The sequence below is a fragment of the Chroococcidiopsis sp. [FACHB-1243] genome (assembly GCF_014696895.1).
Lineage (GTDB): Bacteria > Cyanobacteriota > Cyanobacteriia > Cyanobacteriales > Chroococcidiopsidaceae > Chroococcidiopsis.
Genome location: NZ_JACJQX010000028.1, coordinates 1 through 57,671, shown reverse-complemented (window position 1 = coordinate 57,671; position 57,671 = coordinate 1). Strand labels below are relative to the sequence as shown.

Annotated in this window: 50 protein-coding genes, 1 tRNA gene and 1 riboswitch (1 of these 52 running past the window's edge); of the genes, 25 read left to right on the top strand and 26 right to left on the bottom strand. The window is 44.0% G+C overall.

From position 1 onward, the window contains the following. On the bottom strand, positions 1-593 hold the start of the coding sequence (gene cobQ, locus H6G17_RS20570) for a cobyric acid synthase CobQ (protein WP_015157447.1). 892 nt of this gene lie to the left of the window's left edge; only the first 593 of its 1,485 coding nucleotides appear in the window; its start codon is at positions 591-593; its stop codon lies off the left edge, out of view. 121 nt (positions 594-714) lie between these two features. Further along, positions 715-1,122: an Npun_F0494 family protein gene (locus tag H6G17_RS20565; RefSeq protein WP_192160342.1), complete on the bottom strand. Its 408-nt coding sequence runs from the start codon at positions 1,120-1,122 to the stop codon at positions 715-717. A gap of 221 nt (positions 1,123-1,343) precedes the next feature. Here H6G17_RS20565 and H6G17_RS20560 point away from each other — a divergent pair, with 221 nt between their 5' ends. Continuing rightward, the gene (locus H6G17_RS20560; RefSeq protein ID WP_192160340.1) at positions 1,344-1,643 is read left to right on the top strand and encodes a hypothetical protein; all 300 of its coding nucleotides are present in this window, start codon (positions 1,344-1,346) and stop codon (positions 1,641-1,643) included. A 101-nt stretch (positions 1,644-1,744) separates the two neighbouring features. Here H6G17_RS20560 and H6G17_RS20555 read toward each other — a convergent pair whose 3' ends face one another. The 5 genes from H6G17_RS20555 to H6G17_RS20535 form a co-directional block, all read right to left on the bottom strand. After that, a complete protein-coding gene (locus H6G17_RS20555; protein WP_192160338.1) occupies positions 1,745-2,521 on the bottom strand; it encodes a ZIP family metal transporter in 777 nt (258 codons plus the stop codon). Between the two features lie 198 nt (positions 2,522-2,719). After that, the gene (locus H6G17_RS20550; RefSeq protein ID WP_192160429.1) at positions 2,720-3,376 is read right to left on the bottom strand and encodes a DUF1295 domain-containing protein; all 657 of its coding nucleotides are present in this window, start codon (positions 3,374-3,376) and stop codon (positions 2,720-2,722) included. Positions 3,377-3,517: 141 nt separating this feature from the next. Next, positions 3,518-4,936 (bottom strand): hypothetical protein, encoded by a 1,419-nt coding sequence (locus H6G17_RS20545; protein WP_192160337.1) that lies wholly within the window; start codon positions 4,934-4,936, stop codon positions 3,518-3,520. Positions 4,937-5,010: 74 nt separating this feature from the next. Then, positions 5,011-5,940, bottom strand: coding sequence for a UV DNA damage repair endonuclease UvsE (gene uvsE / locus H6G17_RS20540; protein WP_192160335.1), 930 nt, complete (start codon positions 5,938-5,940; stop codon positions 5,011-5,013). A 268-nt stretch (positions 5,941-6,208) separates the two neighbouring features. Next, a complete protein-coding gene (locus H6G17_RS20535) occupies positions 6,209-6,721 on the bottom strand; it encodes a YdcF family protein (RefSeq protein ID WP_192160333.1) in 513 nt (170 codons plus the stop codon). Between the two features lie 247 nt (positions 6,722-6,968). Between H6G17_RS20535 and H6G17_RS20530 the strand changes: the two genes are divergently transcribed. From H6G17_RS20530 to H6G17_RS20505, 6 genes are all read left to right on the top strand, one after another. After that, a complete protein-coding gene (locus H6G17_RS20530) occupies positions 6,969-7,202 on the top strand; it encodes a hypothetical protein (protein ID WP_192160331.1) in 234 nt (77 codons plus the stop codon). A 219-nt stretch (positions 7,203-7,421) separates the two neighbouring features. After that, positions 7,422-8,510 carry an amino acid ABC transporter substrate-binding protein gene (locus H6G17_RS20525; protein ID WP_192160329.1) on the top strand — a complete coding sequence of 363 codons (1,089 nt, stop codon included), beginning with the start codon at positions 7,422-7,424 and terminating at the stop codon, positions 8,508-8,510. A gap of 129 nt (positions 8,511-8,639) precedes the next feature. Then, entirely contained in the window at positions 8,640-9,800 is a 1,161-nt protein-coding gene (locus H6G17_RS20520; protein WP_192160427.1) for an ABC transporter permease subunit, read from the top strand. A 4-nt stretch (positions 9,801-9,804) separates the two neighbouring features. Then, on the top strand, positions 9,805-10,995 hold the full coding sequence (locus tag H6G17_RS20515; protein ID WP_192160327.1) for an amino acid ABC transporter permease: 1,191 nt from the start codon (positions 9,805-9,807) through the stop codon (positions 10,993-10,995). Between the two features lie 85 nt (positions 10,996-11,080). Next, positions 11,081-11,833 (top strand): amino acid ABC transporter ATP-binding protein, encoded by a 753-nt coding sequence (locus tag H6G17_RS20510; RefSeq protein ID WP_347276456.1) that lies wholly within the window; start codon positions 11,081-11,083, stop codon positions 11,831-11,833. A gap of 111 nt (positions 11,834-11,944) precedes the next feature. Further along, positions 11,945-12,925 carry a ribokinase gene (locus tag H6G17_RS20505; RefSeq protein ID WP_192160325.1) on the top strand — a complete coding sequence of 327 codons (981 nt, stop codon included), beginning with the start codon at positions 11,945-11,947 and terminating at the stop codon, positions 12,923-12,925. A 7-nt stretch (positions 12,926-12,932) separates the two neighbouring features. Here the strand turns inward: H6G17_RS20505 and cobW are convergent, their stop codons facing one another. The 3 genes from cobW to H6G17_RS20490 all read right to left on the bottom strand — a co-directional run bounded on the left by cobW (position 12,933) and on the right by H6G17_RS20490 (position 15,238). Next, on the bottom strand, positions 12,933-14,003 hold the full coding sequence (gene cobW, locus H6G17_RS20500; protein WP_192160323.1) for a cobalamin biosynthesis protein CobW: 1,071 nt from the start codon (positions 14,001-14,003) through the stop codon (positions 12,933-12,935). Positions 14,004-14,088: 85 nt separating this feature from the next. Beyond that, positions 14,089-14,358, bottom strand: coding sequence for a hypothetical protein (locus H6G17_RS20495; protein ID WP_192160321.1), 270 nt, complete (start codon positions 14,356-14,358; stop codon positions 14,089-14,091). A 211-nt stretch (positions 14,359-14,569) separates the two neighbouring features. Beyond that, positions 14,570-15,238 (bottom strand): HupE/UreJ family protein, encoded by a 669-nt coding sequence (locus tag H6G17_RS20490; protein WP_242038512.1) that lies wholly within the window; start codon positions 15,236-15,238, stop codon positions 14,570-14,572. 21 nt (positions 15,239-15,259) lie between these two features. Next, a riboswitch (cobalamin riboswitch) is annotated at positions 15,260-15,464 on the bottom strand. A 141-nt stretch (positions 15,465-15,605) separates the two neighbouring features. On the opposite strand from H6G17_RS20490, the gene H6G17_RS20485 reads away from it, so the two are divergent. Further along, positions 15,606-15,800, top strand: a complete 195-nt coding sequence (locus H6G17_RS20485) for a hypothetical protein (protein ID WP_192160421.1) — start codon at positions 15,606-15,608, stop codon at positions 15,798-15,800. A gap of 7 nt (positions 15,801-15,807) precedes the next feature. On the opposite strand, the gene H6G17_RS20480 is transcribed toward H6G17_RS20485, so the two are convergent. Further along, positions 15,808-17,559 (bottom strand): ABC transporter ATP-binding protein, encoded by a 1,752-nt coding sequence (locus H6G17_RS20480; RefSeq protein WP_192160419.1) that lies wholly within the window; start codon positions 17,557-17,559, stop codon positions 15,808-15,810. Between the two features lie 151 nt (positions 17,560-17,710). Here H6G17_RS20480 and H6G17_RS20475 point away from each other — a divergent pair, with 151 nt between their 5' ends. Both H6G17_RS20475 and H6G17_RS20470 read left to right on the top strand, forming a co-directional pair. Continuing rightward, positions 17,711-18,055, top strand: coding sequence for a hypothetical protein (locus tag H6G17_RS20475; RefSeq protein WP_106544271.1), 345 nt, complete (start codon positions 17,711-17,713; stop codon positions 18,053-18,055). Next, a complete protein-coding gene (locus tag H6G17_RS20470; RefSeq protein ID WP_192160319.1) occupies positions 18,052-18,279 on the top strand; it encodes a hypothetical protein in 228 nt (75 codons plus the stop codon). The genes H6G17_RS20475 and H6G17_RS20470 overlap by 4 nt, the downstream gene beginning before the upstream one ends. A gap of 40 nt (positions 18,280-18,319) precedes the next feature. On the opposite strand, the gene H6G17_RS20465 is transcribed toward H6G17_RS20470, so the two are convergent. Together H6G17_RS20465 and purM are read right to left on the bottom strand one after the other, a co-directional pair. After that, entirely contained in the window at positions 18,320-19,576 is a 1,257-nt protein-coding gene (locus H6G17_RS20465) for an MFS transporter (protein WP_192160317.1), read from the bottom strand. Positions 19,577-19,790: 214 nt separating this feature from the next. Beyond that, positions 19,791-20,822: a phosphoribosylformylglycinamidine cyclo-ligase gene (gene purM, locus H6G17_RS20460; protein WP_192160315.1), complete on the bottom strand. Its 1,032-nt coding sequence runs from the start codon at positions 20,820-20,822 to the stop codon at positions 19,791-19,793. Between the two features lie 485 nt (positions 20,823-21,307). Here purM and H6G17_RS20455 point away from each other — a divergent pair, with 485 nt between their 5' ends. Both H6G17_RS20455 and H6G17_RS20450 read left to right on the top strand, forming a co-directional pair. After that, entirely contained in the window at positions 21,308-22,366 is a 1,059-nt protein-coding gene (locus H6G17_RS20455; RefSeq protein ID WP_192160313.1) for a septal ring lytic transglycosylase RlpA family protein, read from the top strand. A 156-nt stretch (positions 22,367-22,522) separates the two neighbouring features. Then, positions 22,523-24,154, top strand: a complete 1,632-nt coding sequence (locus tag H6G17_RS20450; RefSeq protein WP_192160311.1) for a bifunctional pantoate--beta-alanine ligase/(d)CMP kinase — start codon at positions 22,523-22,525, stop codon at positions 24,152-24,154. On the opposite strand, the gene H6G17_RS20445 is transcribed toward H6G17_RS20450, so the two are convergent. Then, positions 24,142-24,666, bottom strand: a complete 525-nt coding sequence (locus H6G17_RS20445; protein ID WP_192160309.1) for a retropepsin-like aspartic protease — start codon at positions 24,664-24,666, stop codon at positions 24,142-24,144. The two genes, H6G17_RS20450 and H6G17_RS20445, sit on opposite strands and share 13 nt — an antisense overlap. Positions 24,667-25,152: 486 nt before the next feature. On the opposite strand from H6G17_RS20445, the gene petE reads away from it, so the two are divergent. Further along, positions 25,153-25,572 carry a plastocyanin gene (gene petE, locus H6G17_RS20440; protein ID WP_192160307.1) on the top strand — a complete coding sequence of 140 codons (420 nt, stop codon included), beginning with the start codon at positions 25,153-25,155 and terminating at the stop codon, positions 25,570-25,572. A 113-nt stretch (positions 25,573-25,685) separates the two neighbouring features. On the opposite strand, the gene H6G17_RS20435 is transcribed toward petE, so the two are convergent. The 5 genes from H6G17_RS20435 to nagA all read right to left on the bottom strand — a co-directional run bounded on the left by H6G17_RS20435 (position 25,686) and on the right by nagA (position 30,325). Next, complete coding sequence (locus tag H6G17_RS20435) at positions 25,686-27,164, bottom strand: CoA-acylating methylmalonate-semialdehyde dehydrogenase (protein ID WP_192160305.1); 1,479 nt, start codon at positions 27,162-27,164, stop codon at positions 25,686-25,688. Between the two features lie 131 nt (positions 27,165-27,295). Further along, positions 27,296-27,751 carry an orange carotenoid protein N-terminal domain-containing protein gene (locus H6G17_RS20430; protein WP_192160303.1) on the bottom strand — a complete coding sequence of 152 codons (456 nt, stop codon included), beginning with the start codon at positions 27,749-27,751 and terminating at the stop codon, positions 27,296-27,298. Between the two features lie 188 nt (positions 27,752-27,939). Then, positions 27,940-28,323 (bottom strand): DUF423 domain-containing protein, encoded by a 384-nt coding sequence (locus H6G17_RS20425; RefSeq protein ID WP_192160301.1) that lies wholly within the window; start codon positions 28,321-28,323, stop codon positions 27,940-27,942. Between the two features lie 89 nt (positions 28,324-28,412). Beyond that, positions 28,413-29,105 (bottom strand): magnesium protoporphyrin IX methyltransferase, encoded by a 693-nt coding sequence (bchM, locus tag H6G17_RS20420; RefSeq protein WP_192160299.1) that lies wholly within the window; start codon positions 29,103-29,105, stop codon positions 28,413-28,415. A gap of 50 nt (positions 29,106-29,155) precedes the next feature. Next, a complete protein-coding gene (gene nagA, locus H6G17_RS20415) occupies positions 29,156-30,325 on the bottom strand; it encodes an N-acetylglucosamine-6-phosphate deacetylase (protein WP_192160297.1) in 1,170 nt (389 codons plus the stop codon). Positions 30,326-30,463: 138 nt separating this feature from the next. Here nagA and purE point away from each other — a divergent pair, with 138 nt between their 5' ends. The 4 genes from purE to H6G17_RS20395 all read left to right on the top strand — a co-directional run bounded on the left by purE (position 30,464) and on the right by H6G17_RS20395 (position 35,837). Next, the gene (gene purE / locus H6G17_RS20410) at positions 30,464-30,982 is read left to right on the top strand and encodes a 5-(carboxyamino)imidazole ribonucleotide mutase (protein WP_192160295.1); all 519 of its coding nucleotides are present in this window, start codon (positions 30,464-30,466) and stop codon (positions 30,980-30,982) included. Between the two features lie 837 nt (positions 30,983-31,819). Continuing rightward, positions 31,820-33,445, top strand: a complete 1,626-nt coding sequence (locus tag H6G17_RS20405) for an ammonium transporter (RefSeq protein ID WP_192160292.1) — start codon at positions 31,820-31,822, stop codon at positions 33,443-33,445. 232 nt (positions 33,446-33,677) lie between these two features. Then, positions 33,678-35,084, top strand: a complete 1,407-nt coding sequence (locus tag H6G17_RS20400; protein WP_347276455.1) for an ammonium transporter — start codon at positions 33,678-33,680, stop codon at positions 35,082-35,084. Positions 35,085-35,763: 679 nt separating this feature from the next. Continuing rightward, a tRNA-Pro gene (locus H6G17_RS20395) sits at positions 35,764-35,837 on the top strand. A 48-nt stretch (positions 35,838-35,885) separates the two neighbouring features. On the opposite strand, the gene H6G17_RS20390 is transcribed toward H6G17_RS20395, so the two are convergent. Next, positions 35,886-36,665: an ABC transporter permease gene (locus H6G17_RS20390; protein WP_192160289.1), complete on the bottom strand. Its 780-nt coding sequence runs from the start codon at positions 36,663-36,665 to the stop codon at positions 35,886-35,888. Next, positions 36,662-37,600, bottom strand: coding sequence for an ABC transporter ATP-binding protein (locus H6G17_RS20385; protein ID WP_192160287.1), 939 nt, complete (start codon positions 37,598-37,600; stop codon positions 36,662-36,664). Before H6G17_RS20385 ends, H6G17_RS20390 begins: the two co-directional genes overlap by 4 nt. Positions 37,601-37,852: 252 nt before the next feature. Between H6G17_RS20385 and H6G17_RS20380 the strand changes: the two genes are divergently transcribed. Both H6G17_RS20380 and H6G17_RS20375 read left to right on the top strand, forming a co-directional pair. Then, positions 37,853-38,851: an SGNH/GDSL hydrolase family protein gene (locus H6G17_RS20380; protein WP_192160285.1), complete on the top strand. Its 999-nt coding sequence runs from the start codon at positions 37,853-37,855 to the stop codon at positions 38,849-38,851. A gap of 99 nt (positions 38,852-38,950) precedes the next feature. Further along, positions 38,951-39,997 (top strand): M42 family peptidase, encoded by a 1,047-nt coding sequence (locus H6G17_RS20375; RefSeq protein ID WP_192160283.1) that lies wholly within the window; start codon positions 38,951-38,953, stop codon positions 39,995-39,997. 64 nt (positions 39,998-40,061) lie between these two features. Here the strand turns inward: H6G17_RS20375 and H6G17_RS20370 are convergent, their stop codons facing one another. Beyond that, on the bottom strand, positions 40,062-46,058 hold the full coding sequence (locus tag H6G17_RS20370) for an EAL domain-containing protein (protein ID WP_192160281.1): 5,997 nt from the start codon (positions 46,056-46,058) through the stop codon (positions 40,062-40,064). Between the two features lie 241 nt (positions 46,059-46,299). On the opposite strand from H6G17_RS20370, the gene H6G17_RS20365 reads away from it, so the two are divergent. Together H6G17_RS20365 and ureC are read left to right on the top strand one after the other, a co-directional pair. After that, positions 46,300-46,611: an urease subunit beta gene (locus H6G17_RS20365; RefSeq protein ID WP_192160279.1), complete on the top strand. Its 312-nt coding sequence runs from the start codon at positions 46,300-46,302 to the stop codon at positions 46,609-46,611. Positions 46,612-46,706: 95 nt separating this feature from the next. Beyond that, complete coding sequence (ureC, locus tag H6G17_RS20360) at positions 46,707-48,440, top strand: urease subunit alpha (RefSeq protein WP_192160270.1); 1,734 nt, start codon at positions 46,707-46,709, stop codon at positions 48,438-48,440. Positions 48,441-48,583: 143 nt separating this feature from the next. Here ureC and H6G17_RS34210 read toward each other — a convergent pair whose 3' ends face one another. Then, positions 48,584-48,709, bottom strand: a complete 126-nt coding sequence (locus tag H6G17_RS34210; protein WP_277876053.1) for a hypothetical protein — start codon at positions 48,707-48,709, stop codon at positions 48,584-48,586. A gap of 109 nt (positions 48,710-48,818) precedes the next feature. On the opposite strand from H6G17_RS34210, the gene H6G17_RS20355 reads away from it, so the two are divergent. The 3 genes from H6G17_RS20355 to metK all read left to right on the top strand — a co-directional run bounded on the left by H6G17_RS20355 (position 48,819) and on the right by metK (position 53,070). After that, complete coding sequence (locus tag H6G17_RS20355; protein ID WP_192160267.1) at positions 48,819-49,913, top strand: hybrid sensor histidine kinase/response regulator; 1,095 nt, start codon at positions 48,819-48,821, stop codon at positions 49,911-49,913. Positions 49,914-50,186: 273 nt separating this feature from the next. Further along, complete coding sequence (locus H6G17_RS20350; protein WP_192160265.1) at positions 50,187-51,554, top strand: aldehyde dehydrogenase family protein; 1,368 nt, start codon at positions 50,187-50,189, stop codon at positions 51,552-51,554. A gap of 256 nt (positions 51,555-51,810) precedes the next feature. Next, positions 51,811-53,070, top strand: coding sequence for a methionine adenosyltransferase (metK, locus tag H6G17_RS20345; protein WP_192160417.1), 1,260 nt, complete (start codon positions 51,811-51,813; stop codon positions 53,068-53,070). Between the two features lie 158 nt (positions 53,071-53,228). Here metK and moeB read toward each other — a convergent pair whose 3' ends face one another. The 3 genes from moeB to H6G17_RS20330 all read right to left on the bottom strand — a co-directional run bounded on the left by moeB (position 53,229) and on the right by H6G17_RS20330 (position 56,057). Further along, a complete protein-coding gene (gene moeB / locus H6G17_RS20340) occupies positions 53,229-54,401 on the bottom strand; it encodes a molybdopterin-synthase adenylyltransferase MoeB (RefSeq protein ID WP_192160263.1) in 1,173 nt (390 codons plus the stop codon). Positions 54,402-54,581: 180 nt separating this feature from the next. Next, positions 54,582-55,061 (bottom strand): Mov34/MPN/PAD-1 family protein, encoded by a 480-nt coding sequence (locus tag H6G17_RS20335; RefSeq protein ID WP_192160262.1) that lies wholly within the window; start codon positions 55,059-55,061, stop codon positions 54,582-54,584. 15 nt (positions 55,062-55,076) lie between these two features. Beyond that, positions 55,077-56,057, bottom strand: a complete 981-nt coding sequence (locus tag H6G17_RS20330) for a 3'(2'),5'-bisphosphate nucleotidase (RefSeq protein ID WP_192160260.1) — start codon at positions 56,055-56,057, stop codon at positions 55,077-55,079. Between the two features lie 218 nt (positions 56,058-56,275). On the opposite strand from H6G17_RS20330, the gene H6G17_RS20325 reads away from it, so the two are divergent. After that, the gene (locus H6G17_RS20325) at positions 56,276-57,472 is read left to right on the top strand and encodes a family 10 glycosylhydrolase (protein WP_192160258.1); all 1,197 of its coding nucleotides are present in this window, start codon (positions 56,276-56,278) and stop codon (positions 57,470-57,472) included. Positions 57,473-57,671 lie beyond the last annotated feature (199 nt).

Sequence of the window (57,671 nt, the reverse complement as noted above, 5' to 3'; positions counted from 1 at the left end):
AATTTATTGATGATAATGCCGCGCACTAAACTGCGTTCCTCTGGTTCGAGTAATTCTAGCGTGCCTACGACATGGGCAAAAGCACCACCGCGATCGATATCTACGACTAGTAACGTTGGCGCGTTTAAATACTTGGCGATCCGCATATTTGCTAAATCGCGATGCTTGAGATTAATTTCTGCCGGACTGCCTGCCCCCTCGCACACGATCATGTCAAATTCTGCTGACAGATGGCGCAGAGATTCTTCAATTGCTTGCCACCCTGGCTGAAAAAATTGCTCGTAATAGTCTGCTGCGTTGACTCGTCCCACAGCCTTGCCTTTGAGGATCACCTGAGAAGACATATCTCCTTGGGGTTTGAGCAAGATCGGATTCATTTCTACCATTGGAGCAACGCCAGCCGCCCACGCTTGCACTGCTTGGGCGTAGCCGATTTCGCCACCGTTAACGGTAACGTAGGCATTCAGCGCCATATTTTGTCCTTTAAAAGGCGCTACACGCCAGCCACGTTTGGCTAAAATGCGACAAATTGCAGCTGCGATCGTTGATTTTCCAGCATGGGATGTCGTTCCCACGATCATGATTGATTTCATATGCGGCTATCGGCTTGAGCAGGTAAAGGCAGAAATTTCAGACCGAGATGGGTTTCTGTGTTTATTTTTCCCCTTTTTTGCTGATTCTTAACTTTTACGCTTACAAATTTAAGGCATTCACCTAAAATGGCAGTCGCAGCCAGCGGCTCAGGGTATTGTAAAGGCGATCGCGCCGCGTTGGAGTATCCCACTTACCATGCTGAGCATATCGATCGACTAGTTGTCTGCCCAGAGGCGTGAGCCGAAAACTATCTGTTATTCCCTGTCCGTCTACCTCGCGCCGCAATACACCGACTTGAATCAGCCAAAAGAGTTCGTTATCTACCGCAAGTTCCGTTAATGGGCGCTGAGTGTAGCCTTTTTCCATGCCAGAACTGCCCGCGATCGCCATAACTGGTACGCTTTGAGCTATCATTGCCTGAAATAAGCGTAAGTTAAAGCAAGAACAAATCAGCGCCCGACGCGCCCGCTCTAAGGTACGGTTGGGATAGAAAAATGGTTTAGTGTTGCTAGTATTTGCATTAGTCATTTTGGTATTTGTACCCTACAGTCACCTTGCCTGAAAAGCGATTTTTGAAACTTCTAAATATCTTAATTATTACAGGAATTGGTCATTTGTTATGTGTCGTCAGTCATTTGTCATTGATAATGATCCATAAAATAAGGTGGGCATTGCCCACCCTACACCTAAATTCGTTGCTACAGTAAAATTAAATAGTTTGTCAGTAATCTCCGTCCAGGAAGCAGGCAATGAGTAAAGATATCCGCGTTGCTGCAACTTCAAAAATTTGGGCTTTTGCTACGGGAATGCTAGCAATTTGCATTCCACTTTCGAGTGTAACCAGGAGTGGTCCTATTTTACCGCTAGCCGCGATCGCCGGAGCTGCCACAGGTACGTACTTTGTCTGGCGCGATGACAATAAATATAAATCATTAGCAAATAGCGATCCAAAACAACTTGAGCAACGCATCGCGAATTTAGAAACAATTGTGAGCGGTCGCGAGTTTGAATTAGAGCGGAAGATAAAACAATTAGAATCAAAGGATTAAGTCAAAAGTCAAAATTTAAAAGTTAAAAGTCAAATTCCATTCTTTGACAACTGATAACTTTGTAGAGACGTTATATGTAACGTCTCTACACACATAACTGACTATCCCCCTAGAGCAATATCTAAAAACATCATTACCACAAAACCTAACATGACACCGATAGTTCCTTCGGTTTCTAATCCTTTACGGTGCGATTCGGGGATAATATCGTCGCTGATTACGAATAGCATTGTTCCTGCTGCAAACGCCATTGCCCAAGGTAAAATAAACTGAGCTATACTTGCTACGCCAGCACCAACTAAACCGCCCAAAGGCTCTACTAAACCCGTAAGCAGAGAAACTCCTAAAGCATAGCTAGTAGAATATCTTTCTGAGATTAATGATAGAGCTACTACTAAACCTTCTGGCATATTTTGTAAGCCAATACCTACAGCAATTGGTAGTCCTTGTTCGATATTTCCACTCCCAAAATTTACTCCTACAGCTAATCCTTCAGGAAAATTATGAATTGTAATCGCGGCGATAAATAACCAAATTTGTTTAATACTTTTACCCCGACAATTTTCTCGTCCTTTAAAAAAATGTTCGTGCGGTAAAGCATGGTGGGCAACTTGTAAGAACAATCCGCCCAATAAAATACCTATAACCATAATTAGAGCAGCGATCGCTCTGGAATAACCAATTTTTTCTGCTGCTTCTGTGCCTGGAACGATGAGAGAAAAAGCTGTAGCTGCTAACATAACTCCACCACCAAACCCCAACATAATTCCCTGGATTCTCTGGGTCAAATTGATTGGTAGTAAGATTGGTAAAGCTCCAACAAAAGTTGCTAGTCCAGCGAGTAGGCTAGCAAGAAATCCGACAAGAACAACGTTCATAAATTGCGATCGCGGTAGTTATAGTGATAGTGAAATAGCAGCTTAAATACATGCTGCTTGAGTTTACATTTGTAAAAAAATATTTCCTGAAAAGTAAGCATATCATACTCGTTATGAGTACGCGTTGTTAATTTTTGCATGGCTTGAGGGCGCACGATTGTACGCCTTCCCAGAATGGATATGGTATGCTGCCCTGAATCACCAAAGAAAAGGAATCAAGCGGCTGCTAGACTCTTGATACGCTGCATACTCGCTATATTTGCCAGACATGGTTTGTTCTCTTTGAGAGATGCGCTGGAGATAGAGGAGGGTAATAGTTCCTGGTACGAGATAAGCCCATAAAGAACCTGAGACAACGCTGAAACTGAGATAGCGTAGCAAGTCACCGAAGTAGTTAATATTGCGGGAAAATCTCCAAACTCCATCCTGCACTAAACCCGCCCCGTATTGCTTAGCAGTTAGTTTTTGTACGTCAGCAGTGGTATTAATTAGAGTCCCGAAGATGTAAAGTGGTATGGCGATCGCTGTGGCAAGTGCAGAAATAGGTGCGGGGTTGGTAAATGCCAAATATCCAGGTAAGGTATAGAATACTCCGACAAATATCAAAGTGAAGCTAAGACCTCCTACTCCTATGGGTTCGTTAAATATCTGTCGTCGGTTAGGAAAGAACCACTGTTCTAGCAACCACCACAGACAATAGCTAACGTGCAAACAAAGATAGATAACTTGGCGTAAGTCGGATATCCCAAAAACGATTGCACAAATTGCGAGGCAAAAAACTGTTAGCACCTTAGCTGCATTAATTGCTGTCAGTTGAGTGATTGTACTCGCTCCAGCATCAGATGTATTCTGCATCATACTTACAAACTTTTCTTAACATTTCTTAATTGTAGCTGGGAATCCTATTATAAGATTTGTGTCGCGCAAAGACGCAAAGGCGCAAAGGGTGCTTAGCGTCTCTGCGTCTTTGCGTGACATCTTCCTCAAAATTTACTGCTACTGGCGGATGATGCGGCGTAATTGATTTGCTTCTTCCCAACTTCTTTCAACTCCACCTTGGGCAATATCTTTGACGTAATTAATTTTGACTTCTTCTAGTAAGTCTACAAATAATGATTTGAGTGCTTGTAAGTTATGCTGTTTTTTGACTTCTGTTTCTAGAGCAATACTAAAGTTTTGAATTAAGTGAGTTGATTTTTCTATGACTTCGGGATCTTCGAGTAAATTTGTTAAAGTTGTGTAGGTAGATTGGGAAATATCGTTAGCTAATTTTGATGAAACTTGACGAGGTAGAGTGTCCATACCTGGTAAATGCTGTATTTGCTGGTACATTTGAGTTTTCTTAATGGCATTTTCGATACTGTAGTGGAGTAATGATTCAATCTCAGTTTGGACTTTGGGAATAACTTGATAAATTGTCATTCGCAGTAAGCGATTAGCAATTTCTTGCACTTCATTAGTGTTATTAATATTGATATAGGGTTGGTAACGTCCCGTTCTTAATAACCACTCAGCTGCATCACCTCGTTCGATAGAGTCTTGCATTTGATCGATTAACCGCACGCCAACAATTTCTGTCATTTCTTCAGCGAAATTAGTGACGAAATCATATTTAATTTGCTTGCGAATAGGTTCGAGATTTAATAATTGTGCTTGATAAAGCTGTATCGTTACTGGAATTACCCTCAGCCAGCGCCAAAATGGTAAGAGGAGAAATAAATCGTACCAGCGCCTTAGCAGTGCCTCTAGCCAATTTAAATCTGGTCTTTGACGGCTGATAATGAAAGTACGGATGAGAATCTCTAAGCCAAAAAAAGCGATAAAAGGTAAGTCAATTAACCAAAAGCGTTCGATGAATTTACCTCGGGTATTAATGCCGCGATAGTAGTTAGTTTCTATGAGCGTTTGAAGATTTGTTGTAAAGAAATCTAATTCTCGCTCCCAGCCTGCGCGATTGAGATAAGCCTGACTCCAAAAAGTATCGAAGGCTTGATGAGCTGAGTTAATATGAACGCGATCGCGGACTTGATTTTTGATATTTTCTAAATGTCCGGTTTTCTGGGCGATCGCAAAAGGGTTATCTTCGATTAACTCATTGCTAAGTTGTCGCATTTGAGCTAATAGATTCTCGACTTCTGGTGATTGAATATCCGTTTGCTGAATTTGGTGCTTGAGCTGTTGAAATTGAGCGAGATATCGGGTTGTTTCTCGATGGGGTTCGATACCTTTAATTGGATCGTACTGCTGGACGATTTGAGGTGCTTTTTCAAAATAAAAGTCGCGCCAAGGAATATATGATAGATCGAACAAGACAAGGAAGAAATTCAATAAAACCACAAGAGCAACTAATCGTTCCAGCCAGAGAAAGCGCCGTACTGGACGAAATGCTATTTGAGTTTTTTGCAGAGATGACATATTCATTTCCACCAAATTTTGCTCGCACCAAGAATGCAGGTTTCGCAGTTAAGGAGCGATAACAGCAAATAGTATCACCAATTGCTGTTAGTCAAAGCCGCGATCGCGTCTTCTTTTGCCTTAGCTTCAATTTCAATCCAGGGTGCTTCTCGGTAGATACTGGGCATGACGGTAATAAATTCGCTATGCTGTCTATCACTGAAAGCTGCTTCACCGTTAGAAATGTGGACGAGTTGCCACTCTGGATTTTCCCACGTCGATCTAGCAGCATAAAACATCTCGGCTACGGAGGGACGATCGTAGCTATCTAGTTTCTCATGACAGATGTGATGGTGAGCGTCAAAGACCATTGGGACTTTTGCCTGCTGACAAACGGCTAAGATTTCCTCAGCACTGTAGGCATATTCGTCATTTTCAAAAGTGAGTCGGCTTTTTATTGCTTCTGGAAGGCGATTGACAACTTGCACCAATTGCGCCGTTCTTTGAGCTTTGCCTCCGTGAATATTCATGCACGCCCAAGCCGATCGCGGTAAACTGAGCAAGTCCATAATTTGGGCATGTTGTGTCAAAATTTTGATACTGTTTTCCACGACTTGTGGCGAGTCAGAACTCAATACCACAAATTGATCGGGATGGAGTACCATGCGGATGCCCAGTTGTTGCGATCGCCTTCCCACTGCTGCTAAATCGGCAGCCATTTCTGCTAAGATAGCTTGTCCGATGCCGTCTTCCATGTCACCTAGAGGAAATAAACCCGAAGGCATTCGATAGAGGAAGATTTGGTTCGTTTGACAAAAAGATATTGCCGCATCCAAGCGAGTTAAATTGCTCAAATAAAGCTCTCGTAAGGCAGTTTCCCGTTCTGCTGCACTTAACTTGAGGTAGCGCGTCCGCGTCATGGTACGATAGCGGACTGCTTTAGAAACGGTGATACAAACTAAACCCAATTTAGACCGATCGCTTGCGCGAGATAATAATTTTGTACTGCTTGGATCGATAATCATAGATACATAAACAGTGGCTCATCGAACCGCGATCGCCACCACAAACAAACATGGGTAATCAACATAAATTTAATCTGTCAAATCTAAAATCACATCTATCAAGAGGTGAGAGGTAATGGATAATTGGTAGTTGGTAATGGGTAATGGGTAGTTGGTAGTTGGTGGTTGACAGTTCTTGCTCCTCTGCCCCTCTACTCCCCTGCCCCTCTACTCCCCTGTCCCCCTTGTCCCCCTTGTCTTCCTTGTCCTCCGACTCCCGACTCCCGACTTATCTTTTCGTCAACGTTGAACCCGTGCGTCCTGTCAGCACCCAAAGCACAGCTCTACCTCCGTCGCGGATGGTTTTGTTGTAGGGTTCTGGCGATCGCTTGGAGGGAACGGAAATCGGGGTAAAATCAATCCCACGACTACCTAAGACAATTTGACCAATTGTTTCGGCACGGCGCATATGATAGTCAGACGTGATCAGGTAGATCTTCTTGATGCCCCGCTTTTGAAACTTGCCGACTAAGGTAGTAAAGTTTGTAACCGTATCTACTGCCTGGTAGTCTAAATGCAAACGACTGCGATCGACACCAGCTTGGGTAAATAAATTACGGGCGTATTCTTTCGGACTACCACCAGAAACCCAAATTGGTAAATCTGGCTTGTTCCGTGCAAATTCGATTGCGAACTTCTCTCGTTGGACGGAACCGCCGAGAACGAGAATTGCTTGATATGGCTCTAACTGGCTTTTCACCTCCTGATATCCCAGCCACAATAAGGTAAGCAGTAGTAGCATCAACCAACACCAACCCCTACGCCCAGATTTTCGCGGCTTGACCCGTCGATAACGTCGCTTTTTCAGAACTTTAGCAGAGCTTCAGCGCAACAACACGAATATCTAGGGTAGCAGGCAATAGAGTAGGGTGGCTGAGGTCAAAAGAAATTTTGGAAAATTGTCGGGAAGAAAATTACAATTTATAAAAATTAATGCTTCGACCGGGCGACTTGAGTTGAACTGGTAATAGCTAGGGAAGTTAAGCACAATGAAAGCAGCAAAATTATCGTTGGCGGCTATCTTATCCACGACTGCGATCGCGGGTGGAGTTTTATTTTCTTCTGTCGATCCGGCTCAATCTTATCCTTGCAGTAGATATCGGAACAGCTACACGACGCAAACAATTGATTGGTGGCGCTCTCCGTGGGTAGCAGTTTTGACTATTCCTGGAATTGCTCTAGGAGTGACTCTTTATAAGCGCGGTCGTTCGTATCAGAATTAGCGGTGCAATTTTCACGCATACCTGTAGGGGCGCACAGATGTGCGCCCCTACAGGTATGCATTTCGCCTCTGACAAGAGTGCCTCTCGCCTGTTGCCTCTGTTTACTGTAGAGTTTAACTAATCAAATTTACAGAGAAACACTCGCTTTTGTGGCAATTGATACCACTTAGTATGAGCCTGCATCGTAAAAAAACAGAGAAGAGTAGGACAAATCTATTTATGTTCAAAAGGAGTGTACTGCTAGTGGGTGTTGCGCTGGTAGCAACTCCTTTAGCTGCTTGTAGCCAATTTTATTCCCAGACACCACAGCCACAGGGAACCGCCCAAACAGGAAGTAGCCCAGCAGCAGGAGGAGGAGGGGGTACACTAGGTACAGCCATATCTCGCGGTAGGCTAGCGTGCGGTGTCAGTGGTACTTTACCAGGATTTAGCTACGTAGACCAAGCAGGTAAGTATTCTGGACTCGATGTAGATATCTGTCGGGCGATCGCAGCGGCTTTATTTGACGATCCGAATGCTGTCGATTTTCGCAATCTGAACGCAAAAGAGAGATTCACTGCCCTGCAAGCAGGAGAAGTCGATATTCTCAGTCGCAATACGACTTGGACGATGAGCCGCGATACTTCGGTAGGGCTGGAGTTTCTTCCTGTGACGTTTTATGACGGTCAGGGCGTAATGGTGAAGAAATCTGCTGGGACAAAAGACTTGAAGGGTTTGCAAGGTAAAGCTGTTTGCATGGAGACGGGAACCACTACCGAGCAAAACTTTGCCGACCAAATGCGCAAAATTGGAGTGAAATACACGCCCTTAGTATTTGAAGATGCTAATGCCGTTTACGCAGCATACGAACAAGGGCGGTGTCAGGCTGTGAGTACCGATCGCTCTGGATTGGTATCCCGTCGAACAACGCTGAAAAATCCGCAAGATAATATTATTCTAGATGCGCTTTTATCCAAAGAACCACTAACACCAGCCGTGAAAAACGGAGACTCCCGCTGGTTTGATGCAGTTAAGTGGACGATCTTTGGCTTAATTGAAGCCGAAGAACTGGGGATTAATTCTCAAAACATCGACCAATTCGCCAAAAGTCAAGACCCAGTTGTCAAAAGATTGCTAGGCACGGAAGGGAATTTAGGTCAAGGTGCGGGTTTACCAAATGATTTTGTTGCCCGTGCGGTGAGGAAAGTCGGCAACTACGGCGAGATTTACAACCGTAATCTCGGACCTGGCACACCATTCAATTTACCACGCGGTCAGAACGATATCTGGGAGAAAGGTGGCTTACATTATGCCCCACCGTTCAGGTAACAGTTGTCAGTTATCAGTTATCAGTAGAGAGTGACTTTTGACTTCTGACTTCTCAGTTTTAACTTTTAACTTTTGACTTACCAACTACCAATTACCTATTACCCATTACCAATTACCTATTACCACTACATGAAGTTGCAGAAACTACTAAGAGACGATCGCTTCTGGCAGATTGCCGGACAGGCGATCGCGGTTGTGTTGGTGGTAATTTTTGTTGCCCTGATTTGGGATAATCTCACTTATAATCTGCGGCAATTAGGCATTCAGTTAGGATTTGATTTTTTGGGAGTGCAAGCCTCCTTTGATATTGGCGAAAGCATCATTCCCTACGATCCGTCTAAGAGCTATAGTCGGGCAATTTTTGTTGGGTTGCTCAATTCATTGCGCGTGGTAGCAGTTGGTCTGGTTTTGGCAACTATTTTCGGATTAGTGTTTGGCATTGCCCAACTTTCAGATAACTGGTTGGTACGACGCATCGCTATTGCTTATGTAGAAATCTTCCGCAACGTACCTCTACTGTTGCAACTATTTTTTTGGTACTTTGCCGTTTTTATCAACCTACCAGGAAGTGAAAATCCTATTACTCTTCTTGGTTCTACTTACCTGACAGGACAAGGCTTGTTTTTCCCGTGGCTGGAAATGGGCGCAGGCGGAGGCATTTGGTTGGTGTTACTGCTGGCGGGAATTGTTGGGGCGATCGCCTTGTGGCGCTGGCGGGGGCGCGTCATGGTAGAACGAGGACAGATAGGACATCAAATTTGGTATGCTTTGGGTTCGATTTTAGGGGCTGTCGTTATCGCTTTTGTCTTGACCCGCAATATTCCCTTTCGGTTGAGTATTCCGCAAGTTACGCAGGGACAGATTGAGGGTGGATTGCGTCTGTCGCCAGAGTTTTGCGCCCTCCTTGCTGGACTGGTGATTTATACAAGTAGTTATATTGCTGAAATTGTGCGGGCAGGGATTCTAGCCGTACCAAAAGGGCAGTGGGAAGCAGCCCGTGCTTTGGGACTGAAGCCAAATCGGATCATGCAGATGGTGATCCTACCACAAGCGTTGCGCGTAATCATACCACCTCTAACGAGCCACTATCTTAACTTAGCCAAAAATTCGAGTTTGGCGATCGCAGTCGGTTTTCCCGATGTCTATTTCGTTGCTTCCACCACGTTTAATCAGACGGGACGGGCTGTGGAAGTGATGTTGCTAATTATGATTACATATCTAACTACAAGCTTAACCATCTCTCTCATCATGAATTTATACAACCGCACCGTGCAAATTAAGGAGAGATAGACCCTTGCAAATCCAATCGTCTGCGCCTCCTACCCCACCCACATCTCCCCTTGACTGGGTACAGAAAAATTTGTTCAGTACTTGGTACAACAGTATCCTGACAGTTGTTTGCTTAGCAGTCATTATTTGGGGACTGAGTAACTTTATTAGTTGGGCATTAACCGCAGCACAGTGGGGAGTCGTGGGTGCAAACTTGCGGCTCTTTTTTGTCGGTCGGTTTCCTCCCGAATTGTACTGGCGGGTGTGGACGGCGCTGGGACTGATTATCGGTTTAGCAGGGCTTTGTTGGGGTTATATTGTCAGAAAGTCACCCTTATTTAGTCGGACAATTTTATTTGTTTTAGGGGTAATTATTGCAGCTATTGTACTGCTACCTTTAGAACTGAGTGCGCGTCTATGGATATTAGCGATCGCCATTATTGCCATAGTTGGCTACGCAGTTGGACGCAAATTACCTGCTAATATTAGCCCTTGGCTAACACCAGCTTGGGGATTAGTATTTATCCTCGATATTTGGTTAATTGGAGGCGGTTTGGGTTTAACTTCAGTTCCAACAAATGTATGGTCGGGGCTATTACTAACCCTACTCACAGCAATTTGCGGGATCGTACTGTCGTTTCCCTTTGGCGTGTTACTCGCCCTCGGTCGCCAAAGTCCATTACCTATAGTCCGGATCTTATCGATCCTCTACATTGAAGTCGTACGCGGGTTGCCACTCATTGGCATTCTCTTCTTAGCCCAGGTAATGTTACCGTTATTTCTCCCGCCTAACTTCCGCAATTTAGATCGCGTACTGCGGGCGATCGCCGGACTAGTATTATTTAGTGCAGCGTATTTAGCAGAAAATATTCGTGGTGGATTACAAGCTATACCTAGAGGACAATACGAAGCCGCTAAAGCCTTGGGATTAAGTTCGCCTTTAGTTGTGTTACTGATCGTATTACCCCAGGCACTTAAAGCTGTAATTCCCGCGATCGTCGGTCAATTTATTGGTTTATTTAAAGATACATCTCTACTCGCTCTATTTGGTTTACTCGAATTAACCGGAATTTCTCGCTCGATTTTGGCGCAACCTCAATTCCTCGGACGCTATGCCGAAGTTTATTTATTTATTGGCTTACTCTACTGGCTCTTTTGTTATGGAATGTCTACAGCCAGTCGCTATTTAGAACGGAAATTAAATGTTAGTAACTAACAGGTAATGGGTAATGGGTAAAGTCAAAAGTCAAAAATTACCAACTACCAACTACCAATTACCAACTATCAATTACCAACTACCAATGACAAATGACAATTTACAACCAATGATTATTGCTGAGAACGTCCATAAGTGGTATAGCAGCAACAAATTTTACGTTTTGCGTGGGGTTAGCCTTACCGTGAATCGGGGAGAGGTGGTGGTGGTGATGGGTCCCTCTGGTTCGGGTAAATCTACGTTTATTCGCACGTTCAATGCTTTAGAAGACTACCAACAAGGGCGAATTGAAATCGATGGAATTGCCCTGACTCACGACTTACGCAACATTGATGCAATTCGTAGAGAAGTGGGAATGGTGTTTCAGCAATTTAATTTGTTTCCTCACCTGACAGTACTGCAAAACGTAACTCTTTCGCCAATTTGGGTACGCCGCTGGAAAAAGCAAAAAGCGGAGGAAGTTGCCATGCAACTGTTGGAAAGGGTAGGAATTTTAGAACAAGCACAAAAGTACCCAGGACAACTTTCTGGCGGACAACAACAACGGGTAGCGATCGCCCGGGCGTTGGCAATGCAGCCTAAAATTATGTTATTTGACGAACCTACATCAGCGCTTGACCCAGAAATGGTACGGGAAGTGTTAGATGTAATGAGGAGTCTAGCGCGATCGGGGATGACAATGGTAGTTGTGACGCACGAAGTTGGGTTTGCCCGCGAAGTTGCCGATCGCATCGTTTTAATGGATGGTGGAATGTTAGTCGAACAAGCCCCACCCCAAGAATTTTTTCAAAACCCCAAAGAAGAACGGACGCGCAAGTTTTTATCGCAAATTTTGTAAATTAGGGAGTAGGGAGTAGGGAGTAGGGAGTAGGGAGTAGGGAGTAGGGAGTAGGGTAAGAGATGAAAGGTAGATTTTAACTCTTGACTTTTAACTTTTGACTTTCTACTCATGGTTGCGATCGTATTCGGTAGTATCAACATCGATCTAGTTAGCAAAACACCCAGATTACCTTTACCTGGGGAAACATTGACGGGACATAGTTTTGCTACCGCACCAGGGGGAAAAGGCGCAAATCAGGCAGTTGCGATCGCCAAATTGGGCGTTCCCTCTTACATGGTAGGGCGCGTTGGCGGAGATAATTTCGGTCGGGAATTATTAGCCAGTTTGCAAGCGGCGGGAGTACGAACTGAAAATGTATTAGTCGATGAAAGTATCAGTTCTGGAGTCGCGGCGATCGCGGTTGATGACAATGGTGAAAACCAAATTATTATAACTCCTGGGGCAAATGGACGAGTCGATGAGACAGATGTAGAACGCCTCCAAAGTGTATTAAAGATCCCCCCTAGCCCTCCTTTTCAAGGGGGGTTGGGTGGATCTCGCCCTCCTTCTCAAGGGGGGTTGGGGGAATCGATTCTACTCCTACAACTAGAAATTCCCCTCAGCGCTGTTATTGCAGCTGCCCAAGTTGCAAAAGCAGCAGGAATTCAGGTCATTCTCGATCCTGCACCAGCCCAAAACTTACCAGACGAACTTTATCCCATAGTCGATATCATCACCCCAAACGAAACAGAAGCGGGGCGATTGGTTGGTTTTACTGTAGATGGACGAGAAACTGCAACCGAAGCAGCGCAGGCTTTATTGCAAAAAGGGGTTGGTAATGCGATTGTCAAACTTGGTGCTAAGGGTGTCATCTGTGCCACTCCAGCAGAAACATTTTTTACCCCCGCCTTTTCCGTCAAGGCTGTAGACACCGTAGCCGCAGGAGATGCCTTTAATGGTGGTTTGGCTGCGGCACTAGTAGAAGGACTATCCTTGAGACAAGCAGTGGTATGGGGTGCGGCGGCGGGTGCTTTGGCTGCAACTAAGCCAGGGGCGCAGTCTGCAATGCCAGATAGAGAGACTTTCAATCAATTTTTACAGCAGGTTTAACCAGATGTTAGCTTGGCAAAGCTACTAATTGAGATGCAATTGTAGTGGGATTGAGACTGCGACCGATAAAAACCAATCGAGTTTGCGGCATTTCTTCAGGTTGCCAAAGGCGATCGTAAAATTGGTCAAATCGCGTCCCCACGCCTTGTAAAACTAGACGCATTGGTTTATTGGCGACAGCGACAAAACCTTTAATTCGATAAATATCTTGTTCTTTTGCTAATGCTTGCAACTGGTTTTGTAAAGAATTAGGTTCAAATGTGCGATTTAAAACAACATGGGTTGAAGTAATTTCTTCTTCGTGTTCGTGGTCTTCTTCCGTGTCGTGATGGCTGGGACGATTAGACAAATCGTCTTCAGCCGCAGCTTGAAAACCCAACAAAATTGTAGGATCGATTTGACCGCGATCGCTTGTTACCATTTTTACCTGTCGCGGTAGTTCTTGTTGCACCAACTTTAAAACTTCGGCTTGCATTGTCGCATCAATCAAGTCAGTTTTATTTAATACAACTAAATCTGCACAAGCCAACTGGTCTTCAAATAATTCCTGTAACGGGGTTTCGTGTTCTAAACTCTCATCTGCCTGTCTTTGCACCTCAACCGCTTGCGGATTGCTAGCAAACGTTCCTGCGGCAACAGCGGCACAATCTACTACCGTCACCACTGCATCCACCGTAGCAGCATTGCGAATCTCGTGCCAGCGAAAAGCTTTCACTAATGGTTTTGGTAAAGCTAACCCAGAAGTTTCAATGACAATTCCGTCCAGACTGTCTCGGCGTTTCAACAACTCTTGCATTGTCGGCAAGAATTCCTCTTGTACCGTACAGCACAAACAACCATTCGTTAATTCCACAATCTGAGGCAAATCTTCCGTTCCGACTCCCGAATTGTCGCTTGTCTCTTCTGGACAAACCTGGCAAGATTTCAATAATTCCCCATCTATCCCCAACTCGCCAAACTCATTGACTAAAACAGCAATGCGCCGTCCCTGATTATTTTGCAACAAATGACGGATGAGAGTTGTTTTGCCGCTGCCTAAGAAACCAGTAACAACTGTAACGGGAATTTTTGTAGCCATTGGATTCTAATTGAAATTAGCCTGCGATCGACAAACAGCATTGTCTCACAAGTATTGAGGGAGTGGGGAGTGAGAGTAGTAGTTATTATTTTTTGCATTGCAGCAATTTCGCGATCGCTTCTCGATGAGATTCTTCTGATGCGTCTGGTTCCACTACAATGAGATCGGAATCGTTCATTACCTGTCGAGATTGTTCCTGTAAAATTTGTTGCTCTAGCGCAGATAACTCACTATTGCTTAGAGAACTCAGGTCAATCCAAGGCTCCATAATACGTTCTCCCTTCTGAACTAACGATAGCAATAATTTCAACCCCATCATTCCGCCTACCTCTAATGTGAATGGAGTTGGTTCCAAGTTCTGTTGCGGTGCTAATCGCTGTTAGCCCCACCTCTTGTATAGTTTTAATAACTGACAATCCCACTTTATCTTGTTTTGAAAGCTCCATTCAGACAGATGTTAAGAAACACGTAAATGTAGTAGACTCGCAGGGTCAATTCATTTACGACTGAAATCCCTGGAGTTCTACTTTGGCAGTTGTATTGAGTGCTAGCTGACTACTTAACTTTTAACCCATCACCGAAGAAGTCAAGAACACCACACCGATCGCGCAGATTGCTAAACCAGATAATCTTAACCAAGAAGGACTAGAATTAGCAGATTTCTGCAATGCTAAATTCCCTACTAAAAAGGCAACTAAAGCTACACCATATTGGATTAGAGTAAAACCCAACAAGTAAGCAAATAGAGAAAACATTTGCGCCCCGATAATAGCTTCTCCGTAAGCGTAACCATGAAATAATCCCGCGATCGCACCCAACCCCAATGTTACCAACCAATGAGGACGATCTCGCCACAACAGCATTGCCCCAAAGATAATAACAGAAACTGCGATCGCCACCTCAGCCGCAGGTAAATCGATCTGGAAGACGTGAATAATCGTCCCTAACATCGCCGCCACGACAAACCCAGCCGGAATTAAAGCACCGCGCCGTTGTCCGACAGCAAGTAATCCAATTGCCACGACAAAAGCTAAATGATCTAAACCAATAACAGGGTGAGCCAGTCCTGACAAGAAACCTTCAAATAAATTTACTGGAGTCTTGCCACCGATCGCGTGATGGGCATAAGCTGGTTGGGGTATGGCAAAAAATGCGATCGTCAAAGCGGTTGCAATTAACCCTAAGTAGCGCCAAAATAGTTGCAAAATTTGAGACATCAAAACTTTAGACATCATCCGTACCTCGCGAAGGATGTGAGTTAAACAATTTCTATCGGTGGGTATTCTGACTTTAGAGTGTCATTAGTCAATGGTCATTAGTCATTTGTATTTACCAATGACCAGTGACTAATGACTAATGACAACAGATTTACAGTTGCGGGACAGCGCCGGACTTACACCGAACTTTCCCCATTACCTCTAGCAGCTGCTCCCTGCTAGAACCGATTTAACTGAGGGCTTCATCATACCATCAGATCGCATCCTGAGAGAGAGGCAAAACTGTTACTATTGTGTTCAACTGAAAAAGTTAGGTTTCGCTAGCCTGCGATCGCCATTATAGAAATTCCGCTCTTACCAATGACTAATGACCAATGACAACTATATGGAAGACTCTCAATTCGCTATTTTCATCGTCTTTGGTTGTATCTGGGTTGTGATGGGAACTGCGGGTGTCATTGCACTGCTAAAGTCTGACGGTCAAGAAATTCGGTTTGGTAAATGGGGATTGATAGTTGCTCTGCCAATTATTATCCCCATCATTATTGCACTGGCTTTTGGCGCGTTCTACTACAACTAGTTCGGGTTTATTGCAAAATCTCTTGTAATTGGTGCTGGTTCCACAAATTTTGATATAAACCTGGTTTTTGAACTAGTTCTTCATGTGTCCCAGATTGAACGATCGCACCCCGATCCATCACCAAAATCCGATCGGTAGTAGCCGCAGCTGATAGCTGATGAGAGATAAATATCACAGTTTTGCGATCGGTTCCTGTGGAAAGATTATCTAAAATCGCTGTTGCAGTTTGATTGTCAACGCTAGATAAGGCATCGTCTAAAATTAGTACCGGAGCATCGACAAGCAAAGCTCTAGCAAGCGCTGTACGCTGTCTTTGACCACCGGAAAGGGTAATCCCTCGTTCGCCCACAATTGTTTCGTATTGCTGTGGAAAATTGAGAATTTCAGGGTGGATCTGAGCTTGCTTGGCGCAGTATTCTACATCAGATTGTTCTGCGAGCGGATCGCCATATCGAATATTATTTTTAATCGTGGTACTGAAGAGAAAACTATCTTGTGGTACGTAGGCAATCGCGCGGCGTAAATCTTTCAATGTAATTTGAGTAATATCTTGCCCATCTAAAAATAATTGTCCTGGATCAATTTCTAAAAGATGAGGTAAAGCATTTGCTAATGTCGATTTTCCCGAACCAATTGGTCCTACAATTGCGACTGTCTCTCCTGGCTGAATAGAAAAGCTGACATTTTGTAATGATGGTGTACCAGAGCCAGCATATGTATAGCTCAAATTGCGTGCTGTTAACTCTCCTTTTATCTCTTCTTTTGGTAATGAAATCGCGTCAGGTCTATCGTAAATCTGAGGTTTGACAGCCAGAACAGATTCAACGCGATCGATACTGACTTCTCCTCTTTGATAAGCTGTAATTGTAAACCCAAGTAGAGCGGTGGGAAAAACGAGTCTTTCGACATAAAGTATGAGTGCTATAAAATCACCAACACTTAAACTGTTATTTGCAATTTTTCCCGCTCCAAACCACAATAATAAGAGCAGGCTAACGTAAGAAAAACCTCCAACTAGGGGAAACAAAGTATTACGAGTTTTGGCGAGTTTTAAATTTGCCCCTAATAACCTAGAATTACTTTGCCGAAAAGCTAGGCGTTCGTTTGTTTCTTGAGCGTAGATTTTAATTAATGCCATCCCGCTCATATCTTCTTGAATTAATTCGCTAATGTCAGATAGTTCCTCTTGGACTTCTGCTTGTTCGTTACGGAGGCGATCGCTAAATAACTGTACCACGATCAACATCACTGGATAAATTGCTACAGCAGCAAGAGTCAGTTCGACATTAATTTGCAACATGAAAGGTAGCGTCAACGCATAAGCAAAGATCGTGTTGACAATACTCAGCACTGCAAAACCGACCAACCGCCGAATATTTTCGACATCGCTCGTAGCGCGGTTGATCAAATCTCCCGCTGTATTTGTGTTGAAATAGGTAGGTTCCAGCTTCAGAAGATGTTGAAATAGCTTTTGTTTCAAGTCAAATTCGACTTGTCGTCCCGCACCAAACAGGGCAATCCGCGATACCATGCGGATTACCCACATGACAGAACTCAAAACAATTATCAATCCGACAAACTGTAAGACTTGCTCGAACCTAAATTCTCCCTGAAGTCGCTCGATAATGTCGCGAATTAGTAGCGGAATGTATACCCCGACGGCGTTAACTACAAATAAAGCCACAACCCCTATGAGAACTTGTTTCCAGTGGGGACGCAGGTAACTGAGGAGTTTATAAAAGCGAGAACGTTGAGCCATGACCGCCGCATGAAGGACTTTGCTGATTCTAGAATTATTGCAGTTATAGTTGTCGTCTGGCTGTTGGGGGAATTCGTAGGGGTTAGCTCGCGCTTTTCCACGCAGAAGATGACATACTGGCATAGGCTGTTACTACTACAGGATCTAGCCTATGGCAAATTTACCTGACGAAACTATAGACACAATTTTCAGCTTAAAGCGACAACTGTGGCAGCTAATTAACCAAACAACAGCAGTAGGCTGGGCAATTTTAGAGGAGTATGGCGAGACAGAACAAACAATACCTACGCTTGAACAACTTGACAATCTCAGAGAACGGCTAACAGATCCTTACTCTCGTCTGCACGGAATTCTGTTAAGGGTTGGGGAATCTCAACCACTAGCGTCCACTACTATCCTAGATTTATTAGAAATAACAATTGAGCAAGCTCAAGCAACTCTTGCAGCAGCAGATGCTAGCATTCAAGAAGTTAGAAGAGATTTGAATCTACCATGACACAGAGAATTCAACAGCCAAATAAAGATGCGTTTGCTCGGTCAGTCAATCGTTTACGTGAAACTTGCCGACAGCTTGAAGCACTGACGCTATTAATGGATGACACAATCGCTCAAATAGAAGCTGAAAATCAAAAAAGTTCTCTGTATCTTTATCGCATCCAAAGGGCAAAGCAATTGTTGAATTCTCCTCTCAAGAACATAGAAGATAGGAATCAAGGATAAATAGCAAAGGTAGCTAGTTAATCTCTATATAGCTTGCTAATTAGAAGTTCGATCGCAACCGATATGGAACTTCCTGCCAGAATAGCTTAATTGCGATCGCGCCGCTAATCAACTGAATACCACCAAAAACGGCAAGTGACGCTCCAAATCCAAACCGTAACAATTCTCCGAATATCAGGCTGCCAATGCCAAATCCAGCAAACAGGACAAACACTTTCAGTCCCATTGTTTGACCTAAACTATTACTATCTCCCAAGTCAGTTACGATACCCACAAATAAAGGTTGCGTCAGGTCGTACCCTAAAGATAAAACGAGAACTGCGATCGTCGTTCCAATGGGAGGAATCTCAAAAATCATCGCAATTCCCGCTAAGGCTGCCATAATTAATCCTGCTGGAACTAACCAACGCCGTCCCCAACGATCCACGGCTCGACCAATTAAAGAACTTAGCAGCAATCCAGGAATACCATAGCCGAGAATAGTCAGACCAATGCTCAATGCATCCATGTTGTAGCGTTGCGCCAAGTACAACCCCAGCCATGTATATACGCCAGAGTGGTAGATGCCGTTCCATAAAACATAGGCATAAGTTCGTTTGCCGCGAAAACTGCTTAAGATCTGGCTGTATCCCCTAAATATCTGGCGAATCGTCGGTAATTTTTCTACTTTGGCTGTATCGAATAAAGCGCCGTAAAGATGCAGCCGCCAAAGTACGAAAGCAGCGAAAACAGCCGTCCCGATAAATAGCGATCTCCAGCCCACAAACGGTTCGAGGATCGCGCCACCCGCAGAACCCGCCGCCATTCCTCCTTCCATAGCTGCGAAAACCAGCCCTAATTTACTACCTCGCTGGTCGAATGGAAACAAATCACCAATCAAGGCAAACGTGAGTGGAATCACTCCACTAGCTCCCAGTCCTGTCAGCAGTCGCCAAATTACCATTTGCGAAGCTGTTTGAGCTGTTGCAGTCAAAGCTGTGCAGATGACAAAAATTATTAGAGAAATGCGAATCACCGACCATCTGCCAAATCGATCTGACAGCACGCCGTAGAACAATGCCATCAGCGCGTAAGCCAGCATATAGGCTGGAACGATAATGCCAATTTCTTGAACTGGAACGTTAAAAACTTCCGCCAAACGCGGAATCAAGGGAGCGATCGTATATCCTTGCAGAAAAATTAGTGCCGCAGCCAGCGACAGTAAAGCAAACAGACGGTTATGCTGCTTTAAACGAATTGTGCGATCGGCTACTTCAGCGTGAGGTAAATGCTCAAGCTGTTCTTTGCGATTTGGCATAAATTTTGAGTATTTCAACTCACTGCCCACCCTAAAGAGCTAGATGCTCAAAACTTAGCAACTAGGCTGAGAGAGTCAGAGCCAAAAATTGGCAGAGCAATGATTGTCACAAAAGTTAAAATTTCATGACAATTATATTATCATCACTTGCTTTTCTATCTTGAGAATTTCAGTCTTTAGGTATATTCTCGATCGCTTCTCTACCTTGAGAATTTCAGTCTTTAGGTATACCGTCAACGGTTCCACTACCAGCAATAACCTCTCCAATTGCAAATGCCTCGACATCTTGAGAGTCAAACCACCGCAGCGTCTCTTCTACAGCTTGGGGAGGAACGATCGCCACGTAGCCAATCCCCATATTAAAAGTATTGAACATCTCTTTTTGACTGACTCCACCAACTTTCGCCAGCCACTGAAAGACTGGGGGAATTGTCCAACTATTCACATCCACGCGAATCGATTGCCCTGTACCCAGACAACGAGGTAGATTTTCCGGTATGCCTCCACCTGTAATGTGTGCCATTGCGTGAATTTCGATCCCAGATGCGATCGCACCCAATACGGGCTTGACATAAATCCGCGTTGGTGTTAAGAAAACTTCTCCTAAACTTTGACCGGAAAACTCATCTGGGCGATCGCTCCAAGCATATCCCCCCACCTCAACAATTTTTCGCACCAAACTGTAGCCGTTACTGTGGACACCCTGACTGGCAAGCGCGATCGCCACATCCCCTATTTGTACCCTAGAACCATCGAGTAACTTGCTCTTTTCGACAATTCCCACACAAAAACCCGCTAAATCGTACTCTCCTGCCTGATAAAAACCAGGCATTTCAGCGGTTTCACCCCCCAACAGCGCACACCCCGCCTTTTGACATCCCAAACTGATGCCGCTAACTACTTGTGTCAGTTGCTCTGAGTTGAGCTTTCCCGTTGCTAAATAATCCAAGAAAAACAGCGGTTCTGCTCCAGAAGTCAGTACATCATTCACGCACATCGCCACTAAATCGATTCCTATCGTGTCGTGACGATTAAGTGCATGAGAAAGTTTCAATTTTGTGCCAACTCCATCTGTCCCAGAGACTAAAACTGGCTCCGTGTAACCACTAGGGAGTTGAAAATAACCTCCGAAACCCCCCAATCCTCCAATCACTTCTGGGCGATGGGTGCGATGCACTAGCTGACGGATGCCTTCCACAAACGCCCTACCAGCTTCAACATCAACTCCTGCTGCTCGATAATCCATGCTGCCAGTTTCCTCAATGCGGCAGATAGCTCCGCTTCACGCATCAGCATTTTATCTTAATTTTGCTGCGCGACAGCATTAGCATACTACGTGTTGCTTGAGGGCGATCGCCTGTTTAAATATCACTTTATAGCTAAAAAGTTAAGTTTTAAACCAATATTTATTTACTTTTACTCTTTTTTAAGTATTTTAAGTAATATTAATTTTATTAAAAAATAAATTATCTGGTTAGAGACACAGAAAAGCTGAATTTGCCTCTCTGCGATGGTTTTATGCTTTGCTTTACAAAAACTTTTTATTAAAATTAACAATTTCCCCTTGACATTACCGATCCTCAATGCAAAAACTTCGTGGTAGTCTGTTGCAGTTGAAACTTCAACATAAAAGCGTAATGAGTACGAGTTAGTGGGTTAATTTGAGACCATTCAAGTGGTGTCCCCGCGTAACTCTTGCCGAAGTCGAGGAGTGCAATTCACAACGGAAGCATGAAAAAGCAAATTTTATTAACAACCGTTGCTCTGCTTACTACTGCCGTAGGCGTACCCCTGTCATGTTATGCAGAATCGCTGAATGCAGATTCTTCAAGAGATAACAGACAGGAGATCTCCTCAGCAGTGCAGGCTCAACCGCAGAATGTTGAGAAAGTAGGCGAAACCCAGTCCAGAGGCGAATCTAAAGCTAAAGAAGCCACGATCGCCAGAATCCAACCCCACGAAAGGGGCGATCGCCAAGCAGTGACGCTGTACGTGCGTAACATACCCGTACTGACGTTTTTAGGCGACAAACAGACAGCAAACGCTACCAAAGTCGGACAAACCCAGAGTGCCGAAGATGCTGCTGACAAATCAACCCAAGTAGCAACCACAGGCAAGTTATCCAGCGTCGAGCCAACTTCAGCCAAGAACGCTCCCATTTGGCAAGCAGCAGCAGTAGCAGCTAGACTCAATCAAATGAGTTCAGATGGTGTCGATGCCAGCAAAATTACAGTCAAATGGAAAGACACTGGCAAATCCAATGCCAAAAAAGTATCAGAACGCTATGAGATTGCCATCGACGGCAAAAAACTGGTAGCAGTTGATGCGGATACCAGACTACCAGAACAGAATAAGAAAAAACTATCAGACGAGGCATTACAAGCCACTAACCGCTTGCGACGGCTCTTAGGCAATGCTCCGCCCCTCAAAGAAGTGGCAGGAATGCCAGAACCCAAGCGATCGCAGCCACAAAATATTGCTTTCGCACCAGTGCGCGCCGTCCTGAATGGAGTTGCCTCTTGGTACGGTCCTGGCTTCCACGGAAATCGCACGGCTAACGGCGAAACATACAACCAAAATGCCCTTACCGCTGCCCACAAAAGCTTACCCTTTGGGACGAGAGTAAGAGTCACCCACACGGCAACAGGTCGCTCGATTGTAGTCCGCATCAACGATCGCGGTCCCTACATTGGCGGTCGCATTATTGACCTTTCCGCCGCCGCCGCTCGCGTTCTCGGCATGGCTGGTTCGGGTGTTGCTCCCGTGCGAGTTGAAATCTTGGGAAGGTAGTGACTAGTGACTAGTGGCTAGTGGTTGGTGACTGCTCGTCAAAAATCATAAGTAAAAACACTTACGACTTACGACTCACGACTTCTTTACGCCCCCTCAGCTTTCTTATCCTGCTCTACAATAGGGTGTGGTTGGAATAAAACAGAGGGGGTATTGGTGCGTCTGTTTGCAACGGTTGCAGCGTTACGCTGTTACTTAAGCGTGTTGAAAGCAGAAGCTAAGCGAAATCTAGCTGCTTCAGCTGAGATTAGTATCGGTTTAGTTCCGACGATGGGTGCTTTACACGCCGGACATTTAACCTTGATGCAACGGGCGCGGCAGGAAAATGACTTTGTAGTGGTCAGTATTTTTGTCAACCCACTGCAATTCGCACCTACAGAAGATTATCAACAATATCCGCGCCAACTAGAGAGCGATCGCCAACTCTGCGAACAAGCAGGTGTTGACGTTATTTTTGCTCCCACTGCCGAGGATCTCGGTGTTGGAGGACAAGCGGAGAAGAAAGCTGAGGGATCAATTACCAATTACCAATTACCAATTACCAATTACCAATTAACTCAAATCATCCCACCTGAAGAAATGACCTCAGTATTGTGCGGGAAATCGCGTCCAGGGCATTTTCAGGGTGTGGCGACGATCGTGACTAAATTGTTAAATATTGTCCAGCCGAGTCGAGCGTATTTTGGTCAGAAAGACGGACAGCAGTTAGCCATTATTCGGCGGTTGGTACGAGATTTAAATTTGCCAGTTGAGATCGTTGGCTGTCCTACAGTGCGGGAAGCATCGGGATTGGCAATGAGTTCTCGCAATCAGTATTTAACTCTAGAACAAAGAGAACGAGCATCATATATATATCGCGGTTTGCAGCAAGCACAACAAGCTTTTGTTGCCGGAAAGCGCGATCGCCAAACTTTATTAACAACTGTAGAGCAAGTACTTGCGCTAGCTGAGGGAGTGGCAGTAGAGTATCTGGAGTTAGTACATCCTGATACGTTACGACCAGTGAACAGAGTAGAGGAAGCAGGCACGATCGCGGTAGCCGCAAGAGTAGGAACGACGCGGTTAATCGATAATATAATCTTGCGCGATCGCCAGCCGATTGTCGCCATTGATGGTCCGGCAGGAGTCGGCAAATCAACTGTATCGCGGTCGGTAGCGCGGGAGTTGGGGTTAGTTTACCTCGATACGGGAGCTATGTACCGCGCCTTAACGTGGTTGGTTTTAGAGTCGGGAATTTCAGTCACGGATCGGTGTGCGATCGCGGAATTAGCAAATCGGTGTGAAATTCAACTGGCTGCTAGCCTAGATGCAGCACAACCCGTAAGAGTTTGGATTAACGATCGCGAAGTGACTTCAGTTATTCGCAGTTTGGAAGTAACGGCAAATGTATCTGCGATCGCGGCAATTCCAGAAGTGCGGCAAGTCTTAGTCAAGCAACAGCAGCAGTGGGGACAAAAAGGCGGCTTAGTAGCAGAAGGACGAGACATCGGCACGCAGGTTTTTCCCGATGCCGACCTGAAAATTTTCTTAACGGCTTCCGTGCAAGAAAGAGCTAAACGGCGGCAGCAAGACTTTTTAGCTCAGGGACAGCCACAGGTGAGCTTGGAACAACTAGAACGGGATATTGCCGCGCGAGATTGGCAGGATAGCAATCGCGAGGTTGCACCATTAAAAAAAGCGGCTGGAGCGGTTGAGGTGATTACTGATGGTAAGAGTATTACTCAAGTCATTGCAGAAATTGTCTTGCAGTACGACCGAGTTTTTGCAAGAACCGATCAACGTGGCTGAAATTCCACTACATCTCGCCTAATTACTACGTCATAATCTTCAAAGAAGTTCTGTCCCAATAGTGGATCTCCTTCAGTAATTGAAACTTTTGGTTCACGAACTATAGCCTTGCCGACACTCATAGAAGCTACACGTCCAATGGGGAATTCTACTATATCGCCATTGGCAATTTGTGCTTTGTGCGTACCAATTGGAACGACTCCTAGTAATTGTGCCATCTCAGTCGTGATGGTGGTTTGAGAAGCCCCAGTATCTAAAAGCATCTCAAATTTTTGCTGACCGTTAAAAGTTACGTCAATAACTGGTATTCCACTTTCGCGACGCTTGATTTTTGCTTGAAATTCGTTAGCATGAGCCGAATTTTTTTTTGGTAGACCACAAACAGTAGATAAGTCAATCGTCTGTCCGGCAGAGTCAAGCATAAAACATCCATCTGCTTCTTGAGCGATCGCGGTTGTCTGAAATAGAGCTATTCCAGCAAGGGGAAGAAACAGCCTCAGTAATTGTTTCATATATGGTCAAATAGAAATTTTAGATAAAGCTGACAATAAATTTGTCATTGGTTATTTGTCATTTGGTAAAGATGAAGCACAAATGACTGGGTAGCCGCTATTGAACATCACCAAATTTATCCGGTGCGGCTGAATTGCAATTAGCAGTAGCTACTTATAGTTCTAGGAGCGCATCTCTATTTATTAAAATAAGCTTAAAATTTTGGAAATTCTTCCGTGTTTCTGCTAGCTCGATTATGAAGATATTACAGATTGATTAAAAGCTGTGGCTTCGGGTTTCACCTGTTGAACCCAAAAGCACAGGCGATCGCCTCACAGCAACCACCTCACAGCAACCAGTTATGGGCTACTTCCGACTGCTGACTTCTGCCTTTCTCCCTATGTCGTGAGAGTGAGAATAAATTAGCTAGAAAGAGAATGAAGAATTAACATCCATAGTTGATAAAATTAAGTATGACAAATTGTCAAACCTGTTTGGAGAAGGTCATGAAACTATTTGCTGCAACTTTGCGGCGCTTGGGTTTAGCTGTTTTAACAATCGTTTTGGTTGCTAGTAGCTTTGCATTCTTTTCTGCCCCTGCCGCTGCTGAAACTTTTCAAGTTAAGTTAGGTACAGATAAAGGGATGCTGGCGTTTGAGCCATCCAAGCTGACTGTAAAGCCAGGGGACACCATTGAATTTGTAAACAACAAAGTGCCTCCCCACAACGTTGTCTTTGATACAGCTGGCACTCCTAATAAGAGTGCAGATTTGGCAAAATCTCTATCCCACAAGCAATTACTGATGACCCCAGGTCAATCAGTCTCAACCACTATTCCCGCTGATGCTCCTGCTGGGAACTACACCTTCTACTGCGAACCTCATCGTGGTGCTGGAATGATTGGTAAAGTTACAGTTGCTAGCTAGAGATTTAGCTAAAATTTGCTGGGAATAGCACAGCCATACATCATGTAACGATGAGAAATGCCTCAAAGAGTCACCAACACTGGCTTTCTGAGGCATTTCAACTTAAATTTCGACTAAAACTGTCTCGACCAATTTTGTCGCCAGCGCTCTACAATAACTTTAGTCTGGGTGAAAAACTCAACTGCATGGTGTCCCTGTCCGTGCAAGTCCCCAAAGAAGCTTTCCTTCCAACCGCTAAAGGGAAAAAATGCCATCGGTGCGGCAACACCAATATTAATCCCGATATTACCAACTTCGGCTTCGTAGCGAAATTTTCGTGCAGCTGCACCAGAAGAGGTAAACAGGCAAGCCATATTACCGTACTGACCGCTGTTGATGAACTCGATCGCCGCATCTATAGTATCGAGGTGAATAAGTCCTAAAACGGGACCAAAAATTTCAGTGCGGGCGATCGCACCTGCTGGATCGAGATCTTGTAGAATTGTTGGTTTAATAAAATAACCGTCAGGATAATCAGAAATTAGCGACTCTCGACCGTCTACTAATGGTTTTGCACCTGCGGCGATGCCTTGCTCTACTAAGTGCTTAATTCTCAACTGACTTTCAGCCGTAATTACAGGTCCCATCTGTACGCCTGGATCTAAACCGTAACCAACAACGCGGGAAGTTGCAGCTTGAGCGATCGCCTCTGGAAAGATTTTTCCTGCTTCTCCTACAGTTACTGCCAAGGAAGCTGCTAAGCAACGCTGTCCCGCACAACCGAAAGCACTATCAGCAACAATCCGAGTTGTCATGTCTATGTCTGCATCCGGCAATACGATGACTGGGTTTTTTGCTCCTCCTTGACATTGAGCGCGTTTCCCGTTGGCAGTGGCGCGACTGTATACGTATCGAGCCACAGGTGTAGAACCGACAAAACTAATCGCCCGAATCACTGGAGAATCTAAAATCGCATCGACAACTTCTTTTGCACCGTTAACCAAATTGACAACACCCTTTGGTAGTCCCGTTTGTTCTATGAGGTGCATGACTTTTTGCATTGTCAGCGGGACTTTCTCTGAAGGTTTGATGATATATGTATTACCACAGGCGATCGCATAGGGTAGAAACCAAAACGGGATCATTCCAGGAAAATTAAATGGTGCAATAACTGCGGCAACTCCTACAGGTTGGCGGATAACAAATTCGTCAATCCCTTTAGCAATATCTTCAGAGTACTGTCCCTGCATTAAAATTGGGATGCCGCAGGCAACTTCCACATTCTCAATTGCTCGACGCATTTCCCCTTTTGACTCTTCTAGAGTCTTGCCACATTCTTGAGTAATTGTCCGAGCTATGTCTTCAAAATTTTCGTCTAATAGAGCTTTGAGTTTAAATAAGTATTGGATTCGCTCCGTGGCTGGCGTACGTCGCCAACTACTAAAAGCGTTAGCAGCAGCGGTAGCGGCTCGATCTACGTCTGCGGATGTCCCCAAGGGAACTTGAGCGAGTAACTCGGTTGTGGCAGGATTGATGACTTTTAGATATTCAGTTGCATTAGAGTTGCACCATTCACCGTTAATGTAGTTTTGGAGAATTGCGGCGGAACTCATAATAATTACCTGCGATCGCTAAATCATATTTTACATAAGTAGGGGCGCACAGCTGTGCGCCCCTACCCGTGTGCCCCAATGGTTATTTACGATTTAACGTGTTGTCTTATTGTTCTGAAAATGGCGATCGCTTATTTAGCACCCATCTCGACAACAGCGCTACGCATAAAATTCAGTCGCTGCTCAAATTCAAGCTGCTTGATTTGCTCTACAAACTCATTTGTTTCTGCGGGTAGTTCGTAATCAGATGGTACGCCGATAATTCTACCGTCTTCCATTCCTTGTGCTAAGCGCAACCAAAGATCTAATTTGCCACTAGAAGCCAAAGCACTGTAGGCACGGCTAAGATCTGTGTCAGCACGATTAACAATATCGCGCTGTGCTTGCAGTTGTTCTTCTTGTGACAGTGCAACAAATTGATCGAATACTGCTGCTGCGGTATCTTGTGTAGAAGTCTCGTTTGCAGGTGTTAGCTTATCTTTAAGGTCGAGATACCCAAACCACAACAATCCAAGTTGAGTATCAGCATCATAACGGCTAAACTGCTCTAGCGATCGCTTTGTGCTTTCATCAGTCGCGTAAGTCATAAAACTCTCCGATTGCAATAATTGCTGCTTGCTAGCTGGCGAGGTAAACTTTTGTAACCTCTCTCATAGTTTTAGTGCAGCGATCGCCTCACTTAACCTTGCTAAAGACAGATATGGAGGTTTCAACTTACGACAGATGAATTTGTTATTTGTGAGTAGCTACCAGCCAAAGCGCCACTCTTCACGACTCACTTATGATTTAAGGCAGCGATCGCCAATGCACCCCACCCAGCAATAAAAGCTGCTCCTCCTATTGGAGTAATTGCACCGATGACCTTAATTCCTGTTAAGCTTAAGGCGTACAAACTGCCGGAAAAAATTAGAATTCCAATCATAAAACTCCAGCCAGCAGCTATCAACGCAGGCTGAGCAAATTGTTCGCCACTGGTTCTAATTAATAAAGCTACTAGTAGAAGTGCTAGAGCATGATACATTTGATACCTAGCACCAGTTTCAAAAATTTCTAGCGATCGCTCAGTTAATTTTTCTTTTAGAGCATGAGCGCCAAAGGCTCCTACACCAACAGATAAACCACCAAATATAGCAGCGATCGCCAGAAAGAATTGACCCATCAGCCAATAACCTATATTCCAGACTTTCTTATTATTTCATCTCTTAATTCAAGGACTTGCTGGCTTTATAATTAATTCCGATTTGGAAATCATTTTCGAGTTGCTTCTATTAAACGAGAAAAATAGAAGCGAGTTTTTGTCATTGCCTGACGCTGCACGGAAAAACCGTTTTTTTCTAAAATTTTGATGACTGTTGATGCTGGGTGTAAATAAGCACGGGTAGCCTTACTTGCACCAGGAAAGAAACTACCAACTTTTTTCAGCAAACTAAGCGCAAAAGTTTTTGGAGCAAAACTCAAAATTATGCGCGTCTGTGCCAAAGAACAAAGATGAGAAATCATTTGCTCTACTTGTTCTTGAGGATAATGGATTAAAACATCAAGACAAATCACAGTATGATAGCGATCGCTCAGTGTTTCTAAATCTTGCACGGTCAGAGTCAGATTCTTGACCAAATCTCCCAATTCTGCTTTAGCTTTGTCTTTGGCTTCTGATACCATCATTTCTGACAGATCGCTAGCGTACACTCTAGCACCAGCCTGCGCCAGAGGAATGCTCAGGCTACCCACTCCACATCCTGCATCGCAAATAGATATTTCTGATAAATTGCCATCTGCTTGCAACCAACCAATAACAGTATCTACAGTTTGTTGGTGTCCGTTGCGAATATCGAGTTGGACTTTGTTAACATCATTGCTGATACCATAAATCCGTCGCCAGCGATCGAATCCCGTTGTATTGAAATATTCTTTAACAATTGTTTTATCGTCTGTTGCAGTCATATAGATAGATTATTACTTTGGTTCACAAACCTTAAATTTATCACTATATGTCACTGCAATCTCTTCCACGTCAGTTCTTTGCTGTCCTGTTTTATCTGCCAGCGTAGGAGTTGATGAAAGGGAGTACCGAGTTGAATAGTGGGAAGATCGATCGCCTGTCGCGGTGCGGTGGTGGCAAGTGCGATCGCTGTATCTACGTCACAAAGGTTCCAGCGAACTAGGTTTTGGACTCCTACGAGTAGTGGTAGAGTCGTACCAGCCAAAGTACCATCGAACAGTCTAGCCGTACCGTTTTTCACGTCTATTTGCCGCGTATCCCAAGGGTAAACACCGTCTGGAAGCCCTAGAGGTGCTAAGGCATCGCTGACGAGAAAGATTCCTCGTTCGTAACAGCCAGCGCGGAGTAATACTTGAATTATTGTAGGACAAATATGTTGTCCGTCAGCAATTAACCCACACTTCACTTGAGGATGTACCAAGGCAGCACCTAACAACCCAGGTTCTCTGTGGTGGAGTCCCGGCATAGCATTAAAAGCATGAGTCACCATTGTTGCCCCTAGTTTAAAGGCTTGTTCCGCCTGAATTGCCGTGGCAAGGGAATGACCGAGGCTGACTGTTATACCGAGAGAACGCAAATAAGTTATGGCTTCGCCAGTGGGATCTAATTCTGGGGCGAGGGTGATAACTTTGACTATACGAGCGTATTCGCCTAAAAGTTGCTGAATGTGTGGAATTGTCAGCGGTAATAAGTATTCTGCTGGATGAGCGCCGCGCTTTTGCGGGTTTAAAAATGGTCCTTCAAGATGGACTCCTAAGACTTGGGCAGTTGGTAGAGATGTGGTTTGCTGCTGCATATAGTCAGCAATAACGCCTAGCGATCGCTGTATATTGGCTTCAGAAGTCGTGACTAGTGTGGGTAAATAAGCATCTATGCCTTGTTTCCACAAGTATTCGGATATTTTTTGTAATTTATCAATATCGGTCGGTTGCAAATCTGTAAATGCTAAGCCTAGCGCCCCGTTAATCTGTAAATCGACTCCGCCTAAAGATATCCGATCTGCTGCTAAGTTGATAATTCGCAAATCGGCAGGCGGAATTTTTTTAATAAATCGATCCATCGGTTCAATTGAGGAAATTTGACCGTGTAGATCGATCCGAATTCCCTGCAATTGGGCGTAACCAGGCACGCGGGCATTAATAATATCTACTGCATGAGTCATCGATCTAGCCACCCTTATCCAAAAAATCTATCTCAATTCCAGTGCCAATTTAGTTTATAACTAACCCTATCTCTCTATTTCTCGCCAGGTCGAACCAATGCATTCCTCACTCCTCATCTCTCAATCCTCACTCCTCTTATGACTCAACCCCAAATTGGCATTATTATGGGTAGCGATTCCGATCTACCGACGATGCAAGATGCGATCGCAGTTTGCGAAGAATTTGCTTTAGCCGTAGAAGTGGCGATCGTTTCTGCCCACCGTACCCCAGAACGAATGGTAGAGTATGCCCAATCTGCTCACCAACGCGGACTTAAAGTCATTATTGCTGGTGCTGGTGGTGCTGCCCATTTACCAGGTATGGTTGCTGCTCTCACACCCCTACCCGTGATTGGCGTTCCTGTAGCTAGCCGTCACTTACAGGGGCTAGATTCGCTTTATTCAATCGTGCAAATGCCTGCGGGGATTCCTGTAGCTACAGTGGCGATCGGTAATGCGAAAAATGCTGGTTTGTTAGCCGTACAAATTCTGGCAACTCATCAACCAGAGTTATTGACAAAGGTACAACAATATCGCCAAAGCTTGGCAAATACTGTGATGCAAAAGCAGGCAAAGTTAGAACAGATAGGTTATCAAAAATACATCGCTAATTTGTAGTTCATCATCTCCGAGTTTGTGCTGAAAGCATGAATAACAGTCATCTCAACCTGCCTACAAAAATTGGTATCAAATAACAGGTATCAAACAACAGGTAATATTTCGTTCAAAGGGCGATCCTTTTTTTGTTCGCTGCTTTACGTGAAGCCAGATAAGCGATAAATTGAATCCGATTGGCATGTAGCTCAATTCCAGACTTGTGGCGATCGACAAGGGCTAACTATCAATTGAAACCACGAACATTCTAGTTAAGCACGAGTGATGTCTATGATGCAAAGGTAAGTGCAACCAAAAGGGTTGCCTACCTAAATATACTTAGTGATATGCAATAAAATATACTGAGATTTAAGGATTTGGACGGAGATGGAGCGATCTGAAGTCAAGTCACTGAGAGCGCATCAGTCCAAGCACTTAGTTGAGTTCAATCCCATTACTGACAATACTTTTGCCCTAGTTGCATTGTTTGAATTTTCTGGGCTGCATTTTGCTGTATTTAGATTTGTCAGGAAATCTTGATTTAATGTAACTAATGATACAGAATCAAAAATAGAAAAAATACAAAATTTTAATTCTAATACACAACAAGCTAATGGTTTTCACGGGTAAAAGTGTTGACTTCAATCTGCCCATACTGGTGTATACATACTTTTTTGTAGATTTAAACCTACAGCTATGAGTAGCGCCAAGTTTTGTGGTAGTTAGCTTACAACTGAAAAGACACCACGCGATCGACAGCATTAGGTTATCGAGTTTAAATATAGCCGCTTCTGAATCGAGAATTGGTAGCTAATCAGCCACTTTATAGAGTTTTTGCCCGCTTGAGGATAGTTACAAGTGATGACGTTAAAACTAAGACCCAAAAATAAACGCAGAATAAATAGAAAGCGGCTGCCTGCTGCTGGAATGAGGCGTTTATCTCAGCATACATCTCTATTCACGCAGCTAAAGTTAGCGGTGAAGCGATTGTCTCCTTCTTGGCAGGCTTGCATTCCCCTAACAGTAGTTATTGTGCTGGCGTGGGGTTATGCCGCAATTGCCCAAGATGCCGCACCTGCAAGTCAAGATAAAGTAGCGGAGGAATTACAAAATCTCAGGGTAGGAATAGATACTCTTTGGGTATGTATTGCTGCCTTTTTAGTGTTTTTTATGAATGCTGGTTTCGGTATGTTGGAAACTGGCTTTTGCCGTCAGAAAAACGCTGTTAACGTCTTGTCGAAAAACCTGATCGTATTTGCCCTCTCTACCGTGGCATTTTGGGCGATTGGATTTGGTTTAATGTTCGGCGATGGCAATCCCTTCATCGGTACGACTGGCTGGTTCTTAGCGGGAGCAGATAACAGTCCGGCAACGGCAGATGCATACAAAGGGGTTTTTGGTGCGCTCAACTGGGCAGGAGTACCCTTGCTTGCCAAGTTCTTGTTCCAACTTGTATTTGCTGGTACTGCTGCTACGATTGTTTCGGGTGCTGTAGCGGAACGGATCAAGTTTGTTGACTTCTTAATCTTTAGCGTATTGTTAGTCGGGATTGCGTACCCAATTACAGGTCACTGGATTTGGGGTGGCGGTTGGTTGGTAAAAGCTGGATTCTGGGATTTTGCTGGTTCCACTGTAGTTCACTCGGTTGGTGGCTGGGCGGCTTTGATGGGTGCGGCGTTCTTAGGACCTAGGATCGGGAAATACCAAAACGGTACTTCAGTAGCAATGCCAGGGCATAACATGAGTATTGCCACTCTAGGCTGTTTAATTCTGTGGTTGGGCTGGTTTGGTTTCAACCCTGGTTCTACGATGGCAGTTAACCCCAGCATTGCTCATATTGCAGTCACGACTAACCTAGCTGGCTCTATGGGTGGTATTGCTGCTACCACCGTTGCTTGGCTTTACTTAGGTAAACCTGACCTGTCCATGATTATCAATGGTATTTTGGCGGGTTTAGTGGGAATTACTGCTTCTTGTGCTTTCGTGAGCGTACCTTGGTCGGCGGTAATTGGTCTAATTGCTGGTATCATTGTTGTCTTCTCCGTTACCTTCTTCGACAAAATTAAAATTGACGACCCTGTAGGTGCAACCTCCGTTCACCTTGTCTGCGGTGTGTTTGGAACTCTGTGCGTGGGTTTATTTGCTGAAGGTCCAGGTGGAGCGCTGAACTTGTATGAAGACGGATTAGGACCTGCGAGAGGATTGCTGCTCGGTGGTGGTTTCTCACAACTATGGGCGCAGTTCATTGGTGTCATCACCGTTGGGGGTATAACCGTTCTGTTATCCACTATCTTCTGGCTAGCGCTGAAGGCAACTTTGGGAATTCGCGTGACTGCTGAAGAGGAATTTGAAGGTTTGGATATCGGCGAACACGGTATGGAGGCATACAGTGGCTTTCTTAAAGAAACTGATGTGAGTGGGTTTGCTGATAGTAGTACTACTAATATGGGTAAGCGGACTGGCGATGTGTCCAGCAATCCTTATTAGGCTTTTTTACTAAACTTTTTCTAGTTCGTAGCTAGTTGAGTAAAAATAACCTGCTGTCAGTTTCAATTCAAGTGAACTCATAGCAGGTTTTTTATCGATCTGTCGCAAGAAGGATGACAGCAGGTAAAATGTATTTCAAAACACAGAATCATTGCTTGAATATTGATGGAATGGTATCCGCGCGGCATAGATGAAATTGTTTTACAACTGTTGGAAGTCTAAGGAAAAATTAGTGTTGCAAAAAGTTTCGATCGCGATCGCGATTGTCTTTGGGCTAATATTCTCACTTGCGGGACAAGCAGTTGCTGCACCGAGTGACGCAAATGCAGCAATCGCCAACGCGCAAACCGCAGCAGATACGGCATTTATGCTGATGTCGGCTGCTTTAGTCTTGTTGATGACACCAGGACTAGCCTTTTTCTATGGTGGGTTCGTGCGATCGCGTAACATCCTGAATACGCTGATGATGAGCTTCTTGCTAATGGCGATCGTCGGCGTGACTTGGATACTTTGGGGTTACAGCCTGTCTTTTGCCCCTGGACTACCTTTTATTGGTGGGTTGCAGTGGTTTGGGTTAAATGGTGTCGGGTTAGAAACCACCGACTACCTCAAAGGGACAAACCCCGCAGAAGTGCTGTCCTATGCCCCAACAATTCCCCATCAGGCATTCATGATTTATCAAGCCATGTTTGCCATTATCACCCCTGCACTGATTTCTGGGGCGATCGTGGAGCGGATGAGTTTCACGGCTTACTCTTTGTTTGTACTGCTATGGTCAACCCTAATTTATACCCCACTTGCTCACATGGTCTGGGCAAAGGGCGGCTTGCTGGGTTTATATGGTGGGATGGGTGCGCTCGACTTTGCTGGTGGTACGGTCGTGCATATCAGTTCTGGAGTCTCCGCCGTCGTTGCAGCTTATGTTTTGGGACCGCGCAAAAGCTATCCCGACCGAATTGCTCCTCCCCACAACGTCCCATTCATTTTGCTCGGTGCGGGTTTACTCTGGTTTGGTTGGTTTGGGTTTAATGCTGGCAGTGCGCTAGCTTCCGGTGGCTTGGCGACAGTGGCATTTGTGGCGACAAATACAAGTGCGGCAGCGGGAGCGCTCACTTGGTTGATTCTAGAAAAGGTGTTGCGAGGCAAACCTACCGCTGTTGGTGCAGCTACTGGTGCTGTAGCTGGTTTAGTAGGTATTACGCCTGCTGCGGGATTTGTCACGCCTTTAGCAGCAATTCTGATTGGTAGTATCACCGCTTTAGTCTGCTTCTATGCCGTCACTTTTAAAGCAAAGTTGCAATTTGACGATTCCCTCGATACTTTTCCCGTGCATGGTGTGGGCGGAACAGTGGGCGCAATTCTCACGGGTATCTTCGCTACTACGGAAGTTAATTCAGCTGGTAAAGATGGTTTGTTACGGGGAAATTTCCACCAGTTTATCGTTCAAATTGTTGCAGTTTTAATTGCTTACGCGATCGCTGCGATCGGGACTTTTATCTTAATGAAAATTTTGGATATTACCGTAGGATTGCGACTCAAACCAGAAGCAGAACTTCAAGGTATGGATATTAGCGAACACGGTGAAGAAGGCTACAATGAAGAGTTTGGCGAACGACTGTCATTTAACGAGCCACAGTGACAAATTATTCAGAGCGCAGATTGAATCTTTTTTTTATCTCGATTGAATTAGCATCACAGTTCGATCTATCGCTGCCTGACATGCGTATAGGGATTTAGTTATGCCATATCCCTATTTTTTGCTGCATAAAGTCTGCATGAATCTGAATAATTTCTCATTGAAAAGCTAGGAAAAGCTTTGAGAATTAGATAGCTACCATATTTATACTGATTTTATTAGTAACTACTCCATCGGTTTTAGGGAAATTTACTGTTATCGATCTAAATTAGCGTGAAGTAGTCTGAAGAAGTGGACCAGGTTATAAGTTGCCTGAGCCAAAAAGCTCAGGCGATTTCTTCTCGGTTTCTCGCGTAGAAAGATATGTATAATCAAGTTTTCCTGAGAGCCACTCTTGCTATTTCATCGCGCAAATAGTAAGCTGTTCTCTCTGCGAAAACTTTTACTTATTTTAGTCGATCCATGTACTTCTTTATATAGAAAATTTCAAACTTTACAGAAACATTGAAATTCTATAGCGTTTTCCATGCAGGTGTAATACATGCGTAGGGGCGCACAGCTGTGCGCCCCTACAGATCTATGTACCTCATCCCCTGTCTGACCCAAAAGCGAAATTTCAGCAGGTAGACAGGTATGTTACAATGCTTTGAGGTTGAGTCATCTAAATGACTCAAAACGATCGCGGGATGTAGCGCAGCTTGGTAGCGCACTTCGTTCGGGACGAAGGGGCCGCTGGTTCGAATCCAGTCATCCCGATTTTATCAGTTGCGATCGCTAGAAGTATTCTGAGATGCTTCAGTTCAACTATTGAATTAACTGCGGATAAATCTGTCGCCAAGCCAATACAGTAAAAACGCTCAACCACAATAGTAACCACACAACCTGTAAATACCAGAATTGAGGTAAGCCCAGCGACCAACGCAGCAGGTCAACTAGTGCCGATAAGGGTAAGATATTAGCGACGTAACCCAAAACTGGTGGTAGGGTATTGCGTGGGAAATAAGTGCCACACAGAGTAAACATGGGAACGACAAATAAAAAGATTGGCACGTTAATTTGATCCACAGTCCGCACCGTACCCGCAGTAAACAGCCCTAACGCACCAAAGAGCATACTACCCAAGATAATTAAAGGTAGAGATCCTAGCAAATGCCAACCTGAGTACAGACCTAAACTCATTGCAACTAGACCAGTCAATATTCCTGCCATTGAGCCTTTTGCGGTTGCCCACAACCAATCGCCCAAGAAGACTTCAGTAAAACTCAGGGGTGCGGTGAGGAGTGCTTGCCATGTCTTTTGGTAACTCAGACGGATAAAACTACCGAAAGCACCTTCAAAAAAAGATTGGAAAAGTATCCCTACTGCAATCATGCCGGGGGCAATAAATTGTAAGTAGCTAACGGTTTGCCCTTGATAAGTTACATCGCCAATCAGAGGGGTTAAACCGTAGCCGAATGCAATTAAATAGATCAAAGGCTCGGATAATGGTGGCAAGCTATTAACTAACCAAGTTTTTTGATACACCTTGGCATGACGATGCCAGACAGAATATATACCCCAAGCCGTAACTGAAATCCGTTTCATGCCAGTGCTGTTCCTGTCAGTCGTAAGAAAACATCTTCGAGATTAGTGGGACGACGAATGGGCGGAGTTGGTGTTATGGTATGGAGCTGCTGCCAAAATTGGGGATCTGCTGGTAGCCCAAGTAAATAGCTATTGCCAAATGGGTGATACCAAGTACCTGCTTGTTGGGCAAGCTGTTGAATCGTAGATTCAGGAATCCCGATAATTTCCGCCACTTCTAAACCTACTGTACGTTCGATTAACTCTGCGGGCGTGCCGCGATCGAGAATTTTGCCCTGCTGGAGTAACAACAAGCGATCGCACAGCCGTTGTGCTTCATCCATATAATGGGTTGTCAACAGCACTCCGCAACCATTTTGTTTCAATTGCAATACCAAACGCCAAAAATCTTGTCGTGCATTTGGGTCGAGTCCTGTCGTCGGTTCGTCGAGAAATACGACTTGAGGGTGGTTAATCAAAGCACGTGCTAGCACCAACCGCCGCTTCATCCCGCCTGAAAGCTCGTCAACTAAAGAGCTACCACGGTCTTCTAATCCTACCAGAGCCAACAATTCCCCGGCACGTTGACGCGCTGCCGCTCCGGTAATTCGATAGTGGTGGGCGAAATATGTTAAATTTTCCCAAACTGTAAAGTCGGGGTCGAGATTGTCTTCTTGAGTGACAATTCCCATTTTTGCTCTAGCTGCTCGTCCCTGCAACTGAATTCTATTTTGCCCTAACTGGACGAAGCCGCGATCAGGTCTGACAGAGCCGTATAGCATTCTCACAATTGTCGTTTTTCCCGCACCGTTGGGACCGAGCAAGCCTACAATCTCCTCTGGATTGAGGCTGAAGTTGACTCCCTGCACGACTGGGCGATCGCGATAGGATTTCCACAGGTCGTAGGCTGCGAGTGCTACAGCTTCAGTTTGCGACGATCTGGCAATGCTAGTCATAGATTGTGGTGCTGACTTAAGGCTGTTGTTGGCAGATAGCTCGAAAAAATCGTGCTATCTTTCCTGTAATACATTGTAGTATACCAAGGATGATTGTATGTCTAGCAGGGAAGATGATTCTAACTAATGGTAGAATTTTTTGTCAGTTGTCAGCAAACAGGAGTCAGGAGTCAGGAGTCAGGAGTCAGAAGTCGGAATTAGGAATAAATTCTCCCTCTGCTTGTGCGCTCGTGCGCTCCCTGGTAAAATTAGATGGCAAAAAAAGAGAACGTTAGAAACAAAATTCTCGCTACAGGACTTGCGATCGGCTCGTGTATTGTCCCCCTACAAGCACAAGCAAAAACTCCTTTCAGTCAGATCGTCGTGTTTGGCGATAGTCTTTCCGACACGAGTAATACATTTCAAGCTACAGCTAGAAACATTCCTCCCAGTCCGCCGTACTATGAAGGACGTTTCTCTAACGGTCCAGTCTGGATAGATTATCTGGCGAATAACTTAGGTTTGAGTAGCGATCGCCTTACGAATTACGCTTTTGGTGGAGCCACTACAGGCCAGAATAACACTACTGCCCCACTACCTCCCAACACACCTCCTTTACCAGGATTGCAGCAGCAGCTAGAGAATTTTAAAGCTCAGCATACCAAAGCCGATCGCAGAGCGCTTTATGTCATTTGGGTGGGAGCAAATGACTATTTAGGAGGCGGAGTCACCGATCCGTTCGTGCCAGTTAACAATATTACATCAGCAGTAAGTACTCTCGCAGAGCGCGGGGCAAGACATATTTTAGTAGTAAATTTACCGGATTTGGGACGCATTCCCGCTACTAGGAATAATGCAGAAATTGCTAACAACCTGAACGCTTTAACTCAATTTCATAACACTGGTTTGGCAGCAACTTTGCAAGTCTTGAATAAGAGAACCAATACTAATATTGTTTCAGTGGACGTGAATTCTCTATTCAGACGCGCGATCGCCAATCCATCTGAGTTTGGACTTACCAATGTCACCGATACTTGCTTGACTCGAACAAGCATATGCAGCAACCCTAACGAGTACTTATTCTGGGACGGATTGCACCCCACAACTGGAGTCCATGCATTAGTAGGAGAATTAGCTTTATCTAGCCTCAAATCTGCATCTACTGCTAAATCATCTTCTGAATCATCAACCGCTGGATTAAATGTATTCATGTTGGCTACCCTTGGTACTGCGGCAGGGACTACGGTATCGCTATACAAGAACAAGAGATGAGGAACAATTATCGAAGATCGATGGAGTTAATCGCTCACCTCTTGTTACTGTAGAGGCATTGCAGACAACATCTCTACACCTCATTCTCATTAATCCTTCGTGTCTAACTACGATCGCCTATTTACCACTATCGAAGAATTAGTTATGCATCATTCTCCCAGTGGAGTCGAGGCAGAAATTAATCAATTCTTGCTCGATCGCTTCTCTGCCTTGGGGGTAGAAGTGTGGCTAGATCGTGCTGACAATATTATTGCCAAAATTCCTGGGCGAGATGCCCAAGGTGCGATCGCGATTACTGCCCACAAAGATGAAATTGGCGCAATTGTCAAGCATGTAGGCGATGATGGGTGCGTAGAAGTCAGAAAACTCGGTGGTGCTTTCCCTTGGGTATATGGCGAAGGAGTCGTGGATCTGCTGGGAGACAACGAAACTATTAGCGGCATTCTCAGCTTTGGTTCTCGCCACGTTTCCCACGAGTCGCCCCAAAAAGTGCAGCAGGAAGATACGCCTGTAAGATGGGAAGATGCCTGGATTGAAACTATGCGTACTCCTGAAGAACTCGCAGCTGCGGGAGTTCGTGCGGGTACGCGGATGGTAATTGGCAAGCATCGCAAGCGTCCGATCGGATTAAAAGACCATATTGCCAGCTACACTTTAGATAACAAAGCTTCCGTCGCGATCTTGCTGGCTTTAGCTGAGAGAATTAAACAACCAGCAGTAGATATCTATTTGGTAGCTTCGGCAAAAGAAGAAGTGGGAGCAATTGGGGCGCTATATTTCACGCAGCAGCAACGCTTGGATGGATTAATCGCCTTAGAAATCTGCCCTCTCTCTTCAGAATATCCAATTCAGTCTGGGGAAGCGCCTGTAATTTTGTCTCAAGATGGTTATGGAATTTACGATGAAGGTTTGAACCAACAACTGCGTCATGCAGCAGAAGCAAAGAATGTTCCCTTGCAGTTAGCAACCCTCAGCGGGTTTGGCAGCGACGCTTCGATTGCCATGAAATTCGGACACGTTGCGCGTGCTGCGTGTTTGGCATTTCCAACGCAAAATACTCACGGATATGAAATTGCTCATTTAGGCGCGATCGCTAACTGTATTGAAATACTCCAATGTTTTTGCGAAACACAATTCGATAGTTAGTCATTTGTCATTTGTCATTAGTTATTTGTCATTTGTGAGTAACTAGTACTTTTTTACTTACCAATTACCAATTACCAATTACCAACCATCTTTCCGCCTTCTGACTGTCTACAGGCTGAGAAAATAAATATCCTTGTCCTAAATCGCAGCCAAGCTGTTGTAGTTTTTCTAACTGCAATTGGGTTTCTATGCCTTCTGCTACTGCATCTATGCCCAAACTGCGTGCTAGTGTAACGATTGTCTGGACGATTTCGGTGTGACGACTAGATTCGAGATGGTTGACAAAAGAGCGATCGATTTTCAGCGTATCAATGGGTAGATCGTGCAGGCGACTTAGAGAAGAATAACCCGTACCGAAATCATCGATACACAGTTGAACTCCTAAAGCTTGGAGACGTTCTAGTAACTGTGGGGCTAAGTCTGTTGTTTCTAACAAGCAGCTTTCGGTAATTTCAAGTTTCAAACATTCTCCTGGCAATTGAGTTGTCTGTAAAATTTGCTCGATCCGTTCGGCTGCATCTGCTTGTTTGAGTTGTTGCACTGACAAATTAACGTTGACTGCAAGGCTATGATATTTAGGAAATCGTTCGCGCCAAGTTTGTAATTGTAGACAAGCTTGATGCAATACCCACCAACCCAAAGAATCGATTAATCCAGTTTCTTCTGCAACTGGAATGAATTCTGTTGGTGCGATCCAACCTTGCTGGGGATGATACCAGCGGATCAAAGCTTCAAATCCAGTCAGACAACCGCTAGAAAGTTGAATAATTGGTTGGTAATGTAAGGATAATTCTTGTTGGGCGATCGCCCGTCGTAAATCGCTTTCTAATTGCAAACGGGCGATCGCGCGGGCTTGCATTGCGGGGGCAAAGATTTGATATCGCCCTTTATGTTGCTCTTTAGCATGATACATGGCTGCATCCGCATCTCTGAGAACATCGCTTGCTCGTTCGTAATTCATCGTGCTGAACGTGATGCCAATACTCGCGCTGGTAAAAACTTCATATTCCAGCAGTCGATACGGTTGCTTTAAGCGTGCTTGAATTCTGTCTGCTACCACAGTCGCTTCTTCAAGATCGCGAATGTTTTCTAGTAGAATTACAAATTCATCGCCTCCGAGTCGCGCCACTGTATCTGAGGCACGTAAAGCAAGTTTTAACCTGCCAGCAACACTTTTAATTAACTCATCTCCTACCAAATGCCCTAAACTATCATTCACAACTTTAAAACGGTCTAGGTCGATAAATAGTAAAGCGTAGAGATAATCTGGATAGCGTTTGTGCATTTTGATTGCTTGTTCTAAACGCTCGATCAACCAAGCACGATTGGGTAAATCAGTGAGGGGATCGTGAAAGGCATCATGCAGTAGTTGTTCTTGAACTTGTACGAGACGATCTTGCGCAATTTGCAGTTCTTTTAATGATTTTTCTAACTGACTTGCTTTTTCTCGTTCTTTCAGTTCCGATCGCTGTAAGTCTTGGTATAGTTGGGCATTTTTTAAGGAAATTGCAGCTTGAGAACACAGCAATCGCAAAATCTCCAAGCGATCGCTCGTAAATGCACCTGTGGCAAGATTATTTTCTAAATAGAAAATGCCTACGAGTTGATTTTGATTCAAAATAGGGGCGCACAATACCGATTTAGGTTTATGCGATTGAACGTAAGGATCGCGGGCAAAGTTGTAACTATCAATAGTATTTTGTAGAACGACATCAAGTTTATGCTCGGCTACATAATTAATTAAAGAAATTGGTAGCAGATCGCTTGTCAATGGTATAGGAAACGAGAGCGTCTGCTCGGCTGATGTAACAGATATAGCTGCTTCTATAACTAGCTTTTTATCTCGCACCAATAATAAAAAACCTAACTCCGCGCCGGCATTCTCGATTGCAGTTTGCATTATTTTGTGAATTAAATCCTGAAAAACAATTTCGCCAGAAATGATTTGCGCGGTTTTAATGAATGTATTTAAATCGAGCAAGCGATCGGATGTATGAATATTAATGTTATGGCTTGCAGTGAATTTATGAGACTGATTTGTTAAAGTAAATAGTAATTGAACATATTTGGTATCTAAAGCTTTTACCTTAGCTGTTGCACCCCAAACTAAATAACAAGATCTAGCATTTAAAAGATGAATACGAGCAATCGTGTCTTTACCTAATTCTAAATAAAATTTGGCTGCTAGTTCGTTTGCTAATGCTTCTTCTTGCAAATATATATGTTTTTGAGCTAAAACAATGGCGCGATCGTAGTCATCTATTGCTCGCATAAAATCGCCAAGAACTCGATTTTTCTCAGCTTCAACTAAATAATACTTATGCAAATAATTCATTGGCGCAGAATTCGCCCATTTTTGCATTTGCCTTTGATTCATCTTGACAAGTTTTAAAATGCGCTTTTTTTGCCAAGCTGAAGTAGAGTTACATGTGGATATTAAAGTTAAAGAATGATAAAAATTAAAGACAGGTAAAGATAGAGAAGCAATAACACCATCTATATATTTTTTTGCTTGCAATGCATTTTCAGTAGCGCGATCGTATGCCTCGAATAGATAATTGAGTACAAGTTTCTGACAATAGAAGTGAAATAAAGCAGTTTTATGATTCACTGCTGATAGTAATGACAACATCTTTTTTTCGTCGTAGTACTCGCCACTAAAAAAGCACGGATTTTCTGTTGTCCCCAACAAGTTTGCAACAGATTGTTTATAGAGTTGTAGTAAATGCAAGGCTGTCTCTTGTTTGAGGCGATCGCTTGCTTGCAAATATGTTTCCATTTCTTGAGCGAGTGCTGTCAATTCCTTGCCGACAAAATAGGAATGGTAGCAGTAAATAAATCCGCAATAGGCAGCAAATTCAATGTCGCCAGTGTCTAGTCCACTTCGATAAGCTTCTATGAGGGATGGTAAGCCTTCTCTAACATGTTCCTTCCAGTGTCGAATAAAATTATTAAACACCATGAAGGTTCTAGCTTTTAATTCCTTTGCCTGAAACTTTTCTAATAGGTCTAAAGCAAGTTTACCAAATTGATAGCCAGCATCAATATTCCCCAATATGCCACATAACATCACTCCATAACTGGCATAACCATAAGCAGACATTGCTGTATTGCCATATTTTAGTGATAGATTGACTCCAGCAAATGCCAATAAAGGAGTGAATTGCGGTGCAGCATTATATGTAGGCGAACCTGCAATTCCCATAATTTTCATAGCTGCTAATGTATGGGGATTGCTCATAGGTGGTAGATTAATTAATGCCTCAATTTGTTTATTGCATAAGCTAAATTTGGTGGCGATCGCCGCTAGTAAAATCTTAAATTTACTCGCTCTGTGAGGTAGATTAACTCCTAAAAGCCGCAAGGCGTATATTGCTATGTTGACAGCTGCAAGTGGTTTTCCTTGAGCAACATGAGCGAGAATTTTAATTTCATAAACTTTAACTTTATCTAATAAATCTTTTGCTTGTTGTAGTACGATATCTGTATAATTTTCTGTTAAGGTAAATCTACCACACAAATATGCTGCTGCCGCTGCTTCTAAAAATAAAGCAAGGGAAAGCTCGTATTGTCGTTGCCAGCTTTTTTCCTCAATCAGTTTGATACCCAAACTTGCATAACTCAATGCTGACTCATAGGCAATGGATTCTTTAGCTTTTTTGGCAGCAGTTAAGTTTAGTGCTGCTAATTCATCTTTTTCAGTTTGGTTCTGTAACAAAGAGATACTAAAATTCAGATGATTGACAATATCAAAAATTTTTTCTTCTTGCTTGTCTGATGGAGTATTTTGTAGTAAGGTTCGACCAACTATTTGATGCAAAGTTTGTTTTTTATCTTCTGAAATCGACGAGTAGGCGGCTTGTTGAATGCGATCGTGAGCGAATTTGTATCTTACTGTTAATATTCGTGTTAGAGAAATACCTAACTTAATTGCCGTGCAATCGTTGCCAATAGGGATAATTAAACTAGTAGCGATCGCTGGTTGTAGAAGTGCCACTATGACTTCAGCAGGTTTTGTCATACAGCCAACTAAAGTAGATAACTCAAACGAGCTACCAATACATGCTGCTAGCTTTAAAATCTGTTGTGTATCGTCATTAAGCTTTTGAATTTTCTTAACGAGAAGCTCGGTAAGATTATTATGAGTTGCTTGAGCTAGTTGAATTTCTGTTAAGTCCCAATCCCAAACTTGCCTCGCTCGTTCAAATTTCAATAAGGTTTCTGTTTCTAAATAAGTGATAAATTCATTAATAAAAAATGGATTGCCATGATTTGTTTTCAAAATCAGTTTTGCTAGAGGTTCTGTCACCTTGCGATCGCACTTAAGAGTTTCCAAAAGTAGCTGATTAATCTGAGATATATTAAGAGGTGTTAAAGAGATATAATGAATTGTGACTCCAAATTTGGTTAACTCTTCTAAACTCAAGCTGAGAGGATGAAAAATATTAACCTCATTGTCTCGATATGCCCCAATCAAAAATAAATACTGCTTTCCTTCCGTGACTAAAATCTGAATTAATTGTAAGGTAGCTCTATCTACCCACTGAAGATCGTCTAAAAAAATTATGAGTGGATGTTCTGCCTGGGCAAATACTTGAATCAACTTTTGAAATACTAATTTAAACCGATGCTCTGCTGCTGTTAAGTTTAAAGTTGTGATCGCTGAGTGTTGACCTAAAAGCAATGATAAATCGGGAACAACATCGATCAGAACGCCGATATTCTCTCCGCAAGCAGTGAGAATACAATCTCGCCACTTTGCTAATCGATCTGAGTCTTCTAATAAGAGTTGACGAACTAATTCTTGCAGTGCTTTAATTAAGCCAAAATAAGGAATATGCCGTTGATATTGCTCGTATTTTCCTCGAACAAAATATCCTTTTTTTTGAGTAACTAATTTAAAAGTTTCCTGTACGAGAGATGATTTGCCAATTCCAGCATATCCACGGACTAAGACTAATTCGGGTTTGAATTGGTAATCGGTAATTGGTGGTTGGTGGTTGGTAATTGACGGTTGATAGTTGACGGTAAACGCTGGCTCTACACTGTGTGAAGACGGTTGACGGTAAGAAAGTTGTGTGGAATCGAATTTTGAATTTTGAGTTGCTCCCCGCTCGAAAGCATCAAGTAAAATCTCGATCTCTCGTTCTCTACCGTAAAGCTTTTGGGGAATTTGTAGTTTGTCGGAAATATCTTCTTTGCCTAATTCAAATTCTGTAATAGTATGATTATTCTCTAATTGCTGCCAACAATTTTTTAAGTCTGCCCTGATTCCCCAGGCACTTTGGTAACGTGCTTCTGCGGTTTTTGCCAGTAGTCTTATAACAATTTGTGAAAGAGCTAGGGGGATACTAGGATCGATTTGGTGGGGCGGAATTGGCTGCTTAGCAAGGTGACAATGAATGAGTTCTAAAGGATCGTCAGTATCAAATGGTAGTTGGTGGGTGAGTAATTGATAGAAAGTTGCTCCTAAAGAATAAAAATCTGTTCGATAATCAACATTGCGATTCATTCTGCCAGTTTGTTCTGGAGATATGTAACTCAGAGTTCCTTCTAAAATACTAGGATGACCAAAATCAGGAGTTTCTTTAGATAAAACAGTAGCAACTCCAAAGTCAGTAATTTTGAGTTGCTTGGTAGCAGAATTAAAAACTATATTAGCCGGACTAATATTTTTATGAATTATATTTGCCGCATGAATTTGGCATAAACTCTCTACTATGAGAATAGCAATTTCAAGAAAATCTTTGAGGCTGATATTTTTAGCTTTATTGAGATTTTCTAAAGACTCACCACCAAAATCTTCTAAAGTAATTAATATAGTGTTGTGGAAATTTTCTAAACTGTAAGCTTTTACGACTCCAGATAAATTTAAAGAATGGGCGATCTCATATTCTTGCTTGTACCGAATCAGCTCTTCTAAGCTAGGTTGCTCTGCTTTTAAAATTTTCAGAATACTTGGTTGACGATCGCGGATTCGCCACGCTCGATAAACCACCGAGCGATCGCTTTCGTAAATTTTGTTAATAATCTCATAGCCAGAAATAGCGATCGTACTCACTTTTGGTTAACCAAGTGTATTTTCAATAACATAGAAAAAAATTGCCCATAGCAATTTTTTGAAGTAAGTTCATAATGAACTTCAAACAAGTTTGCACTAATTAACATTTTGTGCATAAGATTTGGTGACTAGCAATAGTTGACACCAAACCGATTATATTTTGGCGTGCGAAAGCGCTTGGTGTCAGCGATCGCTACAATGTTTTTATTTCATCAGTAAATAGCAAGAAGAGGAATAGGCAATGATTCCAGGTGAAACGCTTGTCCAGCCAGGGGAAATCGAATTAAATGCAGGTCGTCCCACAACTGTTTTACGAGTAGCAAATACAGGCGATCGCCCGATCCAAGTTGGCTCTCATTATCATTTTTTTGAAGTCAATCCTGCCTTAGAATTCGATCGAGAACGGGCAAAAGGGATGCGCTTAGATATTCCCGCAGGTACGGCTGTCCGGTTTGAACCAGGAGACGAACGGGAAGTTACCATTATTCCCTTAGCTGGAACCAGACAAGTCTATGGCTTCAACGGTAGTGTCAATGGGGCGCTGGAGGGATAGTTTGCGTAGAGTTTGTGAAACCTATATAAATTTTTTCTCTGTATTTTCTGTATCTGTGTGGTTCAATCTCCTATAGACTCTGACAAGGAATATCTATGAGCTATCGCATGGATCGCCGCGCCTACGCCGAAACCTTCGGACCTACAGTGGGCGATCGTATCCGTCTCGCCGATACAGAATTATTTATCGAAGTCGAACGAGACTTTACCACCTACGGCGATGAAGTCAAGTTTGGCGGTGGTAAAGTCATCCGCGATGGGATGGGACAATCTCCCATTGCTAATGCTGATGGTGCTGTTGATTTAGTCATTACCAACGCTTTAATTCTCGATTGGTGGGGTATTGTCAAAGCTGATATCGGGATTAAAGACGGCAAGATTTACAAAATTGGCAAAGCTGGCAATCCTTACATTCAAGACAACGTAGATATTATCATCGGTCCTGGTACGGAAGTTTTAGCGGGAGAAGGTACGATCGTCACGGCTGGCGGGATCGACAGTCACATTCACTTTATCTGTCCCCAGCAAATTGAAACGGCGATCGCCTCTGGTGTAACGACAATGATTGGCGGGGGTACGGGACCCGCTACAGGTACGAATGCCACGACTTGTACCCCTGGACCCTGGAACATTTACCGGATGTTACAAGCCGCCGATGCTTTTCCCGTCAATTTAGGTTTTCTCGGTAAAGGTAACAGCAGTCAACCTCAAGGCTTAGTCGAACAGATTGCAGCTGGGGCAATGGGTTTGAAATTGCACGAAGATTGGGGAACGACTCCCGCCGCGATCGATACTTGTTTGGATGTCGCCGACGAATACGATGTCCAAGTCGCGATTCACACCGATACCCTCAACGAAGCTGGGTTTGTTGAAACTACCATCGGTGCTTTTCAAGGGCGGGCGATTCATACATACCACACCGAAGGGGCTGGCGGCGGTCACGCCCCAGACATTATTAAAGTTTGCGGTGAAGCCAACGTTTTACCATCTTCTACTAATCCCACGCGCCCTTACACGCTCAACACTCTGGACGAACACTTAGATATGTTGATGGTGTGCCACCACCTCGATCCCAGTATTGCCGAAGATGTCGCCTTTGCCGAGTCGCGCATTCGTCGAGAAACGATCGCGGCGGAAGATATTTTGCACGATTTAGGGGCATTCAGCATGATTTCCTCCGACTCTCAAGCGATGGGAAGAGTAGGAGAAGTTATTATCCGTACTTGGCAGACGGCACATAAAATGAAAGTACAGCGCGGGTATTTATCCCCCCCTTCTCAAGGGGGGGTAGTGGGGGGATCTATAGAAAATGACAATTTCCGCGCCAAAAGGTACGTTGCCAAGTACACGATCAACCCCGCTATTACCCACGGTATTGCTAATTATGTCGGTTCTGTGGAAGTTGGGAAACTTGCCGATTTGTGTCTCTGGCGACCGGCTTTTTTTGGTGTGAAGCCAGAAATTGTGCTGAAAGGCGGATTAATTGCTTGGTCGCAAATGGGTGATGCTAACGCTAGTATTCCCACTCCCCAACCAGTTCACATGCGTCCCATGTTTGCTAGTTTTGGCGGTGCGATCGCGGCAACATCCTTGACTTTTATTTCTCAAATTGCCCTAGAACAAGAAATTCCTACTCGGTTAGGTTTACAAAAACCTGCTGTTGCTGTCTCACAAACCCGTCAAATCGGTAAGCAGGATTTAAAATTAAACGATGCCCTACCTCGTATCGAAGTCGATCCTGAAACCTACGAAGTTAGGGCAGATGGAGAGCTTCTCACTTGCGAACCAGCTACAATCTTACCAATGGCACAAAGATATTTTTTGTTTTAAATGGTGTTAAGTGTAGTGCGTGAAACGTTGCTGGCTTGAAGTACGGGCGGGTGCGCGCAAATAGATGAGCCAAAGCTCAGAATTTTTGGTCAAAACCCACCCCTACGACTTCTGAGTTTTTCCATAGCGATCGCTGATGCTAATTATTTCAGATTGTTATCTATCTGCCGAAGCAAACTTTTTGCCTCAATTGCTCGCTCGGCAGGTGAATTTACTACCGCGATCGAAACATTGCCGAAAAATGTAACGATCTGTAGTTGGAGAAACATTCTCTCTTGGGTAAGAGGTTAATTTTGGAATGACAAGGAAGAATGATGCCAACGAATAGATATTTAGAAAATATTAAAATCTTAATTTATTGAGCAGTGTGCGGATTTCATGACTATCCCATCCTCCAAAGCCGATCGAATCCTCGTGGTTGACGACTCTCCCGATAATGTGTTCCTAATTCAAACGATTTTGGAGGAAGAAGGATACACCATTACTACGGCAGAAGATGGTCCCACTGCAATAGCAGAAGTTGAAAAATCACCGCCTCATCTCGTTCTGCTTGATGTCATGATGCCAGGAATGGATGGGTTTGAAGTGACTCAGCGCCTCCGGCAAAATGCCAAACTACCTTTCATTCCAATTTTACTGATTACTGCTTACGATCAACCTAGTGTGGCTAAAGGTTTGGATACGGGTGCAGACGATTTTATTCGCAAGCCTGTCGAAGTCGAAGAACTTTTGGCAAGAGTGCGATCGCTACTACGGTTGAAGCACAGCGTAGACGAACGGGATGAAATTGCCCGTCAAAGAGAAGATTTTGTCTCTCGTTTAACGCACGACCTTCGCACTCCCCTTGTTGCTGCTGACCGAATGCTCGTACTTCTCGCGCAAGGGGCGTTAGGAGAACTATCGCCGCCGATCCATGAAGCGATCGCAACGATGATTCGCAGCAATCAAAATCTGCTGCAAATGGTCAATACGCTGTTGGAAGTCTATCGTTTTGAGGCTGGGCGCAAGACTTTGGCATTCTTTCCAGTAGACTTGCAAAATTTGCTAGAGGATATTGTAAAAGAACTATCTCCTCTAGCGCGAGATAAAGGTGTATCGCTCCAGTTACAACAACAGCAGCCAATTCCATCTGTGAAAGTTTCTGGCGATCGCTTGGAATTGCATCGTCTCTTTACTAATCTGGTGGGCAACGCCCTTAAATTTACCGATAAAGGTTCCGTTACCATTTGCGTGTCTACCAATCCTGACACTTATTTACAAGTAGATGTCATTGATACGGGTTCCGGTATTTCCTTTGAAGATAGAGAGACTTTGTTTCAACGATTCCGTCAAGGTAGCCATAGGCGTTCCGGTAGCGGTTTAGGACTGTATTTATCACGTCGCATTGTCGAAGCCCATCAAGGTACGCTACAAGTTGATTCAGAGCTTGGAAAAGGTAGTACTTTTAGGGTTAGCTTACCTGTGATGAAGTAGATTCGCTTGTTGTTTGTCATTCGTCATTTGTCATTTGCAAGGGCGATCGCTCGCGTTGAGCTAGACTTTTCTGCAATTGATTTTATGAGAAGCGATCGCTGTTGTGACTTGCTCTAAAAAGCTACTTGTAGTAAAGTGTTCTTGTTTAATAATAAGAATAGAGTTTAAATTTAAAAAAGTTATAATATTTCCATTATGAAATAAATTCTATCAAGATCGCAGGCGCTATTGCAAGCACTTCACTATCAAAGTGTAGTGGAATTAAGAAAAAATATGAATTACTCTACTTTAGTATGCCAACAAAGAGAATTTTTTCAAACTGGTAAAACGAGATCGATAGACTTTCGGCTTACCCAGCTAAAAATCCTCAAACAGGCGATAGTTGAGTACGAAACTGCTATTAACGAGGCATTACAAGCAGATCTCCATAAACCAGTTGTTGAAATATACTTAACAGAAATTACCGTAGTCAAGAAAGAGATCGACTACGCCATCAAACATCTAAAAAGTTGGATAAAACCCCATAAAGCTACCGTTCCGCTTGAACAACTACCTGGTGCTGGCAAAATCTATCCAGAACCGCTAGGAATTGTTTTAATTATTAGTCCGTGGAATTATCCATTGCAGTTAGCTATTACTCCACTTGTAGGGGCGATCGCAGCGGGCAACTGTACGATTATTAAACCATCAGAAATCGCTACTCACGCTGCTGCGGTCTTAGCTAAAATGTTACAAAAATATTTTGATTCCACATATATTTCAGTGGTGGAAGGCGGAGTCGAAACTAGTCAAAAACTCTTAACAGAAAAATTCGATCTGATCTTTTTTACGGGGAGTACGAATATAGGTAAAATTGTGATGGCAGCGGCAGCCAAGCACTTAACTCCAGTTATCTTAGAACTAGGCGGTAAAAGTCCTTGCATTGTCGATACTGACATCAATCTTGAGTATGCTGCCAAGCGAATTACTTGGGGAAAATTTATTAATGCTGGACAAAGTTGTATTGCCCCCGACTATCTTTTAGTCCCGGAGGCAATTAAACAACAATTTATCGAGAGAATTCAAAAATGCATCGCTGAATTTTACGGCACGCAACCCGCGAATAGCCCCGATTATGGCAGAATTATCGATCGCAAACAATTCGATCTCTTAGTTGCCTTGCTAGCGGATGGCAAGATAGTTTTTGGGGGAGAAACAGATGCCGAGTCACGCTATATTGCACCCACTGTCATTGAGTTAGCCTCCCCAAACGTGCTAGCAATGCAGTCAGAAATTTTTGGTCCTATTTTACCAGTCGTGACTTACCAAGATATATCTGAGGCGATCGCGATTGTTAATCAAGGATCGAAACCGTTGGCTTTGTACCTCTTTTCTCGTGATAGAAACCTGCAAAAGCGCGTTCTAGAAGAAACTTCCTCTGGTAGCGCCTGCATCAACGACACCGTATTGCAATTTGTCGTTCCCACATTACCCTTTGGTGGAGTGGGTAGTAGTGGCATGGGAAAATATCACGGCAAGGCTAGTTTTGACATATTTTCGCACTACAAGAGCGTACTGTATCGTTCTCTGGCGATCGAGATTAATTTACGCTATCCTCCCTATCGCGGCAAGTTACCCTTACTTAAGCGCATTTTAGGTTAGCTGTGAAACGATCGAACTTTACACAGACTTAATACACCTGTTGCGTTAAGATGGCAAATTTCCTACTAGAATTTTTACAAACCGACTTGTTTGAGATAGGCTAAAATACACACCGTCTATCTAGCTTTTAATCGCTGAGGGGATGGCACCCACACAATAATTGTAAATAGTGGTAAAACGGCGGCGATCGCCGATTGACATAGCTACACTCAAAGCAAACTTACTCAATATCAGCAACTCCAAGGAGGAACTGCCTTTGTCTCGTCGCTACCTATTTTCCTCAGAATCAGTCACCGAAGGTCATCCTGATAAAATCTGCGATCAAATTTCTGACACTATCTTAGACGCACTACTGGCGCAAGACCCCACCAGCCGAGTCGCGGCAGAGGTAGTTGTTAATACTGGATTAGTCTTAATTACAGGTGAAATTACTAGCAAAGCTCAAGTTAATTATGTCAATTTAGCTAGACAAAAAATTGCTGAAATTGGCTATACCGATGCTGTCAATGGCTTTTGTTCCAATAGCTGTTCCGTACTAGTTGCCCTAGACGAACAATCACCTGATATTGCTCAAGGGGTAAATACAGCTCAAGAAACTCGCGAAAAATCGAGTGAAGAAATATTTGATTCTACGGGTGCGGGCGACCAAGGAATCATGTTTGGTTTCGCTTGTAACGAAACCCCCGAATTAATGCCTTTGCCTATCAGCCTTGCCCACCGCATTTCTCGCCGTCTAGCCGCAGTGCGGAAAACTGGTCAATTGGCGTACTTGCGTCCTGATGGCAAAACTCAAGTCACCATTGCCTATGAGGATGGACGACCTGTAGGAATCGATACAATTCTCATCTCGACTCAGCACGCACCAACGATTGGTGACATCACCGACGAAAAAGCAGTACAAGCTAAGATTAGAGAAGACCTCTGGTCGGCAGTTGTAGAGCCAGTCTTTGCCGATATTGAGGTAAAACCAGATGCACAAACTCGCTTTTTAGTCAACCCTACAGGCAAGTTTGTCATTGGCGGTCCTCAAGGTGACTCCGGCTTAACTGGACGTAAAATTATCGTCGATACCTACGGTGGATATTCACGGCATGGTGGCGGTGCTTTTTCCGGTAAAGACCCCACTAAAGTAGACCGCAGTGCCGCTTATGCTTGCCGCTACGTGGCGAAAAATATTGTAGCTGCTGGGTTAGCTGACAAGTGCGAAGTGCAACTGAGTTATGCGATCGGTGTAGCGCGACCCGTTAGCATTTTAGTAGAAACATTCGGCACTGGCAAAATTGACGAAGACCGTTTGCTGGAGTTAGTCCAACAGAATTTTGAACTTCGTCCAGCTGGTATTATCCACGCCTTCAACTTGCGTAATCTACCAGCTGAAAGAGGCGGTCGCTTCTATCAAGATGTTGCTGCCTACGGTCATTTGGGACGAAACGACTTAGACTTACCTTGGGAAAAAACCGACAAGGCAGATATCTTAAAGCAAGCACTGAATCAACCTGTTTCAGCGACAGTTTAACTAAACATAGGTAGTTCTTCAAGTAGAAACATTGATTTAATGTCTCTACTTTTTTTGTACCTACACATGGGATATACCTATCAGTAGGGGCGCACAGATGTGCGCCCCTACTGATAGGTATTGCATTATTTCCCCCTTTTTAAGGGGGGCAGGGGGATCTAATATTGAGGCACAGAAGGATCGATTTCCTGACTCCAGGCAGTAATTCCACCCTTCACATTTGTCCCTTCAATCCCAGCTTGCTTCAAAATACCCAAAGCCTTAGCCGATCGCATTCCTGCTTTACAATGAGCAATTAACCGATGACCGTTGAGTATTTCTTTTACTTTCTCCACACCTTCGCCATTCTCAATATCTGGCAAAGGCACTAATACCGAACCGGGAATCTTCGCAATTTCATACTCGTGCGGGTTACGCACATCTAGCAGCACAAAATCATCAGCGCCGCTATCGAGTAACTGCTTCAATTCCTGTACTGTCATTTCTTGAATATTCATCTGCTGTTTTGCCTCCTCTGCTTTCGCTTGGGGAATCCCACAGAATTGTTCGTAATCTACCAACTTTTCAATTACCGGACGCACGGGATTGGGACGCAACTTCAACTCGCGGAACTTCATATCGAGGGCATTGTATAACAACAAACGCCCGCTCAAAGTCGTTCCTTTACCCAAAATGATTTTGACAGTTTCTGTTGCTTGAATTGTGCCAATGATGCCACACAGCACTCCCAGTACCCCACCTTCAGCGCAGGAAGGAACCATCCCAGGTGGTGGGGGTTCGGGATATAAATCGCGGTAGTTAGGACCACCCTGATAGTTAAATACAGTCGCTTGTCCTTCAAATCGGAAAATAGAACCGTAAACATTCGGTTTATCTAACAACACGCAAGCATCGTTTACCAAATACCGCGTAGGGAAATTGTCAGTTCCATCAGCGACGATATCGTATGGTTTGAGGATTTCCAGCGCATTTTCCGAACTCAAGCGCGTTTCATAAAGGTCAACCTGACAATGAGGATTAATCTCTAGAATTCGCTCTTTGGCAGATTCAATCTTCGGTTTACCAACCCAAGATGTGCCGTGAATCACCTGACGTTGTAAATTGGAGCGATCGACGATATCAAAATCGACAATCCCGATGCGTCCGATCCCAGCTGCTGCTAAGTACAGCAACAGAGGTGCGCCTAAACCTCCCGTACCGATACACAGTACGCTGGCGGCTTTCAAACGCTTTTGTCCTTCCAGTCCGACTTCTGGCAAAATCAGATGGCGGGAAAAACGTTCGTATTCTTCTTGTGAGAGTTGGATTTCATCCAAATTGGGATTGAGCATAACAGTTTGATGGAAAGGAGCGGATTAACATCGTCTCCGGTTGATTACCATCATGAGGGGGTGATGGGGAGATGGAATCTATCTTGAATACAGACAGACCCTAGATCGTATCTTAAATGGAAAAACACTAAATACGATCGCGATACAATTCTTAAATTTTGGTGCTTAAATTTGCGATCGCTAAATTAATCTTTCTACGACAATCTCTTCTGGTTGGAACTGATGGTTATCGTCAAGGCTCCAACTCAATACGTCTCTAGCCTTGCCTTGGAGAACTGAAACAATGATATACGAATAGGCTTGCCACCCACAGAGGCGATCGAATTCTGATGGAATTGCGGGATGGTTGGGGTGGGAATGATAAATCCCAATAATATCAAGTTGGCGATCGCGTGCCTCTTTTTGCACTTTTAACATCACTTCTGGGGCGATCGTATAGTAAGTATTCTTCTGCGTACCTAAATTCAGATTTGGCTCGATCGCTTGAAAATCTGCGGCAGCTGTTGGATTCCAAACATTTTCAGTTGCGATCGCCTCTACTAAAATTTTGTCATCCTGACTCAACTTACCCAGCAATAAGCCACAGCACTCATGTGGATAAGTACTTTCTGCGTGACTGCAAATCAGCCGCAAATGTTCGACTGTTAACCTAATACTCACAAGCTTTAAGTTGACTTAGACTTTCTCTTGCAGTGCATCCAACACGGCATCATATATATCGCTACTACTAGCAATAATGCCCCGATTATTGAGCATCTTAGCATTGGTAGCAAATTCCAAAGGCTTACCGTACATATCTGAAACACGACCGCCAGCCTCTTCTAAAACGATTGCTCCTGCGGCATGATCCCAAATATTTTCGCGGTAATCGGGATATTCTGCCCAAGGCATTCGTAAATAAAGAGCAGCTTCACCCCTAGCAACTACGGCATATTTCGCCATGCTATCGATCGAAAGCGGCTTGAAAGTCATGCCAACTGCTTGTGCGATCGCTCGTTGTAAGGGTAAATTACCATGTCTTGACTCTACACTCTCCGTCGAACGGAAATTGCTTTTGTTCGCGGTTCTTGCCCCTAAAATTGGCTGAGAAACTCCACTTTTTAAAGCGATTTGAGTTGTTCCCTGTCCCCTAACAGCTACAAATAAAACTCCTCGTTCGCCTTGTGGCTGATTCAGGTCTAGTGGTAGTGCTGGGCAACCCATCACCCCTAGCTTGACTTCTCCATCCTCAATCAAAGCGAGAGCGATCGCATATTGATTGCCGCGTAAAAATCCTTTTGTCCCGTCAATCGGATCTAGAGTCCAAAAGCGATCGCCTACTTGACCGTTCCCGCGATCGATCCACTCCAAGACAGTCTCAGCAGATGTTTCTGGAATATGTAACCGCACGTAAGATGCGATCTGTTCCAGTTGCTCAGCCATATGCGATTGTCGCAGCAACTTTGCATCTTCTTCTCCTACAACTGCATCTTGAGGAAAAGCTGCCGCGATCGCCTGACAGATAATAGCCTGAGCGCCTAAATCTGCAATTGTTACTGGACTAAAATCTGGCTTTTCTATTGCAGTAACAAAGCAATCGCTCTGAATTTGCGTGCAGAGTTTGATTGCTCGGATTGCAGATGCGATCGCCACCTGTTTTTCTAATTCGTATGCCATCAGCTACTTCCTCAGACATAGCATCCAGGCTGGATTATGACACATAGCTAGAAAGAGTGGTAGAGGCGCACGGCTGTGAACCCTTACGACAAACTCGTTAACTTAACTGTTTACAATCGGTTGCGAGTCTATATGAAATTTGACAATCTTCCGCTGGCAAAAGAGATGTGCGACGATCGAATCCACTGCCAACAAATTCTCAAAAGGACGGATTACTGGTGAAGGGTAAGCGTCAAGCTTGGTTTATAACTTTATTCAGTCTATGTATGGCGATCGTCTTGCTACTACACCTACCGCTACAAGTAGCATCTCAGCCTCACCCTGTAGAAACTGAAGTGCGGGGAGTGTGGTTGACCAATGTTGACAGCGATGTTTTGTTTTCCCGCGATCGCTTGAGCAAAGCTTTGCAACGATTGGCAAAATTAAACTTCAACACGGTTTATCCTACCGTCTGGAATCGCGGCTATACTCTCTATCCCAGCTCTGTAGCAGAACGTACAATTGGGAGATCGCTCGATCCCAATCCGAAGCTGAAAGGAAGAGATGTTTTAGCCGAAATTGTCCAACAGAGTCACCAGCAAGGACTGAGCGTTATTCCCTGGCTTGAATTTGGGTTAAAAGCACCCGCCAATTCCGATCTCATCCGCCGTCATCCAGACTGGATTACCTATCGCCGCAACTCCCGCCAAATTTCTAAAGGAAATAAATATAACCAAGTTTGGCTTAATCCCTTTCATCCAATGGTGCAACGATTTATCGTCAACTTAGTTGCCGAGATTGTCTTGAAGTACGACATAGACGGTATCCAAATCGACGATCACTTCAGTTTGCCCATCGACTTAGGCTATGACACGTTTACTACCCGACTCTACCAGCGGGAAAATGGCGGTAAGAAGCCGCCTACCAATCCTCGTCATCCGCAGTGGATGCGCTGGCGTGCTAACAAAATTACGCAGTTAATGACCCAAATTTATCAAGCGGTCAAAACTCGCAGACCTGATTGTCTCGTGACTCTAGCGCCAAATACTCACGAATACGCTTATAACACGTCTCTACAAGATTGGCGTACTTGGGAAAAAAAGGGTTTGGTAGAGGAAGTTGTCTTACAAGTCTATCGAGATGATTTGACAACTTTCGTTAAAGAAATAGAGCATTCAGAAATCAAAGCAGTCAGTAGCCGTATTCCTGTCAGTATCGGTATATTGGCAGGTTTGAAAAAGCGTCCTACTCCTATGAAGCGGATTGAACAGCAGGTTCAAGCAGTCCGTAATCGAGGATTTGCAGGAGTATCTTTCTTCTTCTACGAAAGTTTGGGCGATCGCGATTCTGCTTTCCAGTCCATGTTTCCTAACACTGTAGCGCGACCGCAAATCTCCCACGGTTGGGCAGGGACTACTCAGGGAGTCAAGCAGTAATCCTCAATAATTTTTTAACCCCGTGTGTGGAGGGGGGGGGAGAGGGAGAGAGCGAGAAATATTTTTTGCCGAGTAGTTGACAAAGAAGGAAGAAGGTTGATAGATTAGTAAAGCGCCGGAAGAGAGGCAAGCCGAGAGGCGAGCGCTAGAGAGGGCGACCGAACCTAGAAAAGAGTATAGTTTGAAAGCGCCAACAAGC

Excerpts from the sequence above, each read along its gene's own strand:
- H6G17_RS20565 (WP_192160342.1), bottom strand. The coding sequence starts at position 1,122 with ATGACTAATGCAAATACTAGCAACACTAAACCATTTTTCTATCCCAAC.
- H6G17_RS20560 (WP_192160340.1), top strand. The coding sequence starts at position 1,344 with ATGAGTAAAGATATCCGCGTTGCTGCAACTTCAAAAATTTGGGCTTTT.
- H6G17_RS20555 (WP_192160338.1), bottom strand. The coding sequence starts at position 2,521 with ATGAACGTTGTTCTTGTCGGATTTCTTGCTAGCCTACTCGCTGGACTA.
- H6G17_RS20550 (WP_192160429.1), bottom strand. The coding sequence starts at position 3,376 with ATGCAGAATACATCTGATGCTGGAGCGAGTACAATCACTCAACTGACA.
- H6G17_RS20545 (WP_192160337.1), bottom strand. The coding sequence starts at position 4,936 with ATGTCATCTCTGCAAAAAACTCAAATAGCATTTCGTCCAGTACGGCGC.
- uvsE (WP_192160335.1), bottom strand. The coding sequence starts at position 5,940 with ATGATTATCGATCCAAGCAGTACAAAATTATTATCTCGCGCAAGCGAT.
- H6G17_RS20535 (WP_192160333.1), bottom strand. The coding sequence starts at position 6,721 with ATGCTACTACTGCTTACCTTATTGTGGCTGGGATATCAGGAGGTGAAA.
- H6G17_RS20530 (WP_192160331.1), top strand. The coding sequence starts at position 6,969 with ATGAAAGCAGCAAAATTATCGTTGGCGGCTATCTTATCCACGACTGCG.
- H6G17_RS20525 (WP_192160329.1), top strand. The coding sequence starts at position 7,422 with ATGTTCAAAAGGAGTGTACTGCTAGTGGGTGTTGCGCTGGTAGCAACT.
- H6G17_RS20520 (WP_192160427.1), top strand. The coding sequence starts at position 8,640 with ATGAAGTTGCAGAAACTACTAAGAGACGATCGCTTCTGGCAGATTGCC.
- H6G17_RS20510 (WP_347276456.1), top strand. The coding sequence starts at position 11,081 with ATGACAAATGACAATTTACAACCAATGATTATTGCTGAGAACGTCCAT.
- H6G17_RS20505 (WP_192160325.1), top strand. The coding sequence starts at position 11,945 with ATGGTTGCGATCGTATTCGGTAGTATCAACATCGATCTAGTTAGCAAA.
- cobW (WP_192160323.1), bottom strand. The coding sequence starts at position 14,003 with ATGGCTACAAAAATTCCCGTTACAGTTGTTACTGGTTTCTTAGGCAGC.
- H6G17_RS20490 (WP_242038512.1), bottom strand. The coding sequence starts at position 15,238 with ATGATGTCTAAAGTTTTGATGTCTCAAATTTTGCAACTATTTTGGCGC.
- H6G17_RS20485 (WP_192160421.1), top strand. The coding sequence starts at position 15,606 with ATGGAAGACTCTCAATTCGCTATTTTCATCGTCTTTGGTTGTATCTGG.
- H6G17_RS20480 (WP_192160419.1), bottom strand. The coding sequence starts at position 17,559 with ATGGCTCAACGTTCTCGCTTTTATAAACTCCTCAGTTACCTGCGTCCC.
- H6G17_RS20475 (WP_106544271.1), top strand. The coding sequence starts at position 17,711 with ATGGCAAATTTACCTGACGAAACTATAGACACAATTTTCAGCTTAAAG.
- H6G17_RS20470 (WP_192160319.1), top strand. The coding sequence starts at position 18,052 with ATGACACAGAGAATTCAACAGCCAAATAAAGATGCGTTTGCTCGGTCA.
- H6G17_RS20465 (WP_192160317.1), bottom strand. The coding sequence starts at position 19,576 with ATGCCAAATCGCAAAGAACAGCTTGAGCATTTACCTCACGCTGAAGTA.
- purM (WP_192160315.1), bottom strand. The coding sequence starts at position 20,822 with ATGGATTATCGAGCAGCAGGAGTTGATGTTGAAGCTGGTAGGGCGTTT.
- H6G17_RS20455 (WP_192160313.1), top strand. The coding sequence starts at position 21,308 with ATGAAAAAGCAAATTTTATTAACAACCGTTGCTCTGCTTACTACTGCC.
- H6G17_RS20445 (WP_192160309.1), bottom strand. The coding sequence starts at position 24,666 with ATGAAACAATTACTGAGGCTGTTTCTTCCCCTTGCTGGAATAGCTCTA.
- petE (WP_192160307.1), top strand. The coding sequence starts at position 25,153 with ATGAAACTATTTGCTGCAACTTTGCGGCGCTTGGGTTTAGCTGTTTTA.
- H6G17_RS20435 (WP_192160305.1), bottom strand. The coding sequence starts at position 27,164 with ATGAGTTCCGCCGCAATTCTCCAAAACTACATTAACGGTGAATGGTGC.
- H6G17_RS20430 (WP_192160303.1), bottom strand. The coding sequence starts at position 27,751 with ATGACTTACGCGACTGATGAAAGCACAAAGCGATCGCTAGAGCAGTTT.
- H6G17_RS20425 (WP_192160301.1), bottom strand. The coding sequence starts at position 28,323 with ATGGGTCAATTCTTTCTGGCGATCGCTGCTATATTTGGTGGTTTATCT.
- bchM (WP_192160299.1), bottom strand. The coding sequence starts at position 29,105 with ATGACTGCAACAGACGATAAAACAATTGTTAAAGAATATTTCAATACA.
- nagA (WP_192160297.1), bottom strand. The coding sequence starts at position 30,325 with ATGACTCATGCAGTAGATATTATTAATGCCCGCGTGCCTGGTTACGCC.
- purE (WP_192160295.1), top strand. The coding sequence starts at position 30,464 with ATGACTCAACCCCAAATTGGCATTATTATGGGTAGCGATTCCGATCTA.
- H6G17_RS20405 (WP_192160292.1), top strand. The coding sequence starts at position 31,820 with ATGACGTTAAAACTAAGACCCAAAAATAAACGCAGAATAAATAGAAAG.
- H6G17_RS20390 (WP_192160289.1), bottom strand. The coding sequence starts at position 36,665 with ATGAAACGGATTTCAGTTACGGCTTGGGGTATATATTCTGTCTGGCAT.
- H6G17_RS20385 (WP_192160287.1), bottom strand. The coding sequence starts at position 37,600 with ATGACTAGCATTGCCAGATCGTCGCAAACTGAAGCTGTAGCACTCGCA.
- H6G17_RS20380 (WP_192160285.1), top strand. The coding sequence starts at position 37,853 with ATGGCAAAAAAAGAGAACGTTAGAAACAAAATTCTCGCTACAGGACTT.
- H6G17_RS20365 (WP_192160279.1), top strand. The coding sequence starts at position 46,300 with ATGATTCCAGGTGAAACGCTTGTCCAGCCAGGGGAAATCGAATTAAAT.
- ureC (WP_192160270.1), top strand. The coding sequence starts at position 46,707 with ATGAGCTATCGCATGGATCGCCGCGCCTACGCCGAAACCTTCGGACCT.
- H6G17_RS34210 (WP_277876053.1), bottom strand. The coding sequence starts at position 48,709 with ATGTTTCTCCAACTACAGATCGTTACATTTTTCGGCAATGTTTCGATC.
- H6G17_RS20355 (WP_192160267.1), top strand. The coding sequence starts at position 48,819 with ATGACTATCCCATCCTCCAAAGCCGATCGAATCCTCGTGGTTGACGAC.
- H6G17_RS20350 (WP_192160265.1), top strand. The coding sequence starts at position 50,187 with ATGAATTACTCTACTTTAGTATGCCAACAAAGAGAATTTTTTCAAACT.
- moeB (WP_192160263.1), bottom strand. The coding sequence starts at position 54,401 with ATGCTCAATCCCAATTTGGATGAAATCCAACTCTCACAAGAAGAATAC.
- H6G17_RS20330 (WP_192160260.1), bottom strand. The coding sequence starts at position 56,057 with ATGGCATACGAATTAGAAAAACAGGTGGCGATCGCATCTGCAATCCGA.